The organism is sulfur-oxidizing endosymbiont of Gigantopelta aegis (genome assembly GCF_016097415.1).
Taxonomy (GTDB): domain Bacteria; phylum Pseudomonadota; class Gammaproteobacteria; order GRL18; family GRL18; genus GRL18.
Window position 1 is genome coordinate 25,001 of sequence record NZ_JAEHGE010000001.1, and the last position, 57,671, is coordinate 82,671.

66 protein-coding genes and 1 pseudogene (2 of these 67 running past the window's edge) are annotated in these 57,671 nt (G+C 40.6%); 40 read left to right on the forward strand and 27 right to left on the reverse strand.

Annotated elements, in window-relative coordinates; all coding sequences use genetic code 11:
• The 15 genes from JEU79_RS25835 to JEU79_RS00190 form a co-directional block, all read left to right on the forward strand.
• Positions 1–209 carry the 3' portion of an ApeI family dehydratase gene (locus JEU79_RS25835; protein ID WP_246539857.1) on the forward strand. It extends 103 nt beyond the left edge of the window, so the window shows 209 of its 312 coding nt (coding positions 104–312); the start codon falls outside the window, past its left edge; the stop codon is at positions 207–209.
• A complete protein-coding gene (locus JEU79_RS00125) occupies positions 199–1,116 on the forward strand; it encodes a lysophospholipid acyltransferase family protein (RefSeq protein ID WP_198262444.1) in 918 nt (305 codons plus the stop codon). Before JEU79_RS25835 ends, JEU79_RS00125 begins: the two co-directional genes overlap by 11 nt.
• 58 nt (positions 1,117–1,174) lie before the next feature.
• A complete protein-coding gene (locus tag JEU79_RS00130) occupies positions 1,175–1,762 on the forward strand; it encodes a hypothetical protein (protein ID WP_214660461.1) in 588 nt (195 codons plus the stop codon).
• Positions 1,763–1,895: 133 nt separating this feature from the next.
• Entirely contained in the window at positions 1,896–4,124 is a 2,229-nt protein-coding gene (locus JEU79_RS00135; RefSeq protein ID WP_198262446.1) for an MMPL family transporter, read from the forward strand.
• Positions 4,125–4,136: 12 nt separating this feature from the next.
• Positions 4,137–5,336, forward strand: coding sequence for a beta-ketoacyl-[acyl-carrier-protein] synthase family protein (locus tag JEU79_RS00140; protein WP_198265781.1), 1,200 nt, complete (start codon positions 4,137–4,139; stop codon positions 5,334–5,336).
• Positions 5,303–6,133, forward strand: a complete 831-nt coding sequence (locus JEU79_RS00145; RefSeq protein ID WP_198262447.1) for a beta-ketoacyl synthase chain length factor — start codon at positions 5,303–5,305, stop codon at positions 6,131–6,133. The genes JEU79_RS00140 and JEU79_RS00145 overlap by 34 nt, the downstream gene beginning before the upstream one ends.
• 13 nt (positions 6,134–6,146) lie before the next feature.
• A complete protein-coding gene (locus tag JEU79_RS00150; RefSeq protein WP_198262448.1) occupies positions 6,147–6,620 on the forward strand; it encodes an ApeP family dehydratase in 474 nt (157 codons plus the stop codon).
• A 20-nt stretch (positions 6,621–6,640) separates the two neighbouring features.
• A complete protein-coding gene (fabG, locus tag JEU79_RS00155) occupies positions 6,641–7,360 on the forward strand; it encodes a 3-oxoacyl-ACP reductase FabG (protein ID WP_198262449.1) in 720 nt (239 codons plus the stop codon).
• Entirely contained in the window at positions 7,357–8,145 is a 789-nt protein-coding gene (locus JEU79_RS00160; protein ID WP_198262450.1) for a glycosyltransferase family 2 protein, read from the forward strand. Before fabG ends, JEU79_RS00160 begins: the two co-directional genes overlap by 4 nt.
• 180 nt (positions 8,146–8,325) lie before the next feature.
• On the forward strand, positions 8,326–8,697 hold the full coding sequence (locus tag JEU79_RS00165; protein WP_198262451.1) for a cyclic nucleotide-binding domain-containing protein: 372 nt from the start codon (positions 8,326–8,328) through the stop codon (positions 8,695–8,697).
• Between the two features lie 304 nt (positions 8,698–9,001).
• Entirely contained in the window at positions 9,002–10,354 is a 1,353-nt protein-coding gene (locus JEU79_RS00170; RefSeq protein WP_198262452.1) for a substrate-binding protein, read from the forward strand.
• A gap of 178 nt (positions 10,355–10,532) precedes the next feature.
• Positions 10,533–11,549 (forward strand): branched-chain amino acid ABC transporter permease, encoded by a 1,017-nt coding sequence (locus tag JEU79_RS00175; RefSeq protein WP_198262453.1) that lies wholly within the window; start codon positions 10,533–10,535, stop codon positions 11,547–11,549.
• 1 nt (position 11,550) lies between these two features.
• On the forward strand, positions 11,551–12,684 hold the full coding sequence (locus tag JEU79_RS00180; RefSeq protein ID WP_198262454.1) for a branched-chain amino acid ABC transporter permease: 1,134 nt from the start codon (positions 11,551–11,553) through the stop codon (positions 12,682–12,684).
• A gap of 18 nt (positions 12,685–12,702) precedes the next feature.
• Entirely contained in the window at positions 12,703–13,464 is a 762-nt protein-coding gene (locus JEU79_RS00185; RefSeq protein ID WP_198262455.1) for an ABC transporter ATP-binding protein, read from the forward strand.
• Positions 13,461–14,264, forward strand: a complete 804-nt coding sequence (locus tag JEU79_RS00190; RefSeq protein WP_198262456.1) for an ABC transporter ATP-binding protein — start codon at positions 13,461–13,463, stop codon at positions 14,262–14,264. Before JEU79_RS00185 ends, JEU79_RS00190 begins: the two co-directional genes overlap by 4 nt.
• 38 nt (positions 14,265–14,302) lie before the next feature.
• On the opposite strand, the gene JEU79_RS00195 is transcribed toward JEU79_RS00190, so the two are convergent.
• The 4 genes from JEU79_RS00195 to JEU79_RS00210 form a co-directional block, all read right to left on the reverse strand.
• Positions 14,303–15,829 carry an AMP-binding protein gene (locus JEU79_RS00195; protein ID WP_198262457.1) on the reverse strand — a complete coding sequence of 509 codons (1,527 nt, stop codon included), beginning with the start codon at positions 15,827–15,829 and terminating at the stop codon, positions 14,303–14,305.
• A complete protein-coding gene (locus tag JEU79_RS00200; RefSeq protein WP_198262458.1) occupies positions 15,829–16,149 on the reverse strand; it encodes a hypothetical protein in 321 nt (106 codons plus the stop codon). Before JEU79_RS00200 ends, JEU79_RS00195 begins: the two co-directional genes overlap by 1 nt.
• A gap of 61 nt (positions 16,150–16,210) precedes the next feature.
• On the reverse strand, positions 16,211–16,486 hold the full coding sequence (locus JEU79_RS00205) for a phosphopantetheine-binding protein (RefSeq protein WP_198262459.1): 276 nt from the start codon (positions 16,484–16,486) through the stop codon (positions 16,211–16,213).
• A 104-nt stretch (positions 16,487–16,590) separates the two neighbouring features.
• On the reverse strand, positions 16,591–17,901 hold the full coding sequence (locus tag JEU79_RS00210) for a DUF5610 domain-containing protein (RefSeq protein WP_214660463.1): 1,311 nt from the start codon (positions 17,899–17,901) through the stop codon (positions 16,591–16,593).
• 196 nt (positions 17,902–18,097) lie between these two features.
• Here JEU79_RS00210 and JEU79_RS00215 point away from each other — a divergent pair, with 196 nt between their 5' ends.
• The gene (locus JEU79_RS00215; protein WP_198262461.1) at positions 18,098–19,105 is read left to right on the forward strand and encodes a CDP-6-deoxy-delta-3,4-glucoseen reductase; all 1,008 of its coding nucleotides are present in this window, start codon (positions 18,098–18,100) and stop codon (positions 19,103–19,105) included.
• A 67-nt stretch (positions 19,106–19,172) separates the two neighbouring features.
• On the opposite strand, the gene JEU79_RS00220 is transcribed toward JEU79_RS00215, so the two are convergent.
• The 3 genes from JEU79_RS00220 to JEU79_RS00230 form a co-directional block, all read right to left on the reverse strand.
• Complete coding sequence (locus JEU79_RS00220) at positions 19,173–20,426, reverse strand: heme biosynthesis protein HemY (RefSeq protein ID WP_198262462.1); 1,254 nt, start codon at positions 20,424–20,426, stop codon at positions 19,173–19,175.
• The gene (locus JEU79_RS00225; RefSeq protein WP_198262463.1) at positions 20,423–21,622 is read right to left on the reverse strand and encodes a uroporphyrinogen-III C-methyltransferase; all 1,200 of its coding nucleotides are present in this window, start codon (positions 21,620–21,622) and stop codon (positions 20,423–20,425) included. Before JEU79_RS00225 ends, JEU79_RS00220 begins: the two co-directional genes overlap by 4 nt.
• A gap of 66 nt (positions 21,623–21,688) precedes the next feature.
• Entirely contained in the window at positions 21,689–22,540 is an 852-nt protein-coding gene (locus JEU79_RS00230) for a uroporphyrinogen-III synthase (RefSeq protein ID WP_198262464.1), read from the reverse strand.
• 141 nt (positions 22,541–22,681) lie between these two features.
• Here JEU79_RS00230 and JEU79_RS00235 point away from each other — a divergent pair, with 141 nt between their 5' ends.
• Positions 22,682–23,212, forward strand: coding sequence for a thioredoxin family protein (locus JEU79_RS00235; RefSeq protein WP_198262465.1), 531 nt, complete (start codon positions 22,682–22,684; stop codon positions 23,210–23,212).
• Between the two features lie 52 nt (positions 23,213–23,264).
• Positions 23,265–23,948, forward strand: a complete 684-nt coding sequence (locus JEU79_RS00240; protein ID WP_198262466.1) for a response regulator transcription factor — start codon at positions 23,265–23,267, stop codon at positions 23,946–23,948.
• A 26-nt stretch (positions 23,949–23,974) separates the two neighbouring features.
• On the opposite strand, the gene JEU79_RS00245 is transcribed toward JEU79_RS00240, so the two are convergent.
• Positions 23,975–24,127, reverse strand: a complete 153-nt coding sequence (locus JEU79_RS00245; protein ID WP_198262467.1) for a hypothetical protein — start codon at positions 24,125–24,127, stop codon at positions 23,975–23,977.
• 3 nt (positions 24,128–24,130) lie between these two features.
• Between JEU79_RS00245 and JEU79_RS00250 the strand changes: the two genes are divergently transcribed.
• From JEU79_RS00250 to JEU79_RS00285, 8 genes are all read left to right on the forward strand, one after another.
• On the forward strand, positions 24,131–25,234 hold the full coding sequence (locus tag JEU79_RS00250; RefSeq protein WP_198262468.1) for a sensor histidine kinase: 1,104 nt from the start codon (positions 24,131–24,133) through the stop codon (positions 25,232–25,234).
• Positions 25,235–25,376: 142 nt separating this feature from the next.
• Entirely contained in the window at positions 25,377–25,844 is a 468-nt protein-coding gene (locus JEU79_RS00255) for a TlpA family protein disulfide reductase (RefSeq protein ID WP_214660464.1), read from the forward strand.
• 188 nt (positions 25,845–26,032) lie between these two features.
• The gene (locus tag JEU79_RS00260; RefSeq protein ID WP_198262470.1) at positions 26,033–27,016 is read left to right on the forward strand and encodes a molybdate ABC transporter substrate-binding protein; all 984 of its coding nucleotides are present in this window, start codon (positions 26,033–26,035) and stop codon (positions 27,014–27,016) included.
• 285 nt (positions 27,017–27,301) lie between these two features.
• A complete protein-coding gene (locus JEU79_RS00265) occupies positions 27,302–29,761 on the forward strand; it encodes a sensor histidine kinase (RefSeq protein WP_246540464.1) in 2,460 nt (819 codons plus the stop codon).
• The gene (locus JEU79_RS00270) at positions 29,758–30,375 is read left to right on the forward strand and encodes a response regulator transcription factor (protein ID WP_198262472.1); all 618 of its coding nucleotides are present in this window, start codon (positions 29,758–29,760) and stop codon (positions 30,373–30,375) included. Before JEU79_RS00265 ends, JEU79_RS00270 begins: the two co-directional genes overlap by 4 nt.
• An 83-nt stretch (positions 30,376–30,458) precedes the next feature.
• The gene (locus tag JEU79_RS00275; RefSeq protein ID WP_198262473.1) at positions 30,459–31,001 is read left to right on the forward strand and encodes a hypothetical protein; all 543 of its coding nucleotides are present in this window, start codon (positions 30,459–30,461) and stop codon (positions 30,999–31,001) included.
• A 253-nt stretch (positions 31,002–31,254) separates the two neighbouring features.
• Positions 31,255–31,788 (forward strand): RNA polymerase sigma factor, encoded by a 534-nt coding sequence (locus JEU79_RS00280; RefSeq protein ID WP_198262474.1) that lies wholly within the window; start codon positions 31,255–31,257, stop codon positions 31,786–31,788.
• Between the two features lie 18 nt (positions 31,789–31,806).
• Positions 31,807–32,559, forward strand: a complete 753-nt coding sequence (locus JEU79_RS00285) for a hypothetical protein (RefSeq protein WP_198262475.1) — start codon at positions 31,807–31,809, stop codon at positions 32,557–32,559.
• A gap of 299 nt (positions 32,560–32,858) precedes the next feature.
• Here the strand turns inward: JEU79_RS00285 and JEU79_RS00290 are convergent, their stop codons facing one another.
• The 12 genes from JEU79_RS00290 to JEU79_RS00345 all read right to left on the reverse strand — a co-directional run bounded on the left by JEU79_RS00290 (position 32,859) and on the right by JEU79_RS00345 (position 39,300).
• Positions 32,859–34,208, reverse strand: a complete 1,350-nt coding sequence (locus tag JEU79_RS00290; RefSeq protein WP_214660465.1) for a porin — start codon at positions 34,206–34,208, stop codon at positions 32,859–32,861.
• Positions 34,205–34,729: a hypothetical protein gene (locus JEU79_RS00295; protein ID WP_198264586.1), complete on the reverse strand. Its 525-nt coding sequence runs from the start codon at positions 34,727–34,729 to the stop codon at positions 34,205–34,207. The genes JEU79_RS00290 and JEU79_RS00295 overlap by 4 nt, the downstream gene beginning before the upstream one ends.
• A gap of 493 nt (positions 34,730–35,222) precedes the next feature.
• Positions 35,223–35,735: an Eco57I restriction-modification methylase domain-containing protein gene (locus JEU79_RS00300; RefSeq protein ID WP_198262478.1), complete on the reverse strand. Its 513-nt coding sequence runs from the start codon at positions 35,733–35,735 to the stop codon at positions 35,223–35,225.
• Positions 35,736–35,763: 28 nt separating this feature from the next.
• A complete protein-coding gene (locus tag JEU79_RS00305; RefSeq protein WP_198262479.1) occupies positions 35,764–35,922 on the reverse strand; it encodes a hypothetical protein in 159 nt (52 codons plus the stop codon).
• Positions 35,919–36,110, reverse strand: coding sequence for a hypothetical protein (locus JEU79_RS00310; RefSeq protein ID WP_198262480.1), 192 nt, complete (start codon positions 36,108–36,110; stop codon positions 35,919–35,921). Before JEU79_RS00310 ends, JEU79_RS00305 begins: the two co-directional genes overlap by 4 nt.
• 115 nt (positions 36,111–36,225) lie before the next feature.
• Positions 36,226–36,645 (reverse strand): cupredoxin domain-containing protein, encoded by a 420-nt coding sequence (locus tag JEU79_RS00315; RefSeq protein WP_198262481.1) that lies wholly within the window; start codon positions 36,643–36,645, stop codon positions 36,226–36,228.
• Positions 36,646–36,689: 44 nt separating this feature from the next.
• Positions 36,690–36,980: a hypothetical protein gene (locus JEU79_RS00320; RefSeq protein WP_198262482.1), complete on the reverse strand. Its 291-nt coding sequence runs from the start codon at positions 36,978–36,980 to the stop codon at positions 36,690–36,692.
• A gap of 92 nt (positions 36,981–37,072) precedes the next feature.
• Positions 37,073–37,372 carry a hypothetical protein gene (locus JEU79_RS00325; protein ID WP_198262483.1) on the reverse strand — a complete coding sequence of 100 codons (300 nt, stop codon included), beginning with the start codon at positions 37,370–37,372 and terminating at the stop codon, positions 37,073–37,075.
• Between the two features lie 223 nt (positions 37,373–37,595).
• Positions 37,596–37,793 carry a hypothetical protein gene (locus tag JEU79_RS25840; RefSeq protein ID WP_246539859.1) on the reverse strand — a complete coding sequence of 66 codons (198 nt, stop codon included), beginning with the start codon at positions 37,791–37,793 and terminating at the stop codon, positions 37,596–37,598.
• A 345-nt stretch (positions 37,794–38,138) separates the two neighbouring features.
• The gene (locus JEU79_RS00335; RefSeq protein ID WP_198262484.1) at positions 38,139–38,915 is read right to left on the reverse strand and encodes an IS3 family transposase; all 777 of its coding nucleotides are present in this window, start codon (positions 38,913–38,915) and stop codon (positions 38,139–38,141) included.
• Entirely contained in the window at positions 38,857–39,003 is a 147-nt protein-coding gene (locus tag JEU79_RS00340) for a hypothetical protein (RefSeq protein ID WP_198262485.1), read from the reverse strand. Before JEU79_RS00340 ends, JEU79_RS00335 begins: the two co-directional genes overlap by 59 nt.
• A gap of 54 nt (positions 39,004–39,057) precedes the next feature.
• Positions 39,058–39,300 carry a transposase gene (locus tag JEU79_RS00345; protein ID WP_198262486.1) on the reverse strand — a complete coding sequence of 81 codons (243 nt, stop codon included), beginning with the start codon at positions 39,298–39,300 and terminating at the stop codon, positions 39,058–39,060.
• Positions 39,301–39,367: 67 nt separating this feature from the next.
• On the opposite strand from JEU79_RS00345, the pseudogene JEU79_RS00350 reads away from it, so the two are divergent.
• Positions 39,368–39,922 (forward strand): annotated as a pseudogene (locus tag JEU79_RS00350) (IS3 family transposase); the annotation flags it as partial.
• A gap of 256 nt (positions 39,923–40,178) precedes the next feature.
• Here JEU79_RS00350 and JEU79_RS00355 read toward each other — a convergent pair.
• A complete protein-coding gene (locus JEU79_RS00355) occupies positions 40,179–40,526 on the reverse strand; it encodes a hypothetical protein (protein WP_198262487.1) in 348 nt (115 codons plus the stop codon).
• A gap of 326 nt (positions 40,527–40,852) precedes the next feature.
• On the opposite strand from JEU79_RS00355, the gene JEU79_RS00360 reads away from it, so the two are divergent.
• The 4 genes from JEU79_RS00360 to tsaC all read left to right on the forward strand — a co-directional run bounded on the left by JEU79_RS00360 (position 40,853) and on the right by tsaC (position 43,507).
• Positions 40,853–41,116 (forward strand): hypothetical protein, encoded by a 264-nt coding sequence (locus JEU79_RS00360; protein WP_198262488.1) that lies wholly within the window; start codon positions 40,853–40,855, stop codon positions 41,114–41,116.
• Positions 41,117–41,238: 122 nt separating this feature from the next.
• On the forward strand, positions 41,239–42,384 hold the full coding sequence (gene dprA / locus JEU79_RS00365) for a DNA-processing protein DprA (RefSeq protein WP_198262489.1): 1,146 nt from the start codon (positions 41,239–41,241) through the stop codon (positions 42,382–42,384).
• A gap of 75 nt (positions 42,385–42,459) precedes the next feature.
• Entirely contained in the window at positions 42,460–42,972 is a 513-nt protein-coding gene (locus JEU79_RS00370) for a Smg family protein (protein ID WP_198262490.1), read from the forward strand.
• Positions 42,947–43,507, forward strand: coding sequence for an L-threonylcarbamoyladenylate synthase type 1 TsaC (gene tsaC / locus JEU79_RS00375; RefSeq protein WP_198262491.1), 561 nt, complete (start codon positions 42,947–42,949; stop codon positions 43,505–43,507). Before JEU79_RS00370 ends, tsaC begins: the two co-directional genes overlap by 26 nt.
• Before the next feature lie 149 nt (positions 43,508–43,656).
• On the opposite strand, the gene groL is transcribed toward tsaC, so the two are convergent.
• The 3 genes from groL to JEU79_RS00390 all read right to left on the reverse strand — a co-directional run bounded on the left by groL (position 43,657) and on the right by JEU79_RS00390 (position 46,459).
• Positions 43,657–45,306 carry a chaperonin GroEL gene (groL, locus tag JEU79_RS00380; protein ID WP_198262492.1) on the reverse strand — a complete coding sequence of 550 codons (1,650 nt, stop codon included), beginning with the start codon at positions 45,304–45,306 and terminating at the stop codon, positions 43,657–43,659.
• Positions 45,307–45,380: 74 nt separating this feature from the next.
• The gene (gene groES / locus JEU79_RS00385) at positions 45,381–45,668 is read right to left on the reverse strand and encodes a co-chaperone GroES (RefSeq protein WP_198262493.1); all 288 of its coding nucleotides are present in this window, start codon (positions 45,666–45,668) and stop codon (positions 45,381–45,383) included.
• 257 nt (positions 45,669–45,925) lie between these two features.
• Complete coding sequence (locus JEU79_RS00390) at positions 45,926–46,459, reverse strand: FxsA family protein (RefSeq protein WP_198262494.1); 534 nt, start codon at positions 46,457–46,459, stop codon at positions 45,926–45,928.
• Between the two features lie 359 nt (positions 46,460–46,818).
• Here JEU79_RS00390 and cutA point away from each other — a divergent pair, with 359 nt between their 5' ends.
• The 9 genes from cutA to JEU79_RS00435 all read left to right on the forward strand — a co-directional run bounded on the left by cutA (position 46,819) and on the right by JEU79_RS00435 (position 57,063).
• Positions 46,819–47,157, forward strand: coding sequence for a divalent-cation tolerance protein CutA (cutA, locus tag JEU79_RS00395; protein WP_198262495.1), 339 nt, complete (start codon positions 46,819–46,821; stop codon positions 47,155–47,157).
• 151 nt (positions 47,158–47,308) lie between these two features.
• A complete protein-coding gene (locus JEU79_RS00400; protein WP_198262496.1) occupies positions 47,309–49,681 on the forward strand; it encodes a protein-disulfide reductase DsbD in 2,373 nt (790 codons plus the stop codon).
• 236 nt (positions 49,682–49,917) lie between these two features.
• On the forward strand, positions 49,918–50,457 hold the full coding sequence (locus tag JEU79_RS00405) for a TlpA family protein disulfide reductase (RefSeq protein WP_198262497.1): 540 nt from the start codon (positions 49,918–49,920) through the stop codon (positions 50,455–50,457).
• Between the two features lie 326 nt (positions 50,458–50,783).
• Positions 50,784–51,233: a type II 3-dehydroquinate dehydratase gene (aroQ, locus tag JEU79_RS00410; protein WP_198262498.1), complete on the forward strand. Its 450-nt coding sequence runs from the start codon at positions 50,784–50,786 to the stop codon at positions 51,231–51,233.
• Between the two features lie 122 nt (positions 51,234–51,355).
• The gene (accB, locus tag JEU79_RS00415; RefSeq protein WP_198262499.1) at positions 51,356–51,799 is read left to right on the forward strand and encodes an acetyl-CoA carboxylase biotin carboxyl carrier protein; all 444 of its coding nucleotides are present in this window, start codon (positions 51,356–51,358) and stop codon (positions 51,797–51,799) included.
• An 82-nt stretch (positions 51,800–51,881) separates the two neighbouring features.
• Entirely contained in the window at positions 51,882–53,222 is a 1,341-nt protein-coding gene (gene accC, locus JEU79_RS00420) for an acetyl-CoA carboxylase biotin carboxylase subunit (RefSeq protein ID WP_198262500.1), read from the forward strand.
• A gap of 22 nt (positions 53,223–53,244) precedes the next feature.
• A complete protein-coding gene (gene prmA / locus JEU79_RS00425) occupies positions 53,245–54,135 on the forward strand; it encodes a 50S ribosomal protein L11 methyltransferase (RefSeq protein ID WP_198262501.1) in 891 nt (296 codons plus the stop codon).
• Positions 54,136–54,282: 147 nt separating this feature from the next.
• The gene (locus tag JEU79_RS00430; protein ID WP_198262502.1) at positions 54,283–56,391 is read left to right on the forward strand and encodes a zinc-ribbon and DUF3426 domain-containing protein; all 2,109 of its coding nucleotides are present in this window, start codon (positions 54,283–54,285) and stop codon (positions 56,389–56,391) included.
• A gap of 99 nt (positions 56,392–56,490) precedes the next feature.
• Positions 56,491–57,063 (forward strand): tRNA dihydrouridine synthase, encoded by a 573-nt coding sequence (locus JEU79_RS00435; protein ID WP_343074998.1) that lies wholly within the window; start codon positions 56,491–56,493, stop codon positions 57,061–57,063.
• Here JEU79_RS00435 and JEU79_RS00440 read toward each other — a convergent pair.
• The 3 genes in view from JEU79_RS00440 to JEU79_RS00450 are tightly spaced (at most 2 nt apart) and all read right to left on the reverse strand, a layout consistent with a single transcriptional unit that may run on beyond the window.
• Positions 57,060–57,368: an IS66 family transposase gene (locus tag JEU79_RS00440; protein WP_198262504.1), complete on the reverse strand. Its 309-nt coding sequence runs from the start codon at positions 57,366–57,368 to the stop codon at positions 57,060–57,062. The genes JEU79_RS00435 and JEU79_RS00440 overlap by 4 nt on opposite strands.
• Positions 57,365–57,625, reverse strand: coding sequence for a hypothetical protein (locus tag JEU79_RS00445; RefSeq protein ID WP_198262505.1), 261 nt, complete (start codon positions 57,623–57,625; stop codon positions 57,365–57,367). The genes JEU79_RS00440 and JEU79_RS00445 overlap by 4 nt, the downstream gene beginning before the upstream one ends.
• A 2-nt stretch (positions 57,626–57,627) precedes the next feature.
• On the reverse strand, positions 57,628–57,671 hold the 3' portion of the coding sequence (locus JEU79_RS00450; protein ID WP_198262506.1) for a hypothetical protein. Its footprint extends 376 nt past the window's final position; only the last 44 of its 420 coding nucleotides appear in the window; its start codon lies beyond the right edge, outside the window; it ends in the stop codon at positions 57,628–57,630.

A 57,671-nucleotide genomic window follows, 5' to 3' on the forward strand; every position in this document is an offset into this window, starting at 1 on the left:
TCATACTGGATCAGATGATTCGACTTTGGCAAAAGCACACGGGTAAAAAGGTGTTGACGATTAATCATGCTAAATTTGTACAAATTTTACGTGCAGACATAGCTTGTAGCATTCATTATTTGGAAAAAGAAACAAAAAAAGTCACTTTTTTAATTCAGGATAGGGCACAGAACATCATCAGTAAAGGCCAGTTTTATTATGACTCATAAGCAATCTGATGCTCAATGGAAAACCAGCCGGGATCGTGGCAGTCCCTGGTTAATTAATTTAATTATCTGGATTATTTTAAACTTGGGCAGAACGACTGGGCGCTTATTGTTATTTCCCATTGTGCTTTATTTTGTCCTTAGTTCAAAAACACGTCGTTATTCGATGCGTTATTTACAACGCAACTTCAAAACTGCAGGTAAAAAAAGCCCTGGTTTTACCGCTCTTTTTAGTCACTTTTATAGTTTTGCCAATATGTTGTTAGATAGAGTTTTTTTTCTTACTGGGCAAACTCAGCAGTTTTCCATACAATTGCACAATGAACATTTACTCACTGAGCTAATTTCTCAGGGTAAAGGTGTGGTGCTCCTAGGTTCTCATTTGGGTAATTTTGACGCTTTGAGAGCTTTGGCTAATGAAAAAAAGGATATTAAAATTCGTGCTCTGATGCATGATAATTCGCAACAAAATATAAATCGAGCCTTTGAGCGTTTAAATCCACAATTAAAAAATGATGTCATTCATATTGATACACCAGAATCCATGCTGCAGGTACAAGAAGATATTAATAATGGTTATATTATTGGCATTCTGGCCGATAGAATTGAACAGGATGTTCGGAGTGTCTCTTGTCAGTTTTTAGGAGATGAGGCAAGCTTTCCAAGCGGGCCGTTGATTGTCGCTCATTTACTCAAAGCACCGATTGTTATATGTTTTGCGTTACATCGTGGAGGCAAACAATACGATATTTATTTTCATCAATTGAGTGAACAGCTTGTTTTACCACGCGACAATCGTGATCAGGAATTACAAGAGTTAATGCAAGAATATGTCAATATACTTGAGCTATATGCCCTTAAGTATCCGTATAATTGGTACAATTTCTATAACTTCTGGCATGATAATTAACCTTATGAGCCATCGTAAACTAATATCTCTCAAAATAAAGCTAAATAGTCTACTGCTATTGTTAATACTTTTTTCTATCCCCAGCCAGGCACAGGATCATAGCCAATTACAACAATTGCTATCACCCTTTAGCGGTATCCCTCATATTAAATTAGCTTATCAGGAAAAACGTTTTTCTATATTTTTTAAACAGCCTCGCTTATATCAGGGTACGATTGAGTACATTAGCCCTGATACGCTGATTAAGTCAGTAGAGACACCCGATAGAAAAAAATTTGTACTACAACAAAATACCTTAAGCATTTATGAACACAATATAGAACCAGACGACACTTCTGACCCTATTAACAAGGTATCCTTGGATGACTATCCACAATTGAAGCAACTTAAGACGCTTTTTATTGCTTTATTTCAGGGCGATACTGATCAATTAGTTAAATTTTATCAGTATAAAATTCATCACTTAGCAAACAACACAACACGCTTGGTTTTAAAATCATTACTCAACAATCCGCTTATTGACGATATTCCTTCATCATTGAGCAAGCAACAAATTGATATTGTTTTTCAGCATCAACGCATTATAAAGATCTTGATGAAAGGCTTGGGCGGTGAACGTTCTGAAGTTATTTTTAACTATGAATAGGCAGGCAATTTATAGTATTTTTATATTCGCATCTCTCAGTCTATTGATGCTGTTATTTTTGTCCCAAGCACTGCACATTCGCTCTGACATTAGTTTTTTTCTTCCCCATGATAAAAGTATACTTGATCGTATTATGAAGCATCAACTCACTCAGGGTGAGGCAGGGAAAATCATCATTATTGCCCTATCGAGCCATAAGCCTACAAAAAGCAATTCTACTTTAAAATTAGCTGAAATCAATAAGCAATTAGCCAGTGAACTAAAAAGCAATAAGCATTTTTCTACCGTTCAAAATGGTTTTTTATTAGCTAATGAGCTATTAATTCAACCTTATTATGAATATCGATATTTATTAGACCGACAATCTGATGCCAATTTTAGTACGGAAAGTTTAAAACAAAGTTTTACACAAATACAACAACGTCTACAACAAATCCCCTCGGCACTGGAACAAAAATTATTTGCAGAAGATCCACAAATGATCTGGCTTGGACTGCTTAAACAATGGCATGCTCAAACACTTAAAAAACAACAGGGTGTCTGGTTCGATCAATCTGGCAAGCAGAGTTTACTCTTTGTTAAAACACAGGCTGAAGCTTTTGAGTTGGACAAACAACTAGTCAATATTGACATGCTCACTATTAGCATAGATAAATATTTAGCCACAGAAAATATTGATTACATCATCACAGGTGCTCCTGTCTTTGCTCTAGCCTCTAAACATGCGATCAGCAGTCAAATTAAATACATTTCCCTACTGGCTTCTTTATTATTATTCATTTTTCTTTATTGGTTTTTTCGCTCAAGCAAATTAATTGTCCTCACGTTCTTACCCCTTGGCTTTGCCATCTTAAGCAGTATGACCTGCGTCATACTTCTGGATGGTTTTATTCATGGCATCAGCATTGCCTTTGGCATTACTCTTATTGGTATTGCGGTAGATTACCCCGTACACTTTTATTCACACCTTTTATACGCTGTAGATAAAAACAAACAGCCGCCTAATCCTAATAATGCCATTAAATCCATTTGGCCTTTATTACGACTCGGCTTATTAACAACTTTAGTGGGGTTTTCTGCGCTTGTGCTATCCGATTTTTCCGGGCTACAACAATTAGGTGTTTTTGCTATCAGTGGATTATTTGCTGCAGCAATGTTTACTCGCTTTATTTTACCCTTGGTTCCAATAAAACACCCTACTCCATCAATTAGTAGCTTTAATTATTTACTCAAGTTATTAAAACGTCCACTCCCAGCAATTTTATATCCACTTGCCATTTTTTTACCGCTACTCGCATCAGGCTATATTTATAGTCAAAGTGATCGCTTATGGCAACAGGATTTATCAGCTTTAAGCCCTATACCAGAAGAGCTTAAACGTCAGGATTTTAATTTACGCGAGGCCATGGGTTTGCCGGAGTTACGTCATGCAATTATTTTACAAGCTGATACAATAGAGCAGTTATTACAGCGCTCAGAAGTATTAAAACCCCATTTAAACCAGTTAAAAAAACAGGGTATTATTTCTGGTTATGATATGGCAAATCATTATTTACCCAGCATTAAATTTCAATTAGAACAACAACAAAATTTACCAGATAAAAAAGTATTGCTTACGCATTTGAATGCTGCACTTTCTCAAAGCCCTTTATCTATTGCTGCTTTTTCTAGTTTTTTGCAGGCTGTTGAAAACAGTAAATTATTGACGCCAATAAATTTCCAGAAACTTATGGCTGATGATACCAATAGCAACACACATAATATAATCACCCATAAAGTAAACGCTTTACTATTGCAAAAAGACAATCAATGGACTGGAATTATTCCTCTACAAGGCGTAAATCAAACTATTGAATTAAAAGCCATACAACAACAGCTTAGTTTTCCTTTATTGCTGATGGATTTAAAAAAACAGACAGAAAGCATGTTAAGTGACTATCGTAATGAGGCTTTGCTTTGGTTTGTTTTGGGTGCTTTGTTAATTGTTGTCATATTGTTTATTCACACGCACAATGCTAATACCTTGTTCTTGATGATTTGGCCCTTTAGTGCGGCAGTAGTTTTAACGATTGCCAGCTTATTAGTCATGGATTATCGTTTATCTATTTTTCACCTTGTCACCTTATTATTGGTCATCGGTCTGGCCATTGACTATAGTATTTTTACTGCAAACAATACGGCAGTCTCTCAGGTTTCTGTTATAATTTGCCTGATATCGACTATTATTATGTTTGGTGCATTAAGTTTTTCTGAGTTGCCGATTCTCAAAGCCATTGGTTTAACTGCCTCTTTGGGTGCATTTTATGCCTTTATCATTGCTCATATTTTCAGCCATCAACAACTTAAAATTTATAATCAATAGGGACAAGCTACCATTTCTTTATTACTCTCTCATTTTACTGTCACCACTGCTGCAGGCACTGCTAATCAAGCAAATCTTCATGCTTTAAAAAATGGCATCAGTGGCTTGCAAAAAAATGATTTCCTAGATATTGAACTGGACACTTGGATTGGGCGAGTTGCAGGCGTGGAAGAACAAAAACTTCCTGATAGATTCACTGCTTATCATTGTCGTAATAATCAATTAGCCTATATGGCATTACAGCAGGATGATTTTATAGCTGCCATTGAGCAGGCAAAAAAAAATTATGGTGCTGAACGTCTAGGTGTGTTTTTAGGCACATCAAGCTCAGGTATACTCAGCACTGAACTGGCCTATCAAAGTGAGTGTTTTCTTCAAGATGGTATCTTACCTGCTGATATTCATTTACGAGAACAACATAATGGTTTTTCTGTTGCTGAGTTTATTCGCAAGCTATTGCAACTTAAAGGCCCTGCACAGGTAATTTCAACGGCTTGCTCTTCCAGTGCCAAAGTTTTTGCCAGTGCTGCTCGGTATATTGAGCTGGGTTTATGTGATGCCGCGATTGTCGGTGGCGTTGACAGTCTGTGTCTGACAACACTCTATGGTTTCAACTCTTTGGAGCTCCTCTCAAAGGAGGTTTGTCGGCCTGCTGACAAGCAACGCAATGGATTATCCTTAGGCGAAGCAGCCGCCTTTGTTTTGCTGGAAAAAACGGACAAAGCAAACCAGCCTTCATCGCCCGTTTATCTTAATGGTTATGGCGAAAGCTCCGATGCCTACCACATGTCATCCCCTCATCCTGAAGGACGAGGGGCATTTCAGGCCATGCAAAGTGCATTGCAACGAGCAAACATGAGTGCGCAAAGGGTTGATTATGTCAATTTACATGGTACCGCCACGGTGATGAATGATCAGATGGAAGACAAAGCACTGGCAAAGATTTTTTCAACACCAATAGCCTGTAGTTCAACTAAGGGCTGGACAGGGCATACTTTGGGTGCGGCGGGTGCAGTTGAAGCTATCTATAGCGCTTTATGCATCCAGCATGATTTTGTCCCCCAAAGCTTACATACGCTTGAACCTGACCCTTATTTTTCACAAACTGTTTTAATGCAAACCAAGTCGGCAAACATTAATACAGTTGCAACTAATTCATTTGGTTTTGGTGGTAATAATTGTTGCCTTATTTTGAGCAGCACACCATGTTAGCCGTCTATATAAAAGCCATTGGTATCACTGCACCGGGCATGAATAATTGGCAAGAGGCACAACAGGTTTTTTGTGAGTCTGAACAATACTCACCGCAATTACTGGCAAAAAAACTGCCAACATTATTAGCTGCCAATGAGAGTCGTCGAGCGAGTCGAGTGACTCAGTTGGCAATCTCAGCAGCACAGCAAATTGCCAGCAGTGAAGACTTGCAAAATTATTTACAGATTTTCTCCAGCAGCAATGGTGATTTGAATATTTTTCATCGTATTAGTCTGGCACTCTCAATGCCGGGTCGTCCAGTATCACCCACCTTGTTTCATAATTCTGTTCATAATGCCCCGGCTGGATACTGGTCTATTGCTACTGACTCACAAACTGCGAGTACCAGTATTACAGCTTATACTGATAGTTTAGCGGCAGGCTTGCTAGAAGCCGCCGTACAATTATCGAGTAGTGATAATTACAATCAAGATGATGCTTTATTGGTCTGTTATGATGAAATTCCTCCAGCGTTTTTTTTGCCACAATTTCCTATCACTGATGAATTTTCCTGTGCATTAATATTGAGCACTAAGGCAGATAATGCGCTGGCCAAAATTGAGCTGAGTCTGGGTAATGGCTCAGAAATAATTAACCACTGTTCTCATCCCAAACTTGAGCAATTGCGCTGTGCTAATCCACAGGCTATGATATTACCCTTGTTAGAAATACTGGCTCGTAATTTTCACCAATCACAAACAATTAGCCTGCCTTATTTTGAACAAGGTTTAAATATTATCGTCTCTCCACCTTAGACTTATTCCGCTTATGCATTTAAACCATTCTGACATTCTATTATCTCGTTATGACATTCTATTATCTCGTTATGACATTGCCCAACGACTGCCCCACTCTGGCAAAATGTGTTTATTAGACTGCGTTGTCCAATATGATACCCTCAATTTAACGGCCTTGGCGACGAGTCATCAGAGCAATGACAATCCATTACGTGTGGGCAATAAAATCGCTACGATTAATGGCATCGAATATGCCGCACAAGCAATGGCGATACATGCCTCACTTATCGCTGAGAAGACAAGCAATGATGATACGGTAGCAATGGGCTATTTAGCGACTGTGCGTAATATTTGTATCAAAACGCCTTATTTACCGGAAAATTCCGGCCCTCTTAGCATCCTTGTCACACAGCTCATGAGCGATGGTCATGGTTTTACCTATGAGTTTCAACTAAGCTGTGATCAGACAATAGTTATTTCTGGTAAAATAACTATTTTTTTATAATCTCTCTTATTTGGTTGCCCATGAAGTATGCTTTAGTAACCGGTGGCAGTGGTGAAATCGGTCAGGCTATTTGCCAACGACTAGCCGCTGATGGCCATCATGTGATAGTCCATGCCAATAAAAATTTTCAAGCGGCGCAAGTATTAGTCGCTCAGATCATTAGTCAGGGCGGTTCAGCCCAAGCGATACAATTTGATATCACTGACTTTGCCCAAACTACAGCTAAAATCGAAGCTTTGAATCAACTACAGCCCATTCAAATTATCGTTCATAATGCCGGTATTCATCAAGATGCACCCTTAGCAGGCATGAGTAAGCATCAATGGGATAATGTTATTGATGTTTCTCTGCACGGTTTTTTTAATGTTACCCAACCAGCGATGTTACCAATGATGAAAACGCGTTGGGGGCGTGTTATTGCCATTAGTTCTATCGCAGGTATCACTGGGAATCGAGGTCAGGCCAATTATGCCGCCGCAAAAGCAGGCTTAAGCGGCGCTTGTAAATCACTCTCCATCGAGTTGGCATCACGTGGCATTACGGCCAATGTCGTTGCACCGGGGATCATCAATACCAGCATGAGTGAAGCTAATTTTCCCATTGATAAAATACGTCAATTAGTACCCATGCAACGTGCCGGTGAAGCCAGTGAAGTCGCTTCTCTGGTCAGTTTTCTTGCTTCCGATGAAGCGGCTTATATCTCCGGTCAGGTAATATCAATTAATGGTGGTATGGCATGAGTGCCATTCATGCTGAAGCACTGCAATATATGCTTGTTATCCCGGCCTATAATGAAGCAGCCACTATTCATGAATTATTAGAGCAAGTCCTAGCGCAAAAGCCAAAGCAATTATTACTTATCAATGATGCCTCTAATGATGACACTGGAAAGATTGTGGATAATTTTATAAACAGTCACAGCACACAGCCTGTAAAGGTCATTCATAATACCGAAAATTTAGGCAAAGCAGCGAGTCTTTGGCTTGCCTTTGAGCAAGCCATTGCTCAGGGTATGGATGTCGTGATCACGATGGATGGCGATGGCCAACATCCTGCAGAAGATATTCCCGCATTATTGAAGAGTCACTTAGAACAGCCTGAGCATATTATTATTGGCGCGCGAGAAAGAAATCTAAAAAATCAGCCTATAGGACGTTTTTTAGCGAATCGCTTTGCCAATTTCTGGATTTCCTGGGCTGCCGGTTATAGCGTCAGTGACAGTCAGTCTGGTTTTCGCCTCTATCCAGTTTCTTTACTGAAAAAAATACCGTGTTTAAAAAACAGCCCCGGCTTTGTGTTTGAAAGTGAAGTGATTATTGAAGCAGCCTGGCAGGGGTACTATACCAGTATTGTTAACATTCCGAGTATTTACCATAAAAATCGCCGCCCTAGTCATTTTCAAGCTTGGCAAGATATTAAAAAAATCACCAAAATGGTGGCTGCCCGTCTAGTGATTACCCGTTTTAATCTTAAAGATCTCTGGGCTGTCCTGAGCAAGAAACCCGCACCGATAAATAACGAGTAATTTAGCTTGGAAGATTTTTGTTACATTAAGTAACACTTTACACCACTCAACAACAACAACAAAATCATTTCCTGACAAAGAAAACAACATTAAATAATTGTTTTTATTTGATTTTTTCTTTTTGGTCTTAATATTGCTCTGCTTATGGCAATACTCTAATTACATAAGCAATCATACGAAATGACTGATACGACTAAGGCATTGAAGCCTGCTTTAACTTTTTTACAACGCCACATTCCCTTTAAGCAAATGTCAGCAACGCATCAGGAATACCTTGCTATGCATCTGGAACAGGTATTTTTTGCCGAAAAAGAGTCTATTATTCAACCCATCGACGGCGTGGTTGAGTATTTGTATATAGTAAAAAATGGCTGTGTCAGTAGTAAGCTTGAAGCTGGTAGCTGTTTTCCCATTGTGGCATTATTGGAGAAAAGATCAGTCAATACGCCCTACCTAGCCATAAAAAGTACCATTTGCTATCGACTAAGACAATCTCACTTTGAATATTTAATGCAATACAGCCAGATTTTTCATGAATTTATCACTCAATAGGTCTTTATATATCCCAACACTGGAAAATAGTGTTACTTTTTTACCCAGTGAGTGTTACCCAAGGTAACACTTTTCAATGATTTCATTAAAGATAAAGGCTAACAGACTGTTTTAAATGACAAAGTTAAAATGGCATGGATATCGCACAAGATTTTAGCTTAGGTGTTAAGAGCTAGAACTTAGATATAAAGCAATCACACAAACAGTTTATACAAGCACTGGATAAACCATCATCCATAATAATAACCAAGAAAAGTTCGCTCAATCATAAGAGCAATCTTAATAATGACAAGGGAAGTAAATAATGACTGATAAGAAAAATTCATCAGGCTGGTCACGTCGTGACATTATCAAAGCAGCAGGCGCTTTTTCAGCAGCAGGGGCGATGCCATTGTTTTTCAGCCGTGGCGCGTGGGCAGAGAACAATTTTTTAAACAATCCTGGTAAAGCAGCCACTGTAAAAATAGGCTTCAACGTACCACAGACTGGAGCCTATGCAGATGAAGGTGCCGATGAATTACGTGCCTTCAAACTGGCCGTTAAACACCTTAATGGTGAAGGTGATGGCGGTTTAATGAATACCATGAAGCCATTAAGCCTAAAAGGTAATGGTATTTTAGGTAAGAAAGTTGACTATGTAACCGGTGACACACAGACAAAATCTGACGCAGCACGTGCTTCCGCTAAGCGTATGATCGAAAGAGACGGTGTTATCATGTTCTCTGGTGGTTCATCTTCAGGTGTGGCGATTGCAGTGCAATCTCTAGCACAGGAAATGGGTGTTATTTTCATGGCGGGTCTGACTCACTCCAATGATACAACAGGTAAAGATAAGCGTCGTTATGGTTTCCGTCATTTCTTCAATGCTAAAATGTCTGGCGCAGCTCTGGGTCCCGTACTGAAAAAAGAAATGGGCACTGATCGTGCTGCTTATCACTTAACTGCTGATTACACCTGGGGTTGGACACAGGAAGAATCCATCAAGGAAACCACTGAAGGTCTGGGTTGGAAAACAGTTAAGACCGTTAGAACACCTGTTGGCGCAGGTGATTTCTCACAATACATTACGCCTATTTTGAACTCCGGTGCTGATACACTTATTCTTAACCACTATGGTAAGGATATGATCAACTCTTTAACTCAGGCGATTCAGTTTGGTTTGAAAGACAAGCAAGTCAATGGTAAAGATTTTGAAATCATCGTGCCTTTATACTCACGTCTGATGGCGCAGGGTGCTGGTAAAAACCTAAAAGGTATTTTAGGTACAACTAACTGGAACTGGGCACTCAAAGATAAGGGTTCACAAGCCTTTGTTAAATCATTCGGTAGTGAATATGGATTCCCACCTTCACAAGCAGCACATACTTGTTATGTACAAACACTTTTATATGCCAATGCCTGTGAAATGGCTGGTACCTTCTACCCACCTGAAGTGATCAAACAATTAGAAGGTTTCAAGTTTGATGGCATGGGTAATGGTGCAACTGAGTACCGCGCTGAAGATCACCAGTGCTTCAAAGATGTCTTGGTGGTTCGTGGTAATGAAAACCCAACTAGCCAATTTGATTTATTGGAAATTGTTCAAGAAGTGCCTCGTTCACAGGTTGAATACGATGCCAAGATCTTTGGTGGTGAATTAGGTCCTTATAAGGTCTAACACCTTACTCTGTTCTAAAAAGCAGTACTCATTTTTATTCGGTACTGCTTTTTTATATGAGTCGCTTTAAACCTAAATAAAATAGTGAATATTTGTTCATAATTGTTTTTTTGTATAACAAAAAGCCATTATGAACCAATGTTTTTTAATAACCTTTAATCATAGCGAAGTAATCAAAATGGATGCAATTTTTCTCCAGATTCTCAATGGGCTAGACAAAGGCGGTGCTTATGCATTGATTGCTCTTGGCCTGACCCTCGTTTTTGGTACCCTGGGGGTGGTCAACTTTGCCCATGGTGCTTTATTTATGTTGGGTGCCTTTTGTTCGGTCAGCTTTTATAAGTTGCTTACGATTTCCAAACAAGTCAAAGATGAAAGCATTACCTTTTTTGATGCGTTTAAAGAACAGCCTTATCTAGAAATCTGGTTTGGCGATTTTGGCACTGCTATTATTGATTATGCCGTCCCCTTATCCATATTATTTGCCATCCCCATGATGTTGCTTATTGGTTTAATTATGGAACGTGGTCTTATCAGACATTTTTATAAGCGTACACATGCTGAACAAATTCTAGTCACTTTTGGTCTTGCCATTGTAATACAAGAACTTATTAAATCATTCTTTGGCGCTAATCCTATTCCTATGCCACCACCCGATATTGTCTCTGGTAGCGCACCCATTGGTGTGTTATTAGGTCTGAGTGAATCGGTTGTTTATCCTTGGTGGCGATTAATTTACCTCGCCTTTGCAGGGCTTATCATTGGTGGTGTTTTTGCATTCCTCAACCTGACCACCTTTGGCATGGTTGTTCGTGCCGGTATGATGGACCGAGAAACCGTAGGTCTGTTAGGCATTGATGTGGAACGCCGTTTCACTGTAGTCTTTGGTTTGGCCGCTGTCGTCACTGGTTTGGCTGGCGTGATGTATGCACCCATTTTACCGCCGGATTATCACATGGGTATGGACTTTTTAGTCCTATCCTTTGTGGTCGTGGTTGTGGGGGGAATGGGCTCTCTTGGTGGAGCAGTTGCTGCAGGCTTTTTGCTCGGCATCTTACAATCCTTTGCTTCCATGAATGAAGTGAAAGCCATTATTCCCGGTATTGACCAAATTATTATTTATCTTGTTGCCGTTGTTATCCTATTAGTCAGACCGCGTGGTTTACTAGGACGCGAAGGGGTAATGGAGGACTAACATGAAAGCACCTACTATAAAAAACGATATGATTGTTATGCTGATTTTTTCAGCCGTAATTCTAAGCATGCCCTATTGGCTAGCACCTTTAGGGGCAGGCTATCCTGATCTCTTACAAAAACTTGCCATCTTCGGCATTTTTGCCGTGGGCTACAATATTTTATTTGGTTTAACCGGTTATTTATCTTTTGGTCATGCGGCATTTTTGGGCATCGGCTCTTATACTGCTGTATGGTCATTTAAATTATTCACCATGAATATTTTACCGGCTATTATTTTCAGTACTTTAATGGCTGGCTTATTTGCCATATTGATCGGCTTTATTACCTTACGCCGCTCCGGGATTTATTTTTCTATTTTAACTTTAGCCTTTGCGCAAATGTTTTATAACCTAGCCTATTCGGTACTAACCCCTATTACCAATGGTGAAACAGGCTTACAACTGTCTCGTAATGATGCAAGAATTATTGATAATTTCTTATTTGAAGCAGGAGAAGGTCTGCCATCAACAGGACTTTTTGGCATTGAAATGAGTGGCTACTCTGGTTTCTATGTCTGTGCCGTATTATTGATTATTGCCTTTTTTATCTCCCAGCGTATCTTTCATTCACCATTTGGCATTAAACTCAAAGCCATCAAGTCAAACCAAAAACGGATGAAATACGTAGGCTATAATACTCGCCCTTATTTACTGACGGCTTTTGTCATTTCCGGCATGTATGCCGGACTTGCCGGGGGGCTAATGGCAGCGACCGATCCTCTCGCCGGTGCAGAGCGTATGCAATGGACGGCATCAGGTGAAGTCGTACTTATGACTATTTTAGGCGGTGTAGGCACTTTAATCGGCCCACTGCTGGGTGTTGGTATTATTAAGTACTTTGAAAATATCTTTTCCTCACTCAATGATCAGGTTCTCTTACAGGCCTATTCATTTATGCCTGACTGGTTAGCTAATATCATGGTAGCCATTACCTCACCCTTTGTTGGTGAAGGCTGGCATCTCACTCTTGGGGCACTTTTTGTACTCATTGTGGTTTTTTTACCTGGTGGAATTATGGAAGGCATTGGTCTAATAAAAAAACGTTTTTCTCGAAAGTCACCTTCTCCAGAAAACATTGAATCGGCTGATAAGTAAGCAAGGGTAATAAAAACTATGAGTAATATCATTTTAGAAATCGATAATGTACAAAAATCCTTTGGCGGACTTAAAGCACTCAAAGATCTTAATTTGCAAATTGAAGAAGGTAAGGTACATGCCATCATTGGCCCTAATGGTGCCGGTAAATCAACCATGCTGAATGTCTGTATTGGTCAGTTAGCACCCGATAGTGGTACGGTCACATTTAATGGCGAAAACATGATAGGTAAGGCACCGCATGAAATTAATCAGGCCGGTATATCACGTGTATTTCAGACGCCAGAAATTTTCCCTGATTTAAGTTTATTACAAAATGTCATGATTCCAGCTTTTGCCAAACGCGAAGGCTCATTCAAAATGAACATTTTTCGTAGCTTGTCTAATGAATCAGAAGTACAGGATGAAGCCTGTCATATTCTCGATGACATCGGACTTTCTTGTCATTTACATACCAATGCGGGCAGCCTGTCACGAGGTGACAAGCGGCGTTTGGAACTGGCAATGTGCCTGGTACAGCATCCTAAATTGCTCTTGCTCGACGAACCTACTGCGGGCATGGCACGACATGACACCAACAAGACTATTGACTTATTAATGAAAATCAAAGAACGCGGTATGACAAAAATCATTATTGAACATGATATGCATGTGGTTTTCAGCGTTGCCGATCACATTTCTGTATTAGCTCAGGGTACTATTATTGCCTCCGGTTCACCCGATGAAATCAAAGGCAACCCCAAGGTTCAGGAAGCTTATTTAGGGGGAGCGCACTTATGAGCGATAGCAACGTAGACAACAACATAGAAAACAATATTAACAACAGCACTGAGCATGTGCCCACAGCACCGACTATTCCTAACACCGGTAATACCCCGGCATTTTTTTCCTGTTGGGATATTCATTCTTATTATGGTGAAAGTTATATTGTGCAAGGTGTCAGCTTTGATGTTCGTGAAGGTGAAATCATTGCCTTACTTGGCCGTAATGGAGCGGGTAAAACCTCTATTTTACGCTCAATTGCCCGCGCCTCAGTCCCGGTAGTAAAACATGGTGAAATCTGGTTGGATCACCAGCCGGTGCATAAGATGAAGTCTTATCAAGCTGCGCAACATGGTATTTCACTGGTACAGGAAGATCGCTGTATTATTGCTGGACTGACGGTAGAAGAGAATATCAAATTAGCACAAATTGAAGAGCCTATTGGCTGGTCAATCGAACGGATCTATGAGCATTTCCCTCGCTTGGGTGAACGCCGTAACCAAATGGGAATTACTTTATCCGGTGGTGAACAACAAATGCTGGCCATTGCCCGTGCTTTGGCAAGAGACATCAAACTACTCTTATTAGACGAGCCTTATGAAGGACTTGCCCCTGTCATCGTTCAGGAAATTGAACGTATTCTCGATAGTATTAAAAAATTAGGTATTACTACCATAATTGTTGAGCAAAATGCAATTGCTGCTTTAAGACTTGCTGATCGTGCCATTATCGTGGACATGGGACACATTGTATTTGATGGTCTGGCTCAGGAAGTACTCGATGATGCAGATCTGCGTCAGCAATATCTTGCGATATAACTGACAGCAACGGTTCTGTGATGAACGATTTAAGTGCTTTATGAATTTTTAAATAATTGTTCTAATTCTGATTGGGGTAGCTTTCCCGTTGCATTTCTGGGGAGGCGCTCGATGATGATTATTTTTTTTGGCAGGAAGACACTTTCAATCAGTGGTTTCAAATAATTTCTAAGATCTTGTACTAATTGTTTTTTATCAATCCCATTCACTGCATTTATAGATACAGATGCTGGTACAACGAAGACTAGCAGTTTTTTCTCTGTTCTAATGTGTTTTGATTCATTGACTAGTTTAGGATTCACTTCGGTCTGAAAAAAACAGCCATCACTTATATGTTCATAAGATTGTAAGTGATAATTCAAATAGGATAAGGATGTTCTTTTTCCCGCAATATTAATTAAGTCTGACTTCCTGCCTCGTAGAATAAAGTGTTGACTGTCTATGAGTTTAATCACATCATTAAAAATAAATTGCTTAATTGAGCGCCTTGTCTTAACTTGTATCTCTTCATCATCTTGCTTATCTTTTTGTTTGCCCTTGAGCGTATTAGATACCTTAATACACTCAAGTACAATATCATCAAATACCTGCCATTCTTCTGAGTTAATTGTTCTTCGACTCGCGATAGAACCGACTTCGGTACAACCAAAGACTTCCATCACTCTAGCCTGATATTGTTCCTCACATAAGGCTGCCATTTCTGCCTCTAAGGGTGCCGTAGCTGAAATAAATTGTTTCACCGCAGGTAATTTTATGGCTGTTTTTAGGCAGGCTTTTAAGTGTAAGGGCGTGGTTATAATGGTTGTTTCACTATACTTGCCTGCTTGCTCTGCTACATGAGATAAATCTTCCAAACATTGAACAATATCCTGTGGAAAAAATGGCTTATTTGAATGTAATAACAAGCCGTTTTGTAAGGCGACGATAATGCTCACTTCTAAGCCATACATATGCTGGACTGGCACTGTCGCCAAAAGACTCTGTAGGCTGTTATTTTTTGTCTCAAGATGACTGAACAAACGTGCGGTTAAGCATTCTGCTGATGACAGCAAATCACCCCATTGCTTAATATAAGCTTGGGGATGTCCTGTGCTACCCGAGGTAAAAATGATAGCCACTATTTGCTGTAATTCAATATCAGTGATGAGCTGACTGAGAGCCGTGTAATTCTCAGCGCAATAATCTATTTCATCAACTATTTCTTGTAGCTCAAATAACTGAATATCTCCCTCCATTGGAGGCATTTCCTGTGCTTCGGACAAGACAATCACATCATCATAGCGCTGATTTAAGTGCGTTATAACAAATGGCGTCACGGTCGAGGGAAACAAACAAATTGTTTGTTTTTTTAAGGCAACTAGAAAACCAATTAAAAAATAATAACGGTCTTCATATAAATTAAGTAAATATTGGTGGGATGGTATTTTGTCTGCAATTATTTTTACCGTTAATAACAGCTCCCTCAGTGTCACTACTTTATTGTTGTGATAGATAACGGGAGAGTCCATGGCAGCATAATTCAAGACCGGCTTTGCAACTTGTTCTACAATGAGATATTCAGACATTAGCGCAATAACTCACGTTGATCTATGGTCATTAATTGTTTGATAAAACGCAGTGGTGAGAACCATTTTTTAAACCATAACATGCGAAAAACCCATTCACCAATAAATAGGCCTATTTTTACAGTCAAGTAGGATTCAAGGCGGTTTTTTAATTCATTGGGGCTAACTCTTTTATGACTCTTTTTTTCTTTAAAAGGCTGCATCAAGATAAAGTAAAAAATAGGTAATAATATAGCGGTAACAAAAGGGACTTTATAAGTCACACTGAGATGAACGATGAGAGGATAAATAAAAAACTGAAATCGGGCAATAATATCCAAACTGAAAACACCTATTTTTCAACACGCATAATACACCCGCTATGAAGCTGACTTATAGGTATTATTTGGTTTTATTTTCGGCAATATGTTGCGCAAGACTTGTTAGCGAACGAAAAATTTCCTGATTTTTACTACTATCTGAGCGTAATTGAAAACCAAACTGCTGGGTAATTGCCATTGCTAACTCAAGTGCATCAATTGAATCCAGAGCCAGTCCCTCGCCAAACAAATAGTCTTGAGGAGCAATGTCACTGACTTCGATCTCTAAATTTAAGGTATCAATAATCAACTGAGCAGTTCGATTTTCCAGTTCAGTATTGATATTGGCTTGATTCATAGTCCACTAACTTTTTATTTCTTAACAAGACTATCATTATAACATTAATTTTTCCCTGTCTGAACCTACAATTGAGAGAAATTAGTATGAACACATTAGCCCGATTATAGTGATGAGATTTCAGCCTCACTGCTCTTTGCTACGGATTCTTCTGGTAAACTATTTCGTGCCTTCAATTGTTCGACTAATGAATCCAGCAGAGTTGTTGAGGCTTGTTCTAATTGCTTCATTTCATCAGAAAACAACATTTTATTCATGCCCGTTATCAAATCAGCAATACTCTTTCCCGGATCAGCAAACATTTCTGTTGCCAATGGCGCTTTAAATAATTGATCCATTTGCTTGATGTATTCATTCATGTCTTTCAGGCTAGCGGCTTCTATCGGCTGAGCGGAATTTTTCGCTATCGGCTGAGTCTGATAATCATTATAGGTGCTAATAGCAACAGAGCGAGTTTCTTGATAGCCCATGTCCAAGGAAAAACGGGTTAATTCTTCGCTATTGAAGTCCAGTTTTATGGCTTGTTTAAAAGCCTCCTGAACATTGCCGGAAAAAAATTGTTCTGACACTTTAGCGACATTATTAAGCAATTCATCAATGGCTTTTTGTTCACCTGAATCCAGCTCACCCTGTACTTGATAACTAATGCCTGTACTGGCTGAGAGACTGCTTGATCGCGTATAAATAGAACCATTCTCAGCCTGACTCATGCTCTGATTTGACTGTGCGCTTTGCTGCTTAAATAAGTCGATTAATATTTTATCGCCATCATTGGTGGTGATTTCAACACGCGTTTGTTCATCTCGTGAGTAACGGCTTTGTAATGATACTTGTTGTACTTTTGGGCTGGCATCGTCGTCAGTATCATTTTCCGTATCGCTATCATTTTCCTGGTCGCGATCACCGCCCTGATTTTGCGTATTATTAATTCCTTGTTCAAGACGATCCAGACCCTGCTGCAATAAATCATAGGTCGTATTAATATCTTCTTTTACCTGACCATTGAGAACGCTTAAACTTTCCAGAATATCTCTGGCCTCAGCAAAACCCTTTTCTATACCCTTACGAGCCTGTGCCATTAACTCATTTTGTTTATCATTATCACCTTCAGACAAAATACGTCCTGAAACAAAGCCGAGTATACGCTCAGATACTTTTTCCGGAGTATAGTCTGCAGCATTCAGGCCTTTGAGCTCAATGCCCTCACCCTGAAAATATTTTTCCAATTTATCAGCAATTTCTCGATTTAGGAGTGCCTGAGTTTTTTCTGGGCTGAGAATACCAATCGACACCTTATCTGCCGCAGGCTTGAACAATACTGTCTTATCAGGCAAATTTTGTTTCAAAAGATTATTCGTCAATAGTTGCTTACTGACATTAATTGCGGATAATTCACTTTGCATGATTAACTCCATCTAAATCACATGTTTTTCGGTCATTTTCAAAAATTGTTTATATTTCCACCAAATTTCAAAGCTATTAGCGACTTATAATGGTTTTTCTTTATTTTTTTGCTGACTTTCTTTTCATTCTACCCAAAATGAGATATATTCTACCATCAAAAATGTATCCCCTTTTTTTGATGCGTCACTAAAGAGTCAGAGGCAAACAATGCGTCATCAAGTACAAATTCAACCCAGTGAACACAAATTTTATGTTGAAAAAAACGAAACCATACTGAACGCAGCCCTGCGTCAAGGCATCAACTTGCGTTATGGATGTCGAAACGGAGCCTGCGGTGCTTGCAAGGGTAAACTGCTGAGTGGCGATATCAGCTATGACAAAGATCCGATGGCACTGAGCGATGACGATAAAGCAGAAAATCTCGTGCTCTTCTGTGCCGCCTTAGTTGATTCATCACTGGTCATTGAAGTTGATGAAGTTGAATTAGATAGTGCCATTGAAATAAAAACCCTGCCCTGTCGCATCCACGATATGCATCTATTAGCAGATGACGTGATGCAGATTTTCATTAAATTACCAGCATCCGAACGCTTACAGTTTTTACCCGGACAATACATTGATATTTTATTAGAAGATGGTCGCCATCGTAGTTTTTCTATTGCCAATGCGCCTCATAATGATGAATTTTTAGAACTGCATGTCCGTCAGGTAGAAAAGGGCCTGTTCACCGGTAAAGTTTTTTCCAGCATGAAAAACAAGGATTTACTCAGGATTGAAGGCCCTCATGGTAGCTTCTTCTTCCATGAAGATTCTAATAGAGATATCTTACTAATGGCTGGTGGCACTGGCTTTGCACCGATTAAGGGTATTGTTGAACATCTAATAGAAGAACAGGTAACACGTCCTGTTCACCTCTATTGGGGGGTGCGAACTGAAGCTGATTTGTATATGGGTGATTTAGCTGAGCAATGGGTGAAAGATTTCCCCAATATTCACTTTGTTCCGGTATTATCTGATGCGGGTGATACTTGGTCGGGGCGCACAGGCTATGTGCATGATGCGGTGTTAAGTGATTTTGATGACTTAGCAATGTTTGACATTTATACTTGCGGACCACCGGCAATGATTAAAGCGGCAGAAACGGCATTTCTCGCCAAGGGTATGCATAAGAAGCAATTCTTTTATGATTCGTTTGATTTTGCGAGTGACCAGTAGCATTCTACTCAAATCACACTTCAGCGTGGGCACAAAAAGCGTGCCCACGCTACTAGCATTTTTAAGACTAGCATTGATTTAAGGCTAACATTGCTGGTAATTCAGAGTCCAGTCCCACTTTTTCCTTATCCTTCTTTTGCGCACTGAGTAGCAAGCCTTCACGATAACAGTTCATCGCTTCAACAGAGTCTGCCAACTGCGTTTCATATAGCTCGCCTAAAACCTGATAGGCTTCAGTACTGGGAGCGACCTTGATACTCTCATTCAGATAATCTCTGGCCTTGCCCCAGAGCTGATTAGCAATGCTCAAACGCCCCAGGGTCAACAATAATTCCGCACTACGGCCATTATCACTAAGCCATGATTCCGCAGTTTCTAACTGCTTGGTGACATCCTGCTCATGAATCATGCCATACAATAAAATCAGCGCTGCATGCCAATGATGCTTAATGCCTTCTTTGATCAACTCCAATGCCTGTTCGTCTTTGCCAATGGCCAATAATATCTGACAATAATAATTGATCATTTCCGGCTCTGCACGGGTGACTTTAGGCAGGCGATTCCAGATAGCAGAAAGCTCATCGTGCTTATTGTTTTGTACTGCCTGAGCCATTAATTGCTTGCTCAGTGATTGCTCATACTGACTCAAAACATTAGCAGAAAAAATACTTTGCTTACGCAACTCTGGCAATAAGTTTTCCAAATCATTCCAACTATTCAATTGCTGATAGACACGGAACAACATTTTTAACACTTGCTTGTGCTTCGGTGCTAGATGACGCAAATGCATCAAAGTGGCCAATGCCTGCTCTGCCTGACCATCTTTAATTTGCAGCTCTGCCTGAGTCAAACCAATGGCAATATCTGCTTGGGGATCACTTTTATGAGCCTGTGACAAATACAAGTCGCGCCGATGGGATGAACCATCTTCCTGAGCAGCACGGGCAGCGGCCAGATAATTTAAAATTGGCATACCACTGCTATTGGCACTTTTTCGTAAATGCTTCTCTGCTTCACGCCAATTGCCTTCAGCCAGTTCGATATAACCCTTATTACAACTCTTGATCGCTTTAACGGTCTTACGATTATGATTCCAGGCACCTAATTTTCCGGGCAATTTAATCGTTTTAAGCAGAAAGTAAGCCAGTAACAACAAGCCCGCAATAAAGAAACTTAGTACGCCTAAGAGTAATACCAGTGTGCCTTCTACACTCCAGTCACCATGGCTGAGTAAGGCATAGCCGGGGTCTTCCTTGGCAATCAATGCCAGATAAACAGCTACAATTAAAAAACTCAGGGAATAGAAAAGCAGTTTTATCATCGGCTTGCCTCTTGCTGCTTTTCTAATTCTTTTTGGTAGCTACGCAAGACTTTTATCGAGCCGGAAATGTCTGGCATCGTGCTGCTGATGGTCATGCCTTGTAAGGCTTTAAGTTCCGCAACGGCCTGTTTTACCTGCGGGGTTTCCAAGTCAAAAAAAGTTTCCAGCCATTGCACTGCTTCTTTGGTACTGTCAATAAACAAGTCTTGTTGACCCATCAATAATGAGCGACGTGCGGTTTCCAACTTAAGTTGCAAGTTTTGCTGTAGGAAAAACTGTTCTTTGGGAGTCATCAAGGCCTTAGGTTTTTCTCCTAGCTGTCTCAGTGCCACCAGACTTCTCAATTCATGGAGAAACTCCCTGCCAGCCTGTTGTAAGTCAGCCGCATCGTGCGAGGCCTGTTTCTCCTTCAGTGCGGCAATTTTTTCTTTTGAATTCACTTGAGTGTATTTTATAGGCAAATTAGCGTTGGCTTTAATAACACTGCTCAGACGCGCTGCCATACCGACCACATCCGGCTGTTGCAGCGCTTTTAGGCTTTGAATTTCATCACGAATTTTTGTTCTAGATTCGATAGTACCCGGATCGCCGGTATCCAAAAGACGTGAATCAGCTGCTTCTAGTGCTGCAATGGCCGTGGCAACATCCTGTTGCAGTTGCAAACTATGATTAGCAATGAGTAATAGATATTCGACTTCAGACAGAACCCAACCAATACGCTCACGGCCTTTTTGTTTGAACAGGACATCAATGGATTGCAACATTTGTTGGTTGCTGACGGCTAAAGTCTTAGATAGTTTGCTGGTAGCCTGTTGTTGATTAGCCACCTGAGTTTGAAACTGTTGCTGCGTCGAAGTAACACGGCCTATTTTGTCTGTCAGGCTGGTGATTTGACCACTGACTTCCCCATCCACTTTAATACTGACCGCTGTCAATTGATCACGGGTATTAGCCAATTGCTGTGCTAAGTCAGCACGATTTTTTTCCATACTCTGAAAGAGTAGGAAACTGGCTCCGCCTGCACTGAGAGAGAAAATCAATGCCAGAAAAATAAATGCAGTCCCCATAGATGAAGCATTCTTTTGTTGACTATGCTCTGCTTGTTCTTCTGCTACCTGAGTCTTAGCCTGTTGAGACTTTGACTTGTTTCCTCTATCCCTATTACCGGCTGTGTTATTCACCTTATTTTTTTCCATTCAGTTTTCCTACCAACGAATTCTTACAGTCAAACACTGCTATTTTTATTTTTAGTTAATTTATTGTTAGCTACTTTTATCATTAAGTTTAGCCCATTCCAGCACACTTTCCAGCATCGCTTCATTTGTCGCATTTGAGGCCATCAGAAGCGTATTTGTAAAGCCCATCTGTCGAGCATTATCCCGCATTTTTTCAGTGACAAGCAATAAGGGAGTCTGCCATAAACATTGCAATGCCTGATTGCTGATTGCTTTGGGTAGCGTCTCCACCATAGCTTGTAAATTTTGCAGACCTTCATTAGAGGTCAGACAAATAAGATCCAATGCCGGGTTTTTGTCATCATTTGAAATAAACAAACGCCTTAAAAGGGGCTGTGCCGCCGTCGCTAACTGCCGTCGATAGACTTCCACATACGCCACCTTAGCACCTCGTTCTCGCAAGGTGTTAGCCAACAACTCCCGACCACCTTCGCCGCGAAGAATCAGTACTGAAGCTCCATTAATTTGCTCTTCGGACAGCGCTGGCAATGCCAGCAGGGCTTCACTATTGTACTGCTCCAGAGGGTAGATATCCGGCCTACGCCCTAACAATTGCAACATTTTATCGGCACTGGCCTGACCAATGGTGACCAGCTTTAGAGTATCAGGTATTTTGCCCTGCCCAAGCAAAGCGGCAAGACCATGTTCCACCGCATTAGGACTAATAAAAATGGCCAGGGAAACCGTATCAAGCGCCTGGAGTAAGGCTATTTCACTTTGTTTCAGTGGCGTCACAACAATATCGATAAGTGGCAAGCAAATAGGCTCTGCGCCCTGTTTTGCCAGCATAGCACAAAAAGCCTCAGCCTGATGTGCCGGGCGAGTCACTAAAATACGGGCGGCAGCTAATAAATTATCTACATTGTGTGCTTCTGTCATCATTCTAGCAACAGCTTCCAGATTACTGATTCCAATTTTTTATCATTGAATAAATTGTAACAAATATGGCTTAATTTCTCGCTATTTTCTCTATTTTAAGTCTATACTTTATACCATCATCTTTAATATTACAGGTAAAAAATGTTGTTTTTAACAATAAAAAACACGCTGCTAATGACGCTTATTTTATTGCTGAGTTTATTAGCGCCACTCATATTAGCCGATCATAAAACCACGACCGAGATGCATCGCCCCTCCATAGTGCCAATCAGCAACCTTGCCCAATTGGCGACTCTGGCTAAAAAAAGACAATTACCCATTTTATTATTGTTTAGTACCGAAGGCTGTCCTTATTGCGAACAAATAAAGGAAGAATTTCTTGTCCCCATGCTGATATCAGGTGAATATACCCATAGAGTCATTATTCGTGAATTAGAAGTCGCTGATGAAACCGACATTATTGATTTTAGCGGCAAAAAAATCACTAGCTATGCATTCAGTCGCCGCTATAAAGTGCGCTTATTCCCCACCACAGCCTTTATCGACCATCAAGGCACTGCCTTAACAGAAAATATTATTGGCATTAACACCCCCTCTCTTTTCGGCGGGACCCTCGATGACCATATTGATGATGCATTAAGCTTAGTGAAAGGCCAATCACCCCTGCAGTAATTGCCTTTAAACTAGAGTAGAATGAGTAATTTCACACGCATTTAATGACTTAATGACACATATTTTAGTAGTTGAAGACAATCCGGATATTTTAAGTAATTTACATGATTATTTAAGCTTAAAAGGCTATATCATTGACTGTGCCGATAATGGTCTCACGGCCTTACACCTCATTAGTTCGCAAAGTTATGATTTAATTATTCTCGACATCATGTTGCCCGGTGTTGATGGTCTGAGTATTTGCCATAGTCTGAGAAACGATGCACATTTGAACACGCCCGTGATCATGCTTACTGCTAGGGATCAACTCGAAGACAAACTCTTAGGTTTTCAAAATGGAGCTGACGACTATCTGGTTAAACCCTTTGACCTCAGCGAATTACTGGTGAGAGTGGAAGCCATTTTACGTCGTAGCCAAGCCAAGGATTTGCACAGTGAACTACAAGTTGGTGATTTAAAATTCAACCTCAATACCATGAGTGTCAGTCGTGCAGGTGATACGATCCAACTCAAGCCTGCCGCCTTGAAAATCTTACAAAAACTGATGCAAGCCTCACCCAATGTGGTCAAAAAAGAAACCCTGGAAGAATTACTCTGGGGAGATGACTTGCCGGATAAGGACAATTTAAAAGCACATATCTATTTATTACGGAATAAAATTGATAAACCCTATCAACAAAAACGATTGATCACCGTACATGGTTTCGGCTACAAACTCATTGCCAATAATGATTAAGCATGCTTAAACATCAAAAACACAGCCTACACCAAGTTATAAAAAGTGCTTTTTTTCGCCTCACGGCCGCCGTCAGCATCAGCTTTGCCATCGTGTCCATCAGCCTGATCAGCTTTACTGAAAATAATTTGTTCATCCCCCATATGCAACATGACTTTGAGCACATGATACATATTCATGCAATGCACACGGGTTTTGTTGTCGATCATTATAAAGATTCTGTTTTTTATCGCACCGATAAAGAGACTATGCATCGTTTGCCCAGCTATTTACAATCGCTGTCTGTGGGTAAACATGAAGTGCTACACAATGACAAAGCATTTCATATTTTAGTGAAACAGGATGGCCAATTTCGCTATTTTTTTGAGGTCAATGAAAGTGACTTTGAGCAAATGGAACAAATGATTATTGCCATCATTGTTATTGCCATGTTTCTTAGCTGGACCGTGGCCAGTTTTTCCAGTCGTTTCTTGTCCCGAAAAATACTCGATCCCATTCAAGTGCTTTCCGATAAAATACGTCTGATGGATCAGAACATGAGTAATATCCATCTCATTGATGAATTTGCCGATGATGAAGTGGGACAGCTCGCCCGTTTTTTTGATGATTATAATCACAAAATCAACACCTATCTCACCCGAGAAAAATTATTCACCAGTGATGTCAGCCATGAACTACGCACACCGCTAATGGTGATCAGTAGCTCTTGTGAACTACTCTTGGCACAATCCGAAATAGAAACACACTCAGAATCAAAACAACAGGCGCAATTATTAAAAATACAATCCGCCTGTCAGGAAATGAAAAGCCTGGTCACTATCTTTTTAGCCCTGGCACGAAATGATGAAGTTAATCCCAACCTGACCAGCCTATCGGAGGTTTTAAGTCAGCAGTATGAAAAATATTTGCCCATAGCTGAAGCAAAGGGGCTTAAACTCATTTGTCTGCCCGACAATGATGCCAGCCATACAGAAAAACGTTATTCAGAAGAATTTCTCACCATTATTATCGGCAATTTACTGGGCAATGCCATTAAGTACACCTTGCAAGGTGAAATTGTTATCAGCTTTAATGAGCAAGGTTTTTCCATTCGTGACACCGGCCCCGGCATTCCCGATGAAATTGCTGATTCAGTGTTTGATCCCTTCATTCAATATAAAACCAATCAAAATGATGGTATTGGCCTTGGCTTATCCATTGTCAAACGCATTTGTGAAAAGAAAGGCTGGGAAGCACACATTGAAAGTGACAAAGACAAGGGCACGATAGTAAGCATTGTTTTTTGATCGGTCAATACGTATTATCAATAGCGTCATTATTTTTTATAATTGCCTTAACTATTAACTATTAACTATTAACTAGAGTGGTATTCAGCGTATGAAAATAACATCTCGCCTCATTGTCTCAATATTTAGCTTATTTTTTTTCTTGAGCGCAGCTAACCTTCACGCTGAAAAAATACCTGAGCTATCATTAATGGGCATTGATGATCAGCAACATGCAATGAGTGACTATATCGGCAAAGGTAAATGGGTGATTGTTAATATCTGGGGTCCCAAGTGCCCACCCTGTGTTGAAGAAATGCCGGAACTACAAAGCTTTCATGAAGATCACCAAAATAAGGATGCCATTGTCGTTGGTATTGCCATTGATTATCCAAGCTTTGGCCCCGGCAATGCACAGGATGTGCGTGAGTTTGCTGAAGACAATTTTATTTCTTATCCCCTACTCTTAGGTGATACACAAAGCAGTGAACAGCTTGGCGCAGGTCCCTTAAGCGGTACACCGACCACCCTATTATTTACCCCTTCTGGCAAGCTTGAAGGTATGCAAGTTGGCGCCATCACACAAAAAATTCTCGAAGATTTTATAGCCTCAAACCCAGTCCAGCCTTGAATCTTACAATCATAACCTATGGTTGACCCTAGGTCGCTCTGGGGTACGCTCCGGTTACATCACTGATATTATTATCCTAAGCTAGCATTACAAACTTACTCATACTATTTCTTTAAAAATAATGAGTATTCAATAGTAATGAGCTGTTTTTAATAGAATCAAACTATTTTTATAGATAGGATAAAAAAATGAAAATAATAAAGAACTTCACCCGATTAGCCGCGACCACACTGATGGCAAGTGCCATTTTAAGTGCGCCAACTTTCGCTGCAAAAGATGCAGGACATGGGCATGACTACCGTACTTTCCACGCTGATAACAAAATCGACTATGGCAACATTGGTGCATCTTATACCTCTGACCTGGTCATGTATTTAGCTGGTAACCAGTTCATGGTGATGAAAGAATTGATTCAGGATTTTCAAGGCAAAAACTCTGATATTAAAACGATCTATGTTGAAACCATTCCACCGGGCCAAATCCTAAAAGGACAAATCTTAAAGCAGGGTGAAATTGACGGTCAAAAGACAGCTCAAAACCCTGATTTATATGCCAGTGTAAACCTTGGACACCTTAAGAAGTTAAAAGCTAAGGGCGTTATGAGTGATTATAAAATATACACTCACAATAAGCTTGAGCTAATGGTCGCTAAGGGCAATCCTAAGGGTATTAAAGGTGCAAAAGACTTAGGTAGAGATGACCTAGTACAATCACACCCAAATCCTTTAACTGAAGGTATCTTCAAGTTCTATGGTTCACAAATGCTTAAAGACCTGGGTTTATATGAAAAAGTAACCGCGGGTAAAAAATGTAAGGGTTGTTGGGCAATCGAAGGCAAAACTTGGTTCACTAAGCGTCATCACCGTGAAACCCCTTACCGTATTGAAAATGGTCAGGCTGATGTTGGTATCGTTTGGACAAGTGAAGTAAAACATGCTCTTGCTGAAGGCCGTAAAGTTGAAGGTGTTGCCATTGCCGCACCATTCAACATGGGACATAAAGTCGGTTATGCTATCGGCTCTTTAAGCACGGGTAAAAACCAGAAAAACGCTAGCCGTTTTCTTGCATATTTGAGCACCTCTCAAGCCCAGGATATTTATGCAAAATATGGTTTTGTTAAAGCCACTGCTGAAGATCTAAAACTTAAGCCAATCCCTAGTAAGAAAAAATAATAATTAGTATCCATCCGTTTATTGCATTTGGTTGAGCTTCCCTCTTCTAAAGAAGGGGGAAGCTCAAAGCTGGATTTACGGATGAACTCTAACAAACAATCATTAAACGCTTTCCTTTTTTAGCAAGAAACAGTTCGAATGGGCTGTTTCTTTTTTTTTCTGTTTTACCCGTATAATTTACTCGCTTTACGTTATTCTTTTTTATAATATGACCTATTCCTAATGTCCTGAGATCACTCTTAGCATATGTTGCTGAAAAACTTACTCATTCTAATTTGCCTGTTGATGCTCCCAATAAGTATCAATCTGGCAAAAGAAGCACCCGAACAGGCATCTCATGTGCCATTAATTCGCATTGGCGTATTGGCCTTTCGTGGCAAAACTGAAGCCGCACAACGCTGGTCTGCTACTGCTGAATACCTTAAGCAACAAATTCCCAAGTACCGTTTTGAAATTTTACCCTTGAACCTGACAGAGATGTCTCTGGCAATTGAAGCAAAATACATTCACTTTGCGCTCACAAATCCCGGCAATTATGTTGCACTTGAAGATCGCTATGGCATATCCCGTATTGCTACCTTACAAACCTTAAGACGCGGACAATTGAGTACCAGTTTTGGTTCATTGATCATCACTCAGGCTAATAATCCCGATATTAAGACGCTGGACGATCTTAAAAACCATAGTTTTATGGCCGTTAGCCCTAATGCTTTTGGTGGCTTTCAATTGGCATGGCGTGAGTTAGCCGATCACAATATTGATCCATTTAGCGACTTTTCTGCCTTACAATTTGTTGGCTTTCCACAGGATAATATCGTTTATGCCGTACGTGATAACAAAATTGATGCCGGTACTATTCGCGTGGAGATTTTGTTGCGCCTCATTGATGAGGGCAAAGTTAACTATAATGATTTTCGCATCCTTAATTCAAAATCTAAAGCCAATTTAATAAGCAATGATGCCTACCCTTTAAGCACTCGACTCTACCCTGAATGGCCATTCTCACGTTTAAAAGAGACCTCCTATAAACTGTCCACACAGGTTGCTTTAGCACTGTATAGTATGCCTCAGGATCACCCTGCCGCTCGTTCATCGCATACTGCTGGATGGACTATTCCTCTTGATTATTCACCGGTCTATGAATTAATGAGAAGCCTGAAAATTGGTCCCTATGAAGTTTTACGGCAAACTTCCTTACCCGCCATTATAAAAAAATATGCCTTATGGTTACTGGTGGTGGCTTTGCTGCTGGGCCTATTAGTTATTTTTAATTTTTATGTCTCACGTACCAATCGAAAATTACGCAAAATTGGCGCTGTTTTACGCAATGAAATCACTGAACGTGAGCGTTCGCAAAATATGTTGGCACGCTATAAAGACACCTTGCAAGATAAAATCTATGAGCGTACCAACGAATTAAATCAAACCAATTTATCTCTAAGAAAAAGTCAGGTTGCCTTACAAAAACTCGCTGATATCACCATGACCCCTTTGCTCTCACATGATGAAAAATTATTAAAATTACTCGAAGCGGGGCGAGAATATTATCACTTGCCTGTTGCGGTACTTTCCAGCGTCGAAACCAGCACTGAGAATAGTCATTCTCAAAATAATCAGCCGCTCACCAAAAAAGCACTCATGTGCAAAGTCTCTGGCAGTATTGATACACAAGATCAACCATCAGGCCCGCTCAACATTGATTGCATTAATCGTGTCGTTGAGCAGATGGGTGAGCCTCTGGATATTCCTGACTTGGATAGTTTCACTTTTAATACCAGCCCCAATACAAGCCCTAGGTCAAAACAAAGTCATTGTATGCAAGGCGGATTAAAAAACTACCTTGCTGCGGCCATTCTAGTTAAAGGCAAGGCACATTGTGTACTGGAATTTGGCGGCATTCAATCACGCGCCGAGGCCTATAGTCATTGGGATCATAATATTCTACGCCTCATGGCACAATGGATTGGCAGTGAATTAGAACGTAAATATGCCCATGAAGAACAACAACGCCACCAAATCGAATTGGCGCGCATCTCCCGCTTAACTGCCATGGGGGAAATGGCCGCAAGCCTTGCCCATGAATTGAATCAGCCATTAACAGGTTCTATCAATTATAGTAGCGGCTGTATTCGTATGCTTAAAGAGGGTGACTTTGATACCGACAAATTATTATTAGGACTTGAACGCTCTGTTGAAGGGGCAACATTGGCCGCCGATATTATTCGTCAATTACGCGAATTTGTGCAAAAAGGTGAGTCAAAACGAACCGCAGTCATTCTCAATAAGGCCGTTTCGAATGTCATGGAATTACTAAAACCTGAATTAAGACGACATCATATTGAGGTCAAGCTAAATCTGTTAACCACTATTGACACTGTACTTGTTAACTTAATTCAAATTGAGCAGGTTATTCTCAATTTTATTCGCAATTCAATTGATGCGATGGAAAATATTAACTCCACACAACGGCAGCTCATCATTTCTACCTTTCAAGAAAATGACATTGTCAGCCTTTCGGTGCAAGATAGTGGGGAAGGCATAGAAGAAGATAAACTCAGTTCTATTTTTGACGCTTTTTATACCAGTAAGGCTGAAGGCATGGGCATGGGCTTATCCATTAGTCGTTCTATAGTAGAGTCTAATAATGGTCGAATTATGGCCAAAAATCTCCCGCAGGGTGGCAGTCTTTTTGCTTTTGAATTACCTGCTTTTTTTGAAACAAGTTTGCCCGGTAATAAGCAATGAAATCTGAAATGCAACCGACTGTCTACATTATTGATGATGACAAATATGCACGTGAATCTTTAGAATGGCTGGTTGACTCCGTTCATCTCCCGGTGAAAGCATTTGAAGGAGGACAGCATTTTCTCGACTTTTATAAAAAAGGTCTACCCGGCTGTGCCGTGATGGATGTGCGTATGCCGGATATTAATGGCATTGATCTACACATTAAGTTAAAAGAACAAGGGGCTATCTTACCGGTGATTATTATGACCGGTCATGCCGATGTGCCCATGGCGATTCGTGCCATGAAAGCAGGCGTCTATGATTTTATTGAAAAGCCTTATAATGATACTCTGATGTTACAACGCATTCAAAGTGCCATGAACTACGATAGTGATAAACGTCAGGATCAAATTCGTGTCGATGAGATTAAGGCGCACCTTGATGCACTCACACCGCGAGAAAGAGAAGTTTTAGGTTTTGTCCTACATTCTACCGCCAATAAAATTATTGCCTCAGAACTCAAAATCAGTATCAAAACAGTTGAATTACATCGCGCTAATCTCATGACTAAAATGCAAACGAAATCTGTAACCGAATTAGTCAGGCTGGCCCTCATTGCTGGCTTGGAATAAGCTGCGTTTTCCTGCATAATAGCTACATTATTTCTTATCCCTTACATCATCAATAATAACAATATTGCACGGAGATCATTTTAATGACAGCAACACGGAAAATTATCTACTCTCTCTCTTTGGCTACAATTGCAACATCCCTACTCCTGACTTCCGGTTGCTCAAATAAAACCTTAAGCGACTATGTCACCGTTACCAACAAATCAGAAATTATTACCAATCCTCCTGGTGCAACGATTGTTGTCGATGATAAAGAAGTCGGTACTTCACCCATGATTTTTGAAGGTGAGAATATTTTCCCTCCACATTGGGAAGGCACTTCTTATATGGTCAAGAGTCGTTTGGAAGTTAAAAGAAATGGTTGTAAAACTGAAACCCGTATTATTAAAGATCCTATTCCAAAAAGCATTAATATTAAACTGGACTGTCAAGAACAATATAGAGTTGAAGAGCCTACTCATGCACAGCCTATGATGCAACGTCAGTCCGCACCGATGCCAGCACCTGTCATGATGCCAAAAAGTGTTGAAGATCGCTTGCTACAGATACAAAATTTGTACAAGAAAGGTTTGATCACTGATGCTGAAAATGCTGAATTACGTAAAAAAGCCTTAAAAGATCTCTAAACAAGCCACGTACTTGGGCATCCTGCCCAAGTACCACGATGTCTGTCATGGGTGAAATGCCCATGATCTCAGACTAGATATGACTCTCAAGCACCTCCCCCCATTAGCTCTTTTCTCCCTGAGTCTTTAGCATTTTTCTGTCAAATTTGTGATTCTTTTCCGTATTTTCAAAAATAAATGCTATTATAGTCAACTTTATGGAATAAAATCTTAGGGACTTACGTCTTATATAAGCTCGGACTAATTTTAATCTATGTCAATATTACAATTTTGTTTTCGTAATAAGCAGTTAGAACAAAGACTTGAAACATGCAGAGAACGTTTATATCGCATTGCTTTTGCATGGTGTCACGATGAGATGCTGGCTGATGATTTGGTGCAGGACACCTTGGTCAAGGCATTGTTACGCCTGAATCAATTAAAAAACCCCGAGGTGCTTGAATCTTGGGCAATCAGCATACTTAATAATTCTTGGCGGGATTATTTGCGGCGAAAAAAAGAATTCACCGATATTGATGAATTAGTTTATTGCTCAGATGAAACGCCGGATTATATACACGAGCGTGAACGCACTATCAATCAGGTTCGCCATGCGGTCAGCCAACTGCCAATGGGACAACGGCAGGTTGTGGCCTTAGTGGATCTGGAAGGTATGACCTATAACCATGTATCTCAAGTACTAGAGATTCCTGTGGGTACTGTCATGAGTCGCCTGAACCGTGCCCGTAAAGCCATGTTGAAGCAATTAAGCAATGATACCAATATTGTGAAATTGCATCAGCAATAGATCAATGGAGGTTAGAAAATGAATCATTCAATTTCAACTGAAATGTTAAACGCCTATATCGACAATGAGCTGGATAAAAAAGAATCTCAGGAAATCGAAAGGGCCATTAAAAATGATAGTGAGCTAAGTAGACGGCTGGATGAAATTCAACAGCTTAAGCTGAAAGTCCAAGCGAGCTATGCGACTATTAGAGCACCGCTTCGTCAGGATGTTCCCATGGCAAAATCAAATTGGTTGCCGACCACAATAGCCGCCTCCTTAACCTTGGCAGTTGGTGTTTCTTCCGGTTGGTATGGCCATCAATATATTGATGCTGGAGTTGTTTTGGGTGGTGCTATCGGCTCAGTGAATCAGGATGCCAGTGTCGAGAATCTGCTCGGTGTAAAGTTACAACCGGTGCAGGCACAGGATGATAAAATCATTATCCATTTGGCACAAAATGATCGGGCTTTATTTGATAAGGCATTGGCAAAAGCGGAAGCCTTATTGGATCGCTTTGAAAAGATGGAGCAAAAAGGGTCAATTCAAGTGTTAGCCAACTCCTATGGCATGGATATTTTACGCAATGATAAGAGTCATTATAAAGAGCGCATTACTAAAATGATCAATGAAAATGACAATATTGAATTTGTTGCTTGTTCTAACACCATTAAACGTATGGAAGAAAGTGGTAAACAGGTTGATTTGATCGAGGGTGTGCAAGTACATGGCCCTGTAATTGATGAAATTGTGACCCACATGCAGGATGGTTGGACCTATATTAAGATTTAATATCGACCGTTGCTATTACAAAGAAAGGGCGATGAACTGAGTTCATCGCCCTTTTTTTTGTCTTTGATTTAGTTTTTCATTGCTAACGATTTAGCCTATTTTTTTAATACCCTAATGATTTTAAGGCCGTAGGGTGGGCATGGCTTTATCTGCCCACGCTGAAGGTTTGATTTATGACCAACAACAGCGTGGGCAGATAAAGCCATGCCCACCCTACGAACCGAGCAAAAAAAAAGGTGAATAAGCCTAAACTTATTCACCTTCAATGATAAATCTTTTTCTAAGAAAAAGTTTTTAGCTTAGAAAATTGCAGTAACTTGGAATGATAAGATATCACCGAAGTCATTTATAATGTCATCGGCAGTATTATTATCATAGGCTTTAGCATCACGAAATGCATAGTTAACCGTTGCACGGGTTTTCTTGTTAAAGAAATACTGTGCACCAAGAGTCCATGTATCAAAACGGCGCTCATTACCACCACCGTTATTTGTATTCACTGAACCATCAGTACCTCTATTATAACGATCAAAACGTGCTGCAAGTTCTAATTTAGGTAACACTTTATAGCCAAAATCTAGATACCAACCATCAGCTTCTTCATCAGTTAGAATATTAAAGCCAGCAGCAATCGGTGCACCATTTGGTGCCTTTCCTACATTTCCTGGAATAGTACCACCAGTAGTACCATTAAAAATCATACCTTTAGCTTTATTATATTCAGCAGAAGCACGAATTTTTCCTTTACGGTAGGTTGTTCCTATACCCCAACGTTTTCTGTCAAATTCATCTTCAACATAAGATGCAGGATTACCTTTACCATTATTCGTACTAGTAAGAATTTCTCTAGTACCTTTGGTATACCAAGCAAATGTTTTCCAACCATCTCGACGCGCACGCTTACCGGTATAGACCTGTTCAGCAGAGAAATACAAATAATAATCTTTATTATTATTATAGTCGCCCTGGTTCAAACCAGTACCATTACCAACCATACCAGAGTAACTAAACTCCCAATCTTCCATACCATCAAAAACGAAAGTATCAAATACTTGAATACCGGTATCACGAGCGGCACCAAATGCAGTCCATTCATTGCCACTCTTACATGTACTTTGATAGGATGAATTACCAGCTGTGAGACCATCAATACAAGCTAATTGTCCATCAACATCAAAATGGCGTTCTAATAGCTGTTGATTTGCATAACTGGTAAAATTAATCCAGTCAAATAAGGCAATACCCTGATACACTTCTTCACTCATTGGCGTCTTAAACTGGCCAACACGTACACGAGCACCTTTAATATGGTTAAAAGTCACACTGGCATCGGTTAATTCAACCGCTGAACCATATTCTGTAATACCGTTCTTACCAAATTCCGCCAAAATGAAATAGTTGATTTTATCATCTAATGGAAAGCCCGCACCACGAATACCAATACGTGCACGACGTAATTGGAATTGTGAGTTACTATCCAGATTTGGACCTATACTATTAAATGCTGCATCTTGACCCTTCCAAGCTCCTGCTGCTAATTTATCATTTTCAACACGCTCATACTGAGGCTGTAAGAAACCCCAAACTTTTGCCAAGCCGATAAACAAAAGTGTTGATATTTTTGTATAAAAACACCCATATTTGCTCAAAGTAATGAATTTCCAAGTTTAGAAATAGTTTTTAACAATGCTTGTCTTTTGATTTTGTTATCTTCATTATGTGCTACTTCACTTAATGCTGATAACTCTTTATGTTTCTTATTATCTGCATCAAATTCTGGTAAATTCATGTGTTTAAACACATTACCCACTTGAATTGAAATATTATGACTATCAATAAAAGCTTGTACTGTAGAGCTGTTTAGTAAACCACAAAGATAATAGGCTGGCTCTGAATCATAAAAATCAACAAAAAACAATTTGTGGTCGGGAACAAAAACTTTTTGACCACTGATAGGATCGTTACCTTTTGTAATGACTGCCGCTCTAAATGATTTATTGCCAGGCTGTTCAGGCCATACCACTTTAAATGGTGCGAAAGTATAACTGCCAACATTTGAAATACAGAAATAAGGTGCGTGTTCTGTCATTCGTTTGCTATATGTTGATCTTAAAATAAGCTGGTCTTGATAGGTGCTAAAAAATCCTTCACACTTTGGTTTGTCTTCCATGTCATTTTCACAATCTTCTAATAACTGTTTTGTGATCCCCTTATTAGGCACCAGTACATATAAATCTTTTTTGATTGAGACATAACATTCCTGTATATCTCCAGCCCCTTAACTAAAGGATATAGAAAATCAGGTTCTATCCAAAACTTTCTTGCTGGTTTTACTTTTCATTTCTTCCAAAGTCAGGGCAGGTTTCAATTTGCACCAAATTATTATTTTTATTTGTATCAATAATTTTTACAAAATAAATACCATTTAATTCTGTGGTTACTCCTTTTCTGCCGTTAACCCAAGTGCTTGCACCAGTGATCTTTTAAATGCTTTAAAACCACCTTTCGGTGTAATAGCCCATGGTGAATCACCTCCCGTAACAGGGGTTGCCTCACACTTATCAATGTCAACTGAATCAAGAGCTTCTTGTTTTGTGAGGTGAGCAGGGATTGCTTTTTATTTCCTTTAGCCGCTTCCCATATAGCATAGGGTATAGGATATTTTATTGTGTTACCTTTGCATTTTTTAGCAATAAAATAGCTGTTTTATTGGCTGCATCAGGAAATGGCTTTAAAGCTTTTAGATCATCAATCCCTACAGGTTGAATGATCTGATTATTTCCGATATAAAATGATCGAAAACCTGCTGAAGATGGTGATTGAAAATGAGTTTGCGTGATAACAAATGCTAAAATTCCGTCTTCATCTTTGAGCCATTTATCTGCAACGGTATAGGTGATCATTCCTGATATATCAAGTTCATTTCCACCATGAAATTTTGTTTTTGAGAAAATTCCATAATGATCACAGGTTGGCTTTATACGTTCACGGTATAATTCGGGTAATTTTGACCATCTGACCCAAGGTGGATTACCAACAACCACATCAAACTTTCCTGCAATAGCAGACCAGAAGAAATTACGCACTATACGAAACCAGATACCATTCCAGTTTCTTTCATGTAAATCCAGAATTTTTTCATAAGTATGCTTGAGTGGTGATCTCCATTCTTTCATTTCATTGGATGTAATTAATTTTTTTGTATTAATTTTTTTCTGTCTCACGCCACTGAGTACTTTTTGAAACTAAATTATCCATTAGTAAAAATACGGAATCTAAACGACTTCTATCAAAAGCCAATTCTGAAGGCAATAAAATTTCAAGATCGGCTACTTCACTACCAATTTTATAAGAGACAATCAATTCATCTTTTTAGGATTTCGAGCTGGGGAATACACTGCATCCGCTAAAAGAATCGGTATTTCTATATCTGTTCCTTTGTTATTGTCTAATAAATCAGAAATAGCGATTAATATATTCACTCGGGCAGTCTGGACTGCTAAAGGATTTAAATCAAAGCCCCAGACATTGTTTATGATGTGTTTTAACACTTCTAAATCACCCCACCCATCATCTGTTGCTTGTATTTTTATTTTCCTGATTAAAGCCAGTAAGAAAGAAGCTGAACCACATGTTGGATCAAGAAATCGTTGAGTTAAAAATTTTTTACATTGATTCTATCCAGAGTGACTTCAACCAACCATTCTGGTGTATAAACTTCACCCAGACTTTTCGTAGCTCATTTGGCACGAGATCTTGATAAAACGACTTAAGAACATCTTTTGAACGTGCGGAAGTTAATTTATCCGCTCTATACATGGAGAATGAAAGCAAAATACCTTTTAATCCATCAATTATTTTGGCTTGATGTTGTTTCAATCTTGCAACATCAAGATACCAACTGAAAATAACTTCTTCTCCAAACCCATTTATTCCAGCACCAGAAAAGAAATTACCCTGTTCAATTTCATATTCCATTCGGTCAATTAATAATTGACCATCAAGGCTGACTGTTTCTCTGATAAATCCTTTATAAGTGGTTAGTGCATGTTCGGCAACAACTTCTGCACCAAGAATTTTTATCAAAAGAGAGTTGTAAGTATGTATGACAAAAAGTGCAACAGGGATCTTCAATTCTTCAGACTTTTTTGTTCAGAGAAATTGACTTGAAATCCAATATTATCAAGAATCCCATTCACTTGGCTGATGGAAAGATTTGATGTTTGTCCATAAAGAGCTTTCCACTCTTCAAAGATCATTTTTATTTTATTATTATTTTTCTTTTCCAGTCGCTCTGATAATGCGTCAGATAAAGCCTGTAACATATTACAGCCAGCATCAGAACTATGACCAAAATCAGTGATTAGATTTTCTGATGTAACAGGAACCCATTTACAATCAGTCAGAGCCTTAACTATCAAAGATACACTGGATTCACTTAATGGTAATAATGCATCATGAACTATTTTTCCTCGGCTGTACCGTGCAAATGCAATATGCTCTGCATCGGTAACTATTCCAATATAATCCTCATTGTCGAGGGATTCGAGTTTAGCACGAGTCGGGATATATTTTTTAAGCGATCAAACACCGCATTTTTAAATGCAGAACTGGAAGTACTGCCATTAAATAAGCCCTTATCCTTAAATTCAATAATAACTCTGTTATAACTGGCATCAACTCTTTGCCTCTCCATTTGAAAAGGAATATTTAAAGCATCACCAATAATCTTTATCCATCCCTGGCGTACTTCTGTTTCATTGAGCCAGTTACCTTTGTCTTTCTTAAGTTGTTTGAAAATTGTTTTATTCATAATGGCTCATAGTTAATTAGGTGAAAAATAAATGATGTCTTCTGGACTAACAATGCCTTTTGCCAGACCTAAACGCATAGCGGGTGTTTTTTGTCTTTTCCTGCAATACAATAATTATAATAAACTCGGAATATATCGAGTAACTTAACAATGTTCTTTGGGTTGTAAGCAGAATACCCATACCACCTTCTGCCAGAACTGCTGGCAGATGAAATAGCTCGCTCTAATAATGATAATCTACGTCTAACCTGCATAAAAAATTATCAATCCCATGCATGGAGGCTTTGTTATATAACCATGCCTGATGGTCTTCATCATAGTCACCATAATCAGTAAGATAACAAATCGCTTTTTCTGGTTCAGACATATTAGGAAAAGGGTGTAAAAGCCATTTATCTTTCCAGTTTCCAATTTCCTGCATGTTTTCTAATCGATCTTTTATTATTTTTAATTTTATTTTATTTTTGATAAATCAGGGTGTGATGTGTCAACACTTTTCGGACAGTTTTCTAAATATTTTTGGCTGTTTCAAGTGATTTTGTCATTTTGTATTTCCTATCATTTTAGTTTCTCATGTTAACTTTAAACAGATGAAGAGAAAGGGCTTTGCCCTCTGGAACGATAGAGCCGTTCCATTCACCCAGGTATTTTCACAACGGTAATGATCCTGTTACAATATCTTCACGGCACAGGCTGAGGAGCCGATGGCCGTCAACGGTAATGGGCGGCATTTATGTCGCCTTTTACCCCTCTTCAATCAATCGATTTAAGCTATTTCCTGCTGTATTTCATAATCGACTGGTGACAAATAATCATTAGCCGAATGAAGTCGCTCCCGATTATAAAATACCTCAATATATTCAAATATTGCCTGCTTTGCTTCTACTCTGGTTTTGAATCGACAATGGTGCGTCAATTCAGTTTTCAAACTATGAAAGAAGCTCTCTGATACAGCATTGTCCCAGCAATTTCCTTTGCGGCTCATAGACTGAATTATGTTATGATCCGACAATATTTTTCTATGACTATCAGAGGCATATTGGCTACCTCGGTCAGTATGCCAAAGCAATCCATCCATTGGTTTACGCTTCCATATGGCCATCAGTAAAGCATCATTGACTAGCTTGGCTTTCATTCGCTCATCCATCGACCAGCCAACAATTTGCCTAGAGAATAAGTCAATGACAACCGCTAAATATAACCAGCCTTCCTTGGTGGCAATATAGGTAATATCACCCACATAGTAGCGATCAGGTTGAGAGACAGTAAACTCTCTTTCCAGTAAATTTGGAGATATACGCTTATTATGCTTGGAATTAGTCGTCGCTTTAAAGCGTCTCTTCGTTTTACAAAACAAACCGGCTTTTTTCATTAATCGACCAATTCTCCGGCGGCTTATATGAACGCCTTTTTCAGCCAGTTTTCTTTTTAAGACGACGGGTTCCATAAGTCTTGCGACTGTCTTCAAACAGTTTTTTAGCTGCTCAGTAAGCGCTTTCATTTTCTTTCTCTCTATCCGTTTTAGGAGAGCTAACCCAATCATAATAGCAACTACGGGAAACATCCATAAAACGGCACAGAATCGTTACCGGGTAATCTTTAGCCTGATCAGTTATCCATGCGTACTTCACAAAGTTTCCCTTGCAAAGTACGCTGTGGCCTTTTTAATAAATCACGCTCCTGAATCACTTTTGCCAATTCTTTTTCAGACGTTTTACTTCATCATAAATGTGTTCATCACTTCTATTGGCTACCGTCTTCACCGGTTTGGAATATTTACTGATCCAGGTATGTAGAGTATTTACATTAACACCTAGCTCCCTGGCAGTCTGAGAAACGGGTTGATCCGTCTCATTAGCTAATTTGACAGCTGATTCTTTAAATTCTGATGTATAGCTTTTATTCGGTTTTTTTGTTTGATCATTCATTTTAGGTCACACTTTTTATCTTTTAGTTATTTTAAGTTGTGTGTCCGGTTAAGTATAGCCGCATTAGACTAATTCCAAGCATAATAAGCGTATATCTCCAAATTTACTGGAAAGAGAGTTTACTGTCTCTCAACCTGATCGCTACTATGTGGGTGATATTACCTATATTGCCACCAAGGAAGGCTGGTTATATTTAGCGGTTGTCATTGACTTATTCTCTAGGCAAATTGTTGGCTGGTCGATGGATGAGCGAATGAAAGCCAAGCTAGTCAATGATGCTTTACTGATGGCCATATGGAAGCGTAAACCAATGGATGGATTGCTTTGGCATACTGACCGAGGTAGCCAATATGCCTCTGATAGTCATAGAAAAATATTGTCGGATCATAACATAATTCAGTCTATGAGCCGCAAAGGAAATTGCTGGGACAATGCTGTATCAGAGAGCTTCTTTCATAGTTTGAAAACTGAATTGACGCACCATTGTCGATTCAAAACCAGAGTAGAAGCAAAGCAGGCAATATTTGAATATATTGAGGTATTTTATAATCGGGAGCGACTTCATTCGGCTAATGATTATTTGTCACCAGTCGATTATGAAATACAGCAGGAAATAGCTTAAATCGATTGATTGAAGAGGGGTAAAAGGCGACATAAATGCCGCCCATTACCGTTGACGGCCATCGGCTCCTCAGCCTGTGCCGTGAAGATATTGTAACAGGATCATTACCGTTGTGAAAATACCTTGGGTGAATGGAACGGCTCTATCGTTCCAGAGGGCAAAGCCCTTTCTCTTCATCTGTTTAAAGTTAACATGAGAAACTAAAATGATAGGAAATACAAAATGACAAAATCACTTGAAACAGCCAAAAAAATATTTAGAAAACTGTCCGGAAAAGTGTTGACACATCATTATCAGGGCATGACACCTCTGGAGTTTCTTTTAAATATTCTTCAATTCGCTGTAATTCATCCCAAATTCCTTGATTGCTCTTAACTGGGAATAACTCATTACAAGACTTGCAAATCAGTTTAGTAACTGGCTTTCGACTACCACTTGATAATTTGTAGCAGTCTTTTTGTGATTTATGGAGTTTAACTTGGCTTTCTGTGCTGGCAGGAACACCATAATTTTGGCACAATGGATTTTTGCAAAAATTAACCTGAATATCGTTAATTTCAACTGGAATTCTTGGTTGTTTTATATCAGAAGATATTTTATCCATTTAGATATCCCCTTAAATGTTGATTTTACAAGAATAATAGCTTAATTTATCGCATTTATCAACACCTTTATTTATCGGCTTGAAATGATCGGGAGGTTTTAGGCTATGAAGCAGTCTATCTGGGTGAAGGTTCTCTGGAACGCAAAGGTGATCCATCCACACTTTATCTGGAAAAATCTAAATCTGAAATACAAAAGTCACATCGTGTCATTCCGATCAGCAGTGATCGAATCATTGATGCCAACTTTATCCCCAAAGCTTCCTCACTTAAACGCTCTGCCCGAATCATCGGCGTATTAACCTCAGGCATGCAACCCGGAGTCAATATGGTTGGCGCTTTAGATATTGTCATTATTGATGCCGGAATAAAAGATGGCGTTGAAACCGGTGACGTACTGAATATTTATAAGCAGGGGGCACTGGTCAAAGATCCCATTAAACCAAGAAAAATGGTTAAATTACCGAATGAGATCAATGGCGAACTCATGGTATTCCGCACCTTCAACCGTCTCAGCTATGCAATCGTCATGAAGGCTCACTCTGACTTGCGCGTTGGCGAAGAGCTTAAATCACCCTATGCTGGAAACTAAACAACAGCATTAAATAATCACTGTAAAAACTCTGGATGTTTTATTTTAGCGCTGACACTGATATCATTTAGCCTCTAAGCTGTATTTAACATCCAACCCCTATCATAATTCAGGAGGCAATCATGGATGATTTGTCATACTGGTTGGCACTGCATAAGACTTCCGGCGTCGGTTCTGCCACCTTTAATTTATTATTCGAACAATATCCTAAGCCTGCCGAATTATTTGCTTCACCTGATTCAATTCAACAGCTTAAGCTATCCCCCGTACAGAAAAGAGCGGTACAAAAAGCCGTTCTTGAGCCCAATTGGGATGCCGTAGAAAAAGAATTACGTTGGGCAGAAGATGCAGAAAATCATATTCTCTTGCTCACTCAGGACAACTATCCACAATTATTGAAAGAGATTCATTCTCCACCACCACTGCTATTTGTCAAAGGCCAGTGTGAAGTACTCAATGAGATTCAATTAGCCATGGTTGGCAGTAGAAACCCCAGTGCCGATGGCCATGAAAGCGCCTGGCAATTTGCCCACCATCTGGCACAATTTGGCATGGTGATCACCAGCGGCATGGCCTTGGGTATTGATGCACAAAGCCATTATGGTGCGCTTAAAGCGGGAGGTAAAAGCATTGCCGTCGCAGGTACGGGGCTGGATCGTATCTATCCTGCTAAGCACAAAGATCTTGCTTGGCAACTCATTGAAAACGGTGCCATCGTATCAGAACACCCTCTGGGCACTGGTCCGTTAAAACAAAATTTTCCCCAGCGTAATCGCATTATCAGTGGCCTCAGTGTTGGTACTCTTGTTGTTGAAGCGGCCCTCAAAAGTGGCTCTTTGATCACCGCCTATGCCGCTTTGGAACAAGCACGTGAAGTGTTTGCCATCCCCGGTTCAATCCATAATCCTCTCTCACGAGGCTGTCATCAGCTGATTCGCTCTGGTGCCAAACTGGTCGAAACCGCTGAAGATATTCTGGAAGAGTTATCCAGCCTGATGTTTGCTTCTCAGACACATAAGCACTCGACTAAACATTCGAGAACGCCTGAAAATCCCGAAAACAATTTAAACATTGATATTGATCCCCTATTGCCGAAAATTCAGCAAAAAATCTTAAAAAACCTAGGCTATAACCCCATCAGCATCGATATTCTCACCACCCGTTCATCATTAAGCGTGGCCGAAATCAATGCCAATGTTGTGCTGCTGGAAGTGGATGACTACATTCAATCCCATCCCGGCGGCATGATTTCACTCAAGCCGCGCTGATTTTTCCGTGCTTCCTTATGCCTGATGAATGAATTATAATGACGCTTAATTTAATCAGCAGTGATAAAATATTCTATGAAGACAGAAGTACTGGATATTCTAATGTATCTCTTTGAGACTTATCTGGAAGATGATGATTCCGATATCCCCAGTGAAGACAGTATTCGCAATGAATTATCAAAAATTGGTTTCCAGGATGCCAAGGTTACCAAGGCTTTTGACTGGCTGGACGATTTAGCTGTTTTAAAAGATGATTTTTCAGATGAAGTCACATTTAATATCAAGCAAGGTCAACACGCTGAACGATACCAGAAAAACCATAGCATACGCATTTTTAGTCCCTTGGAAATTGAAAAATTTGATATTCAGGCGCGTGGTGTATTGATTGACTTAGTCGAACTCAATGTCATTACTCCCGGTCAGCGAGAGCTTATTATTGATAAAGCCTTAGCACTCGATATTGCGCACATCGATCAGGAACAAATGAAATGGGTCATTTTAATGGTGCTATTCAATCTTCCTGACTCAGCGGGTCCTTTCACCTGGATTCAAGATTTACTGTATGAAGAAACCCCTACCGTCCATTAATCAAGCCGCACAAATACTTCAGGCTGGCGGCATTATCGCCTATCCCACCGAAGCAGTTTATGGTCTGGGCTGTCTGCCCGATCACTTAGAAAGCATTGAAAAACTCTTACACCTCAAACAACGCCCTATAGAAAAAGGGCTCATTTTATTGGCCTCTGATTTATCTCAGCTCAGTGAATATCTCAGCCCTATTGCGCCCAAAATTCTAGCGAAGCTCCAAGCTTCTTGGCCAGGCCCTAATACCTGGATACTACCAACACCCGACACGACACCCACACTGATTAAAGGCGACTTCAACACCATTGCCGTACGTATTAGCGCCCACCCCTTGGTACAACAACTTTGCCAACTCTGCCAGTCCCCCATTATTTCCACCAGCGCTAATATTACCGGCGAGGCGATGTCTTATAGCCCTGCCGATGTACGATCTCACTTTGGTGAGCAACTGGATTATATTCTTCCTGGTGAGCTGGGAGATAGTGATAAGCCCACGGTGATTATTGATGCACTTAGTGATGAAGTGATTCGCCTGTAATCAATTACCTGCAGTATGCGTTCTGAGGGGAAAAAAGATAAATGATGCAAAAAAAAGCCTGCAACTCAACTTGTCAAAAAACAAGTTAAGTGCAGGCTTTTTAGCGAGCAGGGTTTGCTCGGTGGAAGTATTCTCTTTTAAAAAAGAGTTTACATCATACCACCCATGCCACCCATGCCACCCATACCGCCGCCCATATCAGGCATTGCAGCACCGCCTTCTTGAGGCTTTTCGCTAACCATAGCTTCAGTAGTCAACATCAGACCAGAAACAGAGGCTGCGTGTTGCAAGGCTGAACGAGTCACTTTAGCAGGGTCAATAACACCCATGTCGATCATGTTGCCATAATCGCCTGTAGCAGCATTGTAACCGTAGTTACCTTTGCCATCTTTCACGTTGTTCACCACAACAGAGGCTTCGTCACCGGCATTGGTAGCGATTTGACGCATAGGCTCTTCCATCGCACGCTTCAGAATGTCAACACCGACAGTCTGGTCGTGGTTAAGTGTTTCAACCTCACCAATGGCTTGTAAAGCACGTATCAGCGCAACACCACCGCCAGGAACAACACCTTCTTCAACCGCAGCACGAGTTGCGTGCAGGGCATCTTCAACGCGGGCTTTCTTTTCTTTCATTTCTACTTCAGTTGCAGCGCCAACCTTGATGACAGCTACGCCGCCAGCCAGTTTAGCAACACGTTCCTGTAGTTTTTCACTATCATATTCAGAAGAAGTTTCTTCTAATTGGCGACGAATTTGTTCAACGCGTGAACTGATGTCACTTTCTTGGCCCGCGCCATCAATAATTGTGGTGTTTTCTTTACCAACCTGAACACGTTTTGCAGTACCTAGGTCTTCCAGAGTAACGGCTTCAAGGCTTAGGCCTACTTCTTCAGAGATAACGGTTGCGCCAGTCAGAATAGCAATATCTTGTAACATTGCTTTACGACGATCACCAAAGCCAGGCGCTTTAACTGCTGTGACTTTAACCACACCACGCATGTTATTCACCACCAGAGTTGCTAGTGCTTCACCTTCAATATCTTCTGCGATAATGAATAATGGCTTGCCCGATTTAGCAACGGCTTCTAAGACAGGCAGTAACTCACGGATGTTAGAGATTTTCTTGTCGTGTAATAAGATATAAGGGCTATCCAGATCAGCCGTCATGCTCTCTTGGTTGTTAACGAAGTAAGGTGATAAGTAACCACGGTCAAACTGCATACCTTCAACAACGTCCAGTTCATTTTCCAGACCGGTACCTTCTTCAACGGTGATAACACCTTCTTTACCGACTTTTTCCATTGAATCAGCAATGATTTTACCAATGCTTTCATCGGAGTTGGCAGAGATAGAACCAACCTGACCAATCGCAGCCGAATCTTCACATGGCTTAGCCATGGATAGAATCTGAGCCACAGCAGCGGCAACGGCTTTATCGATACCACGTTTCAAATCCATTGGATTCATGCCCGCAGCAACGGCTTTTAGGCCTTCGTTTAAGATGGATTGTGCAAGTACAGTTGCAGTCGTTGTTCCGTCACCGGCAACATCAGAAGTTTGTGAAGCCACTTCTTTAACCATTTGCGCGCCCATGTTTTCGAATTTGTTTTCTAATTCGATTTCTTTAGCAACAGAAACACCATCCTTAGTGATGGTAGGCGCACCAAAGGCTTTGTCTAATACAACGTTACGACCCTTAGGTCCTAAGGTTACTTTTACAGCATTTGCCAATGTGTTGACACCGGCGATCATTAGATGACGTGCGTCATCTCCAAATATTACTTCTTTAGCTGGCATTTTTGATACCCTCGTTAATTCTATATAGTTTTAAAGTCAGTGTTTTTTGTTAGCAGTATTTAGTCTAAAGCTGCTTATTCAACAACTGCAAGTACGTCTTCTTCACGCATAATCAGCAATGTTTCATCACTAACTTTAACTTCACTGCCAGAGTATTTTCCGAAGATGACTTTGTCACCGGTCTTCACTTCCATAGCAATCAAATCACCATTGTCAGCAGCACGGCCATTACCAACGGCAACGACTTCACCTTCAGAAGGCTTTTCAGTTGCAGAATCGGGAATATAAATACCACCAGCGGTTTTTGTTTCTTCTTCAAGACGACGCACTACAATGCGGTCACCTAATGGGCGAATGTTCACTTTAGATCTCTCCATCAGTCTTTTTAGCACTCACATTATGTGAGTGCTAATCAACATAGTTAAAAAAACCGGATAGTGTTTTTCAATTATTTCAACGCTTTGCTTTCTCAGTTTCAGCATTAAAACAATCTTAAAACATCCGGGAATTGTGTTATCAATGATTTGTTAATTTGGGACAGGGCTTTTTTTTTCAAGTACAGCGGTAAAAAAAAAGGTCTTTTTTACCATTAAGCGGGTATTCAAATGAATTTGAGGGCTTATTTCCTAGTTTGATCAGAATCTTCAACCTTGCCTTCACCTTCAATCACTCGATGTTGTTGCAAACGCGCCTGATTGCGGGCATGTTGTTGCTCTGGTGTTAAGTCTTCATATTCACCTTCAAAATAATCACCCTGCCCCCTATTGCCATTACCGACATTGAAGCGATTTTTCATCAACGCACTGCTCACAAAATAACTGGCAATCAGTGCCCGCAAGGGTGGCACTAGCAACAAAAAGCCTACCCCATCGGTAAAAAAGCCGGGGATTAATAAGCATAAGGCGGCAAAGAGCAGCATCAAGCCTTCCAACATCTCTGTCGCAGGTAAAACGCCCTGACTCATGGAGGTTTGAGCTTTTTGCAGAGTGGAAAAGCCTTGTATGCGGATCAGGGTCACACCGAGAACAGCAGTAAAAACAACCGCTAAGACAGTAGGAATGGCACCAATTGCTCCACCAACTTCGATTAGCAGATAGATCTCTGCCAAGGGGACACCAATAAAAATAATTAAAAACAGGGGCAATATGGGCATAAATATCTCAATTTAGGTTAGATAGCGCTGGATTGAACTTATTCGACCCCTTTGGGTCTTAATTTCTAATACAATAAATATATTATCTTGTTTTTTATAGTGATTTAAAAGCATTATATACCAGATATAATATTTGCTTATGGGGGCTTCATAACATAAACTCACTGAAATTCATGATATTTGTATATACCCGTGATACTTGGAAATGCAGCGAGGCATTTTGACTAAGAGCCGATTGAGACTATAAGCACTACATGCTTGAGGCTTTTAGTTACATCTCTTAACAAAAAGAACGAAGCCTGCATTTCCAAGTATCATGGGTATAAGTACTAAATGGGTCAAGGAAAACCTTTTTTCAAATGAAAAATGAAACCAGTGAAGAAATACGCTATCAATTGGTGCTTTGCACTTGCCCTGACGAGGAAACTGCAGTCAATATTGCCGAAAATGTTGTCGCACAAAAACTAGCCGCCTGTGTCAACGTATTACCGGCAGTGTATTCTATTTTTCAATGGCAGGATAATGTTGAATCCGCTAAAGAAAATATGATTTTAATAAAAACCAGTGAGTCTAAATACGCCTCATTAGAAAAAGTTATTCAGTCACTACACCCTTATGAGGTGCCGGAAATCATTGCCATTGATATCAGCCGTGGTTTACCTGAATATCTTAAATGGCTGGGAAATAGTATGAAATAAGCCTTTTTAAAAGCGATACACTTTTTATATACCCAGACATTATCCCCGGACATAAGGAGGCAGCGTTTATTGAAAGTAAACACCGTTGTGTCGGGTCTTAATAAAAACAACTAAACACAATAGCAAAACTAATTAATAGTGGTCTAAATCAATGATAATAAAAACTCTACTCACTCGATTTATTTTATTCTTATGCTTGTCATTTATAGCAACAAGCAGTTTTGCTGAAGAAGAATTTTTACCCCCTGAAGAAGCTTTTGCCATACAACCTGCCAAGGTGGAAACGTCTGCAAGCGGCAATAAAGTCGTCATTTCCTGGAAAATTGCTGATGGCTATTATGTCTATCGAGACAAAGTCTCCTTCGATGCCAAAGGCTCAGAACTTAATTTGGGTGAAATGGCCTTATCACCGAGTAAAACTAAAAGTGATCCCTATTTCGGTGAGATTCAGGTTTATGCTAAAAAACTCATTGCAAAAATCCCCTATACCACAGAAGCAGAAAAAAATGCCTTATTGCATTTAAACGCCAAATCTCAAGGCTGTGCAGATGGCGGTATCTGTTACCCGCCACTCAAACAAGATGTATCTTTTAGCCATCCGGGAAGCTCTGTAGCCAGTACGCCGATGAATACTCTCGCATCCTCAGGCAGCTCAACATTCAATAGCAGCAATCAATCACTGTCTGCTTTAGCCGCCTTGGGTAATGAAGCGGACATGCAGGATGAATTTTTAGAAGTGGAAGATGCGTTTAAATTCTCCCTTTCGGTCGGCAAAAACAATCAACTTGAAGCCATCTGGACGATTGCTGATAAGCATTATCTGTATAAGGACAAGTTCAAATTTGAACTCATTAAGGGCAATGGTTTTTCTATCCAAGATCCAATTATGCCTCCCGGAAAAGCCAAGCACGATGAATACTTAGGTGATTATGAAGCCTATTATCATAATCTATTGCTCAATATCCCCGTCTCAGGCAAGGGCGATACCAGCAAGCCACTGGCCGTTAAAGTCACTTATCAGGGCTGTGCTGAATCCGGTATCTGTTATCCCAAGGTGACTAAAAACGTCGAATTAGATGTTTCTAATATCTCCGCAAGTACCGTTGCAACAGCAGCAACCATAGCAACAGCTCAGTCCGACACCAAGCAAATTGGTTCCACGGTTGATTTTTCAGCTAGCAATACAGCAATGAATGCTGGCGAGATGCAGTCTGAACAAGATTTTATGGCCGGCATACTCAGCAATGAAAGCACCCTATTAGCTTTATTAACCTTCTTTGTTATTGGTCTTGGCCTCGCATTTACCCCCTGTGTTTTTCCTATGATCCCCATTCTATCCGGCATTATTGCGGGTCAGGGGAAGGATGCTAAGACCAGTGCTTTCACCATGTCGGTTGTTTATGTACTGTCAATGGCCGTTGTTTATACGCTACTGGGTGTCGTGGCAGGATTATCCGGCAACAATATTCAGGCGATATTCCAAAATCCGTGGGTATTGGGTAGTTTCTCATTGATCTTTGTCTTATTGTCACTGTCCATGTTTGGCTTTTATAACCTGCAACTGCCTTCTGCATTACAATCAAAAATTTCTGAATTCAGCAATAAGCAGCAAGGTGGAACCTTAATTGGCGTTGCCATAATGGGTGTCTTATCAGCGCTGATTGTTGGTCCTTGTATGGCACCACCATTGATGGGAATCTTATTGTTTATTAGCCAAACAGGCGACCCACTATTAGGCGGTGCAGCTTTATTCGCCATGAGCTTAGGCATGGGCGTTCCTTTAGTCATCATTGGAACTTCTGCTGGCAAGTTAATGCCTAGAGCCGGAGTCTGGATGGATACGGTGAAAGCTGTCTTCGGTGTAGGATTGCTAGCCGTTGCCATCTGGATGCTGGAACGCATCCTGCCTGAGGTCATTACCATGTGGCTATGGGCGATATTAATCTTTACTTCGGGTGTCTACATGGGCGCACTAACGCCTATCGCCGAAAACAGCACGGGCTGGTCTCGACTCTGGAAAGCCCTAGGTCTGATTTTCATGCTGTATGCCAGTTTGATCATCATCGGCGCATCATCTGGAAATACTGACTATATGCAGCCTCTCAAAGGTAACATGATGCAAACCAGTGCCAGTGGTACGGTCACTGCTCAGCATGTTGCCTTTGAACGCATTAAGTCGCTTGATGATTTAAATCGTCGCCTGGCTGATGCCAAGAAACAAAACCGCCCGGTAATGTTAGATTTTTATGCTGACTGGTGTACTTATTGTAAAACCATGGAAAACACCACCTTCAGATCCCCTAAAGTTATCTCTGCCTTGGATAATTTTATTATCTTACAGGCTGATGTGACCGATATGGATGATATTGACACTGCGCTAATGAAAACACTACAAGTACCCGCACCACCTGCAATGTTATTCTACTCACCTAAAACCGGTGAGCTGAAAAACTTCCGCGTTGTTGGTTATAAAAATGGTGATGACTTTGCTGCACATGTGAAAAAGTTTTCTGGCACACTTTAGGTCAAGATAGCTATTCAATCTGAGTTCTGGATAATAATTACGAGCAAGTTAACTTAATAGTGGTGCGCTTCGTTCCTCAGCAGCACCCTACGCTTGTCTGCAAGTGATGTATTGTAGATCGTAGGGTGGGCACGCTTTTTGTGCCCACGCTGAAAGTGTGAATACAATGTATTGAGTCAGCGTGGGCAGATAAAGCCATGCCCACCCTACTTACTTTAGGCCAAAATAACTAATCGATGACTTCTAATAGTAAAAAAATTGCCATTATTCTCACCATTATGATCACTGCTCTATTGTGGATCTTTTGGCTTCCCGGCAATCTTCGCCAGGAACAAAGTGAAATCATCCAGAAGTCACACAGTCTAAAGTTTCAAGACTTCAGCTTGCCTGATCTCAAGGGGCAATCACAGTCTTTTGCACAATGGCAGGGAAAAGTCGTACTGCTCAACTTCTGGGCAACTTGGTGTCCACCCTGTCGTTATGAGATGCCTGATTTTGTTGAGGTTTATGATCAATATAAAGACCAGAATTTTGTCATCATCGGAGTGGGTACTGATGATCCGGCAAAAATTGCGAAATTTGTCGAACAACTCAATGTCAGCTACCCCATCCTTGTTGGGGGCCGAGAGGCGATGCAGATATCCTATCAATACGGTAACCATAGTGGTGCTTTACCCTATAGTATTATTTTTGACCAACAGGGCAACATTCGTTATCGTGCCGGTGGGATGATGACAAAAAAACAATTATTAGCACAAATCAAACCCCTTCTGTGATTAAGCAAGCAATTAATACCCCTCAGCCCTAACACTTTTTATTAGAATATGCATAGATTGTGCAGGCATTTGCGGTGATGTGTGATTTCAATAACAAATTACACAAAATTTCTGGACAAAACTCAAAATCTCATGCAAAATAATCCCAACATTTACTTTTTTCGCTCAATCGGTGCTAATCGCATCTTTTTCTACTGATTTTCGACTAAATTTAGACTACAAGTTAATTATAATTACTCAAAATTCTTGTGTTAGTTTCGTCTATCATGCATCTAAAAAGCGTCATATAACAAAACATACAAGCAAGTTTGAAATGGAAGACTGAAATGGCGAAGATACTCGTTTTAAATGGTCCAAACCTCAACTTACTGGGTACTCGTGAGCCAGGTCATTATGGCCATGCCACTCTTGACGACATTAATGAAAAACTGCAATCATTAGCAGCGCAGTCAAAGCATCAATTAGATTGTCTGCAAAGTAATGCTGAACACCAATTGATTGAAGCCGTTCATCAGGCTTGTCAGGACAAAGTTGACTTTATTATTATCAATCCAGCAGCATTCACTCATACCAGTGTTGCTCTGAGAGATGCTTTATTAGGCGTAGATATTCCCTTTGTTGAGTTACATCTGTCTAATGTCTATAAGCGCGAAACGTTCCGTCATCAATCCTATTTTTCTGATATTGCGGTCGGTGTCATTAGTGGCTTAGGACATACGGGCTATGAATTAGCACTGCAATATGCTTTTGTACATCTTGCTCATGGCTCAAAATAGCACAAGTAACATATAAGTAACATAGCAAATAAGCACAATACGAAGATAGCGCCAAGCCATCTTCACTTAACAAGTACCACTAAAATGGTACTGATTGTAAATTTTTAAGCAAGGTTCATATTATGGATATCCGTAAAATAAAAAAACTCATTGAACTACTAGATGAATCCGGTATTGCAGAAATTGAGATTCACGAAGGTGAAGAATCGGTTCGAATTTCACGCAATAGCTCTGCGCCAGTCATGCAAATGCCTGCACAGGCCTATGCACCAGCACCTGTGGCCGCACCAGCAGCCGTTGCTGAAGCAGCTCCTGAACCAGAAGTAGTCTCTGGCCATGAAGTCAAAGCACCGATGGTTGGCACCTACTATAGTTCACCATCACCGGGTGCAGCCGCCTTTATGGAAATAGGTCAAAAAGTAAACAAGGGCGATACGGTTTGTATCATTGAAGCCATGAAACTACTCAATCAAATTGAAGCGGATGTCAGTGGCACGATTAAAGCCATTTGCGTAGAAAATGGTGAGCCATTGGAATATGGACAGGTGATTTGCATTATCGAATAACGCCCTGACCACTGACTCATTACTATACCCGTGATAAACGATAAACAATTTATACTAATAGATAAATACCTGGAACCCTCTGATGTTTGAGAAGATAGTCATTGCCAATCGTGGTGAAATTGCACTGCGCATACAGCGTGCCTGCCGCGAATTAGGCATTAAAACCGTTGCTGTTCATTCAGATGCCGATAAAACCCTAAAGCACGTATTGCTCGCGGACGAATCTGTCTGTATTGGTCCGGCGCCCTCTGTAGATAGTTATTTAAATGTCCCCGCCTTAATTAGTGCTGCTGAAGTCACTGATTCTCAGGCCATTCACCCCGGCTATGGTTTTCTGTCAGAAAATGCCGATTTTGCTGAACGCGTCGAGCAAAGTGGCTTTGTTTTTATTGGCCCTAAGCCTGAGTCCATTCGTATTATGGGCGATAAGGTTCAGGCCATTAAAGCCATGCTAGAGGCGGGCGTCCCCACAGTGCCCGGCTCCAATGGTGCTTTAGGGTCTGATCCTGAAACCAACTTACGCATTGGCCGTGAAATTGGTTATCCCGTCATTATTAAAGCTTCCGGTGGCGGTGGCGGTCGTGGCATGCGCGTCGTACGCTCAGAAGCCAGCCTGCTCAATGCCATTTCATTGACCAAGACCGAAGCCGATGTCACTTTTGGCAATGACGAAGTCTACATGGAAAAGTTTTTAGAAACCCCACGCCATGTTGAAATTCAAGTCATTGCTGATGAACATGGCAATGCTGTCCACTTAGGTGAGCGCGACTGCTCAATGCAGCGTCGTCATCAAAAAGTAGTCGAAGAAGCACCCGCTCCAGGCATCAGTGAAGAAGTTAGGAATAGAATTGGTGAACGTTGTGCCGAAGCCTGCCGTCAAATTGGTTATCGCGGTGCTGGTACCTTTGAATTTTTATATGAAAATGGTGAATTCTACTTCATTGAAATGAATACCCGCCTGCAAGTTGAGCACCCGGTGACTGAGTTTGTCACCGGTATTGATCTCGTACGTGAACAACTACGCGTCGCAGCGGGTTTGCCTTTGAGTTTTGCTCAAAGTGATATCAAAATCAAAGGCCACTCCATTGAGTGTCGTATTAATGCCGAAGATCCCAAGACATTTATGCCCAGTCCTGGAAAAATTGAGGCCTATCATGCCCCCGGTGGCCCAGGTGTCAGAGTCGATTCCCATATCTATAGTGGCTATCACGTACCGCCTTATTATGATTCAATGATCGGCAAGCTCATTACCTTTGGCAACACACGCGAAATTGCTATTGCTCGTATGGATACAGCGCTAAATGAGATGGTTGTACAAGGTATTAAAACCAATATACCTCTGCAACAGGAAATTATTACTGATAGCGCATTTAAGGCCGGTGGCACTAACATCCACTATCTTGAGAAAAAACTAGGGCTATAAAAGCTCATTAAGAAGGGTGCTTATGGCCTGGTTGCAACTCACGCTCGAAGCGACTCATAGTAATAGCGAACAATTATCTGAGCTTTTGAGTCACGCAGGGGCGGCATCTGTCACCCTGCAGGATGCTCATGATGACCCCATCTTTGAACCGCCTCCCGGTTGCACACCTCTATGGAAAGAACTGCTGCTGACGGGCTTGTTTGAAGCTGACATTGATGTTGACTCAGTACTCGCTTTTATCAAAAAAAGTTATGGTGAATTACCGGGGTATAGCCTCGAAGCACTGGAAGATCGAGACTGGATTCGTGCCTGCATGGATGACTTTAAACCCATGCAATTTGGTCAACGTGTTTGGATTTGTCCCAGTTGGCACACCCCACCGGATGCCTCTGCGGTTAATATCATGCTCGATCCGGGGCTGGCCTTTGGTACTGGCACTCACCCAACCACTTCATTATGCTTACAATGGCTGGATCAAAACTTCCCTCAAGAGAGTATTGAGGTCATTGATTATGGTTGTGGCTCAGGTATTTTAGGCATTGCTGCTTGTTTATTGGGTGCTAATCAAGTTTATGGCGTTGATTTAGATCCACAGGCTTTAATTGCTACTCAGGCCAATGCAGAAAAAAATCATGTACTTGAACAACTGCATACATTCTCTGTAGCTGAATTTAAACGTCAACACGAAACCTTACAATGCCCCCTATTATTAGCTAATATTCTTGCCGGCCCCTTAGTGGAACTTTCGGCCATGCTAGCATCACATGTTGCTCCCGAGGGAAAGATTGTTTTATCGGGCATTTTGGCTGAGCAGGCAGAAAAAGTCTCAACAGCCTATCAGCAATGGTTCACCATTGAAGAAGTCACTCAGGAAGGCGACTGGGTTAGAATTGTCGGCACTAAATTAGAATAATTTACTCAGTCGTCAAATTTTCAAAAATTCAGCCAAAGAGTTCCAACACAGTACAGATTATTTGCTTGAAAAATGTTAGTATCCCGATAATATTTTTATAATGTATCTGAAGTGTCAGATAGTTGATTCAAGGAACGTTTTCAGCACATGTATACACACTGCCCAAACTGCGATACGCATTTTGAAATTTCTCAAGAATACCTGGACATTGCCAATGGCAAAGTGCGCTGTGGCCAATGTGATCACATTTTTAATGCTTTAGATAATTTATATGAAAAGCATGAAGAGACCACACAAAGCGCTGAAACAGTCGAGCCTCAGGAAGACACCACTGAAAGTACTAAAACTGACGAGCCTCAAGAAGACATCACTGAAAGTACCGAAACTGACGAGCCTCAAAAAGACATCACTGAAAGTACTGAAACTGACGAGCCTCAAGAAGACATCACTGAAAGTACCGAAACTGACGAGCCTCAAAAAGACATCACTGAAAGTACCGAAACTGACGAGCCTCAAAAAGACATCACTGAAAGTACCGAAACTGACGAGCCTCAAGAAGACATCACTGAAAGTACCGAAACTGACGAGCCTCAAGAAGACATCACTAAAAGTACCGAAACTGACGAGCCTCAAAAAGACATCACTGAAAGTACCGAAACTGACGAGCCTCAAGAAGACATCACTGAAAGTACCGAAACTGACGAGCCTCAAGAAGACATCACTGAAAGTACCGAAACAGACGAACCTCAGGAAGACAGCATAGAAAGTGCTGAAACAGACGAACCTCAGGAAGACATTACTGAAAATACTAAGCAACCCAGTAGTCTCCTTTCATCATTGACTAGCAGTAGCATCACTATCCCCAGCACTAACATCAAAGCTAAAATGGAACGCATTGCGGCCTCGCTCTCTGCTGCCACGGCTGAACTTAAAAATGCCCGAACCTCAGCTTTCAGTAAGACAAGCACCAATACGTCTTCAGATGCTGTAAGCAAGGAAACGATAATCTCTGATGAGACGATAAGGTCTGATACCGCAAATTCAACAGAGATACTTGCAGACCATACACCTTTAGACTCTGCAGAAAGTATCGATACCCGTGAGACTTCAGACAGCAAAGAAAACGCCATTATTGATCAAGCATCAAGCCCTGAGCACCTCGCTGATGAAATAGAAATATTAACACCCACAGAAACCAGTAGCACAGATGATGAACCTAGTGCGGTTGAAGAATTTAGTGCGGTTGAAGAACTGGATTTGGTTCATTTTGACGAACAAGACACACTCGAAGAAGAACCCATCAGCAGTATCAATGAATTTAAGCCTCAAAATGTTGATGAGGGCGATATTGAGATCCTCAATAGCCTAATGGATGTATCCGATCAGACCAATGTCAATGATGAATTGCTTGATGAGCTGGATGAGCTGGATGAGCTGGATGAGCTGGATGACATCAATAAAACACTCTCAGATAACAATAACTCGCTTGATGATGAATATTCTAATTTAAGCGATGACTTTGATGACTTGGGTAATGGCGATGATTTACTCGCAGAACTCGAACAACTAGAAAGTGATTTTCTTAATAGCGATAGCAGTTCTAAGCAATCCCTCAGTGATGAGGATTCTTTAAATCCTGAGTCATCGGAGTACGACTTAAACTCAAATGAAGCGGAAATAGAGATAACGGCTGTCAATGAATTTGAAAGACCCCCGACAGAAATCCATATTGAGGAAACCGTCCCCTCATTTCTCACCCAAAGCAATTCATCCAGCACTAGCCCCGGCGCGATGTTTGCCTGGCTGGCAGGCACGATTGTGCTATTGGCATTGCTTGGCGTTCAGTATTTACACGTCAATAGCATTAAACTGTCTCAAGATGTCAGCTTCCGCCCTTTATTAGAAACACTCTGCCCCATCACTGGCTGTTCGTTACCCTTGGTGAAAGCACCACGAAAAATTGTCACAGTCAATCATGATGTTCGCTCTCATCCGCGAGTCAATAATGCTTTAGAAATTCAATTAACCTTTAAAAATAAAGCAGACTTTACTCAAGGTTATCCCATATTGGAAATTACTTTTTCCAATCCTCGGGGTGCAGTCATTGCCCGTAGAAAATTTCTGCCTGATGAATATCTCAGTGGCGAGATCCCATACGAGCAAGGCATCAAGCAAAATCAAAGTCAGGAAATTAATCTTAGAATCGTTGATCCTGATCCCGGTTCAGATTTGAGTTTTCAGTTTAATTACTTATAAATGAAAATAGGCGCTTGGGAATTTCATCCGCCTCAGTCAAATACCGCACCCGACGCATCTAGCGCACCGGTTTTTTTGGCTCCTGTTTTTTTGGCTCCTATGGCCGGTATCACCGACCGCCCTTTTCGACAGCTCTGTCGTAGACTAGGCGCAGCTCAAGTGACATCAGAAATGGTCACCTCTAAGCCTGAACTACTGAACTCTCTTAAAACCCGAACACGTCTCAACCATGATGGTGAGGCTGCACCCATTGCCATACAAATTTTGGGCACTGAAGCACAGCAAATGGCTGCCGCTGCGCAGTATAATATGCAACATGGTGCCGATATTATTGATATTAATATGGGCTGCCCAGCAAAAAAAGTCTGTCATGTCTCCGCAGGCTCAGCATTAATGAAAAATGAATCTCTGGTAAGGGAGATCCTTACTGCGGTGGTCAATGCAGTCCCCATTCCAGTGACACTAAAAATACGCACCGGCTGGGATCAAGTACACAAGAATGCCCTCACGATTGCCCAAATTGCCGAACAATGTGGCATTCAGGCTTTAACAATCCATGGACGAACTCGTAGCTGTGGCTACCGTGGTGAGGCTGAATATGACACTATAAAAACGGTAAAACAACAAGTTAGCATACCGATCAGTAACTTCTCAATAAGTCTGTGCATTTAAACAGCACAAACTTTACCTTTCAGCAACTCAGGCAGATATGGGATCAAATTTCTCTTGCTGATCCGGTCATTAATAAAATCCCAGAATGAAATTCCTTGTTTCAAACAAGTTTTCTTTAAACTGACAAAGGTATCTCTGCAAAGTTGCCCATCCTTTGAGCGTGTACTACCACTAATTTTACGCTTAATAACATATTCTCGAATATCATTTTCACTCAAATTATTATGAAGAGGAATATCAGGCCGTTCCAATACCAGCAGTAATTCTGTTTTATTTCTTGCCAATCGTTTCAGTGCCTGATTCAACGTTTCAAAGCTTCAAAGCTTGTTTTAGTCCGGCACAATTCATCAAAATGTTCAGCAATCGCTGACTTCAACGGATCATCTGGCTCAAGTTTATATTGTTTGAGATCATAAAATAGTTCCCAAATCTGAGTATGTACCCAGTTCAGTTCTTTATCATGTCGCTCATTGAGTGGTAGTATCCGCTGAAACACTCTGTCTGCATGTATCCAACATAATGCGTGCAACAAAATATCAAATTGTCCTGCATCATCACTCACAATCACCAAATCCTTGGAAAGCCACTGTTAATTAATGCCCCCAGTA

Coding starts and splice junctions, on each gene's coding strand:
- JEU79_RS00125 (WP_198262444.1), top strand. CDS start 199: ATGACTCATAAGCAATCTGATGCTCAATGGAAAACCAGCCGGGATCGT.
- JEU79_RS00135 (WP_198262446.1), top strand. CDS start 1,896: ATGAAGCATCAACTCACTCAGGGTGAGGCAGGGAAAATCATCATTATT.
- JEU79_RS00150 (WP_198262448.1), top strand. CDS start 6,147: ATGCATTTAAACCATTCTGACATTCTATTATCTCGTTATGACATTCTA.
- fabG (WP_198262449.1), top strand. CDS start 6,641: ATGAAGTATGCTTTAGTAACCGGTGGCAGTGGTGAAATCGGTCAGGCT.
- JEU79_RS00160 (WP_198262450.1), top strand. CDS start 7,357: ATGAGTGCCATTCATGCTGAAGCACTGCAATATATGCTTGTTATCCCG.
- JEU79_RS00165 (WP_198262451.1), top strand. CDS start 8,326: ATGACTGATACGACTAAGGCATTGAAGCCTGCTTTAACTTTTTTACAA.
- JEU79_RS00170 (WP_198262452.1), top strand. CDS start 9,002: ATGACTGATAAGAAAAATTCATCAGGCTGGTCACGTCGTGACATTATC.
- JEU79_RS00175 (WP_198262453.1), top strand. CDS start 10,533: ATGGATGCAATTTTTCTCCAGATTCTCAATGGGCTAGACAAAGGCGGT.
- JEU79_RS00180 (WP_198262454.1), top strand. CDS start 11,551: ATGAAAGCACCTACTATAAAAAACGATATGATTGTTATGCTGATTTTT.
- JEU79_RS00185 (WP_198262455.1), top strand. CDS start 12,703: ATGAGTAATATCATTTTAGAAATCGATAATGTACAAAAATCCTTTGGC.
- JEU79_RS00190 (WP_198262456.1), top strand. CDS start 13,461: ATGAGCGATAGCAACGTAGACAACAACATAGAAAACAATATTAACAAC.
- JEU79_RS00195 (WP_198262457.1), bottom strand. CDS start 15,829: ATGTCTGAATATCTCATTGTAGAACAAGTTGCAAAGCCGGTCTTGAAT.
- JEU79_RS00205 (WP_198262459.1), bottom strand. CDS start 16,486: ATGAATCAAGCCAATATCAATACTGAACTGGAAAATCGAACTGCTCAG.
- JEU79_RS00210 (WP_214660463.1), bottom strand. CDS start 17,901: ATGGAGTTAATCATGCAAAGTGAATTATCCGCAATTAATGTCAGTAAG.
- JEU79_RS00215 (WP_198262461.1), top strand. CDS start 18,098: ATGCGTCATCAAGTACAAATTCAACCCAGTGAACACAAATTTTATGTT.
- JEU79_RS00220 (WP_198262462.1), bottom strand. CDS start 20,426: ATGATAAAACTGCTTTTCTATTCCCTGAGTTTTTTAATTGTAGCTGTT.
- JEU79_RS00225 (WP_198262463.1), bottom strand. CDS start 21,622: ATGGAAAAAAATAAGGTGAATAACACAGCCGGTAATAGGGATAGAGGA.
- JEU79_RS00230 (WP_198262464.1), bottom strand. CDS start 22,540: ATGACAGAAGCACACAATGTAGATAATTTATTAGCTGCCGCCCGTATT.
- JEU79_RS00235 (WP_198262465.1), top strand. CDS start 22,682: ATGTTGTTTTTAACAATAAAAAACACGCTGCTAATGACGCTTATTTTA.
- JEU79_RS00240 (WP_198262466.1), top strand. CDS start 23,265: ATGACACATATTTTAGTAGTTGAAGACAATCCGGATATTTTAAGTAAT.
- JEU79_RS00245 (WP_198262467.1), bottom strand. CDS start 24,127: ATGAATATGTATCATGTGCTCAAAGTCATGTTGCATATGGGGGATGAA.
- JEU79_RS00250 (WP_198262468.1), top strand. CDS start 24,131: ATGCACACGGGTTTTGTTGTCGATCATTATAAAGATTCTGTTTTTTAT.
- JEU79_RS00260 (WP_198262470.1), top strand. CDS start 26,033: ATGAAAATAATAAAGAACTTCACCCGATTAGCCGCGACCACACTGATG.
- JEU79_RS00265 (WP_246540464.1), top strand. CDS start 27,302: ATGCTCCCAATAAGTATCAATCTGGCAAAAGAAGCACCCGAACAGGCA.
- JEU79_RS00270 (WP_198262472.1), top strand. CDS start 29,758: ATGAAATCTGAAATGCAACCGACTGTCTACATTATTGATGATGACAAA.
- JEU79_RS00275 (WP_198262473.1), top strand. CDS start 30,459: ATGACAGCAACACGGAAAATTATCTACTCTCTCTCTTTGGCTACAATT.
- JEU79_RS00280 (WP_198262474.1), top strand. CDS start 31,255: ATGTCAATATTACAATTTTGTTTTCGTAATAAGCAGTTAGAACAAAGA.
- JEU79_RS00285 (WP_198262475.1), top strand. CDS start 31,807: ATGAATCATTCAATTTCAACTGAAATGTTAAACGCCTATATCGACAAT.
- JEU79_RS00295 (WP_198264586.1), bottom strand. CDS start 34,729: ATGGAAGACAAACCAAAGTGTGAAGGATTTTTTAGCACCTATCAAGAC.
- JEU79_RS00300 (WP_198262478.1), bottom strand. CDS start 35,735: ATGAAAGAATGGAGATCACCACTCAAGCATACTTATGAAAAAATTCTG.
- JEU79_RS00325 (WP_198262483.1), bottom strand. CDS start 37,372: ATGAATAAAACAATTTTCAAACAACTTAAGAAAGACAAAGGTAACTGG.
- JEU79_RS25840 (WP_246539859.1), bottom strand. CDS start 37,793: ATGCAGGAAATTGGAAACTGGAAAGATAAATGGCTTTTACACCCTTTT.
- JEU79_RS00335 (WP_198262484.1), bottom strand. CDS start 38,915: ATGATTGGGTTAGCTCTCCTAAAACGGATAGAGAGAAAGAAAATGAAA.
- JEU79_RS00345 (WP_198262486.1), bottom strand. CDS start 39,300: ATGAATGATCAAACAAAAAAACCGAATAAAAGCTATACATCAGAATTT.
- JEU79_RS00355 (WP_198262487.1), bottom strand. CDS start 40,526: ATGGATAAAATATCTTCTGATATAAAACAACCAAGAATTCCAGTTGAA.
- JEU79_RS00360 (WP_198262488.1), top strand. CDS start 40,853: ATGGTTGGCGCTTTAGATATTGTCATTATTGATGCCGGAATAAAAGAT.
- dprA (WP_198262489.1), top strand. CDS start 41,239: ATGGATGATTTGTCATACTGGTTGGCACTGCATAAGACTTCCGGCGTC.
- JEU79_RS00370 (WP_198262490.1), top strand. CDS start 42,460: ATGAAGACAGAAGTACTGGATATTCTAATGTATCTCTTTGAGACTTAT.
- tsaC (WP_198262491.1), top strand. CDS start 42,947: ATGAAGAAACCCCTACCGTCCATTAATCAAGCCGCACAAATACTTCAG.
- groL (WP_198262492.1), bottom strand. CDS start 45,306: ATGCCAGCTAAAGAAGTAATATTTGGAGATGACGCACGTCATCTAATG.
- JEU79_RS00390 (WP_198262494.1), bottom strand. CDS start 46,459: ATGCCCATATTGCCCCTGTTTTTAATTATTTTTATTGGTGTCCCCTTG.
- cutA (WP_198262495.1), top strand. CDS start 46,819: ATGAAAAATGAAACCAGTGAAGAAATACGCTATCAATTGGTGCTTTGC.
- JEU79_RS00400 (WP_198262496.1), top strand. CDS start 47,309: ATGATAATAAAAACTCTACTCACTCGATTTATTTTATTCTTATGCTTG.
- JEU79_RS00405 (WP_198262497.1), top strand. CDS start 49,918: ATGACTTCTAATAGTAAAAAAATTGCCATTATTCTCACCATTATGATC.
- aroQ (WP_198262498.1), top strand. CDS start 50,784: ATGGCGAAGATACTCGTTTTAAATGGTCCAAACCTCAACTTACTGGGT.
- accB (WP_198262499.1), top strand. CDS start 51,356: ATGGATATCCGTAAAATAAAAAAACTCATTGAACTACTAGATGAATCC.
- accC (WP_198262500.1), top strand. CDS start 51,882: ATGTTTGAGAAGATAGTCATTGCCAATCGTGGTGAAATTGCACTGCGC.
- prmA (WP_198262501.1), top strand. CDS start 53,245: ATGGCCTGGTTGCAACTCACGCTCGAAGCGACTCATAGTAATAGCGAA.
- JEU79_RS00430 (WP_198262502.1), top strand. CDS start 54,283: ATGTATACACACTGCCCAAACTGCGATACGCATTTTGAAATTTCTCAA.
- JEU79_RS00435 (WP_343074998.1), top strand. CDS start 56,491: ATGGCCGGTATCACCGACCGCCCTTTTCGACAGCTCTGTCGTAGACTA.